This is a genomic window from Chryseobacterium sp. JV558, assembly GCF_033712365.1.
Lineage (GTDB): Bacteria > Bacteroidota > Bacteroidia > Flavobacteriales > Weeksellaceae > Chryseobacterium.
The window spans coordinates 519,044-576,714 of the sequence record NZ_WJHU01000002.1 but is presented as its reverse complement, the minus strand read 5'-3'; the positions used below and the strand labels follow the sequence as shown (position 1 = coordinate 576,714).

Genomic DNA, 57,671 nt, shown 5'->3' with positions numbered 1-57,671 from the left:
TTACGGTAAGTGCTTTTACTTTTTCCTGATAATTCAGGATATCATATTTATCACTTCCGTCTAATTGGTTTTTAGCAATAGCATTCATCCAGAACATATTGTCTTTTAATTCTGTTTTATTGTCATTGTATTCTCCTTCTTTATACTTATCCAGATCTTTCTGCTCAGGACCTTTATCAATCAGCTTCTGAAGCTCAGTAATAGCACTCTTCGTCAGTTTATCTGCATTTTCCGGACCACAAGGGAAGTTAATTCCAAAGCTGTAAGTACCATAAGGAATTCTATTCATACCACCTCTTGCACCTCCACCGTAGATACCGCTTTCATCTTCTCTCAGTTTTTCGATGACCTTGATGGTAGCCACCTCTCCAAGAGCAGATAATGCTAAAGCTTCTTTTTCGTTATAAGGAGCTTCTCCACTGTATGAGATAGACACCATACTCTTCGGATCTTTTCCTTTTTTATATACTTTTGTGTAATCTCCGGTAACTGTTCTGTATCCGGTATCTTTGAACATTGTAGCTTTTCCTGATGATGGCAAGCTTGCAATATACTGAAGGACTTCATTTTTAAACTTCTCTTCATCAATATTTCCTACGAAATAGAACTGGAAGTTTCCGGCATTGGCAAATTTATCTTTATAGATGTCGTATGCTTTTTTATAGTCAGTATTCGCCCAATCTTTCTCCATTGGGAATACACCAATAAATCTAGGATTCTTCTGGTTCATGAATTTTGCATGCTCGTTAGAGAAATAAGCCTGTGGATTAGACAACAGATTATTCAGCATAGCAGACTGCTTTTCTTTGTATGCATTGAAGGAAGCCGGGTTGTAATTTAAGCTTGTAAAATAAGCATACATCAGCTCCATCGCTGTTCCTAAATCTTTTTGTGCAGTTCTTCCGGAAATACCTTCAAAAAGAGAGGTTACCATTGGATTTACACTCACCTGTTTACCAGCTAAATAATTAGTAAGATCCGCTTTTGAGAATCCTCCAACTCCTGCTTCTGATAATGCAGAGAAAGCAAACTGTGTCTTATTGTAATCCGCATCCGGAATAAGAGAACTTCCTCCTAAACTTCTTGCAGTAAATACAATTTCGTCATCTTTAAAGTCGGTTTTCTTGAAAGTCACTTTAGCACCGTTGCTTAATGTCCAGGTTGTTGTTCCCAGTTTTGCATCTGTTTCGGTTTTAGCAATTTTCCCTTCAGATTTGAAAGGTTTTACCAGATTTTTGATCGTAGCCTTTTCTTCATAAGGTTTTAGATCAGCCATTTTCACAGCATCAAATGTATTCAAAACCATTGCTTCTGTAGGCATGGTGATATTATCTTTTTTAGGACCTGTGATCACAATTACCCTGCTGTCATCTTTCACCATTTTCTTGATGATATCGTTGGTTTGTGCAAGGGTAACAGATGGTAAGAACGTTTTTGTATCTTCATATTCCCATGCAATTCCAGGTATTGGCTCCTGCTCCAGGAAGTTTCTTACATACTCACCTACCAGCATGTCACTTTCTGTCTTATCTCTATTGTTATAAGATCTTTCAAGGTTAGAAAGTACCTGAGATTTCGCTCTGTCAAGTTCAGACTGGGTAAATCCGAATCTTTTTGCTCTTTCCACTTCTTCCAATAAAACCTTCAATGCACTAAGCTGATTCCCTTCTTTTACCATAGCAAATCCCTGGAAAGCTTCTTTGCTTCTTGCATAGGTTCCTCCGTGGTATACTGACCCGAAAGTGAAAGGCGGGTTTGTAGAGTTGATTAGTTCTCTCAACCTATTGTTTAGCATCGTTGTTGAAAGATTTTCCACAAGACTCTGATTGTACTGCTCTACCGTTACGTCCGGCTTATAAGCATCAGCATCTTTCATGATAAACTGTACCATAGAATTGGTAGCGTCAGGATCTGTCTCAATAGCTACCAGAGTTTCTTTGTGGTTTGGAAGGTCAAAAGATTTCCTTTCTCTAGGTTTTGAAGGGTTTTTATATTTGCTGAAGTTATCTTTGATCTTTTTCTCAATTTCATCCACATTGATATCTCCTACTACGATGATCGCCATCAGATCCGGTCTGTACCAGTCCTGGTGGAATTTTCTGATCACATCAGGTTTGAAGTTTTCCAACACTTCCTTTTTACCAATCGGAAGTCTGTCTGCATATTGAGATTTATATAAAAGCTTCGGAAGGTATTTATCCATCATTCTCTTATCTGCCCCAAGACCCAGCCTTAGCTCTTCCAATACAACTCCTCTTTCTTTATTGATCTGTTCATCAGAAAGGGTTGCATTGAATGCCCAGTCTTCCATTACTTTCAGTCCTGCATCTAAATTCCCTGGTTTATCCAATGGAACAGGAAGCATGTAAACAGTTTCGTCAAAGCTGGTATAAGCATTAAGGTGTTGTCCGAATTTCACACCAATGGACTGTAAGAAGTCTACTAATTTATTATCTGGAAAATTTTTGGTTCCGTTGAAGTTCATGTGCTCCATAAAGTGAGCCAATCCTCTTTGATTTTCATCTTCAAGAATAGATCCTGCATTGATTGCCAGACGGAAATCTACTTTTTTCTCAGGTAACGTATTTTTTTTGATGTAGTACTTCATTCCGTTAGAAAGGGTACCCATTCTCACAGAAGAATCCACAGGAATATTCTGTCCAAAGGCATTTGCTGACATCAAAAAGATAACTGCAAATGAAGATAAGACTTTTTTCATGGTATTTGATTTTATTTTCAGCTTAAAACTACCAATTATTCACAAAGTGAGGAAATTATGAAATCTGTTTTATAGTTAAAGTTGAGTTAAATTTATTTATATACTAAAAAACCGGGCTATACCCGGTTTTAATATCTTAAAAAAGTGACTTTTTATTTAAAATCAGCATCCGTAACTCCGGAATTGATTACAACTTTAGTCGTTTTAATTGTCATTTTCTGACCTCCTCCTTCAGCATCTACTTCAGCAGGGAACTGTAATCCATCTACAGTCATGTAGCTTTTAATGGTAGCATTTCCTTCTCCTGCATTCGTTTTATACAAAAGTCCTGTTCCTGCGTCGAAATAAAACTTTCCTTTGTCTGAAGACAATACATTATAGTCTTTTCCATCTAATTTTTCTGTTGATACAGTTGGAAAATTAGAGGCATCAAAAGCTAAAGCATCAATTGGCTTTCCTTTTTTCAACTCAACAAGTTTATCTGCAGGAATATCTGTTTTATTTCCCATCTGGTCAAAGTATCCCTTCTCACCATCGAAAAGCTGAATCATTTCTTTTCCCATCAGTGATTGTACAGATTTGAATTTATTTCCTAATTTTTTAGTAGTCATTTGAATTTCCATTCCCTGCACAGAAACTGTGTTATCAGTAATGGTAGATTTTACAGCCTCCAATTTATCTTTTCCTCCTAATGCTTTGAAATAATTATCAACAACTTCTTTAGAGGTCAGTTTGGATTTTACAGCTTCTGTTTTAGCAGATGCAGCTCCTTTCTTCTGAGCTGCTGCAGGTACTGAAAAAAGTACAGCACAGAAAAATGGAATGATGATCTTTTTCATATTTATAATAAAGTTTAAAGGGTAAATATAGGAATATTGACGGACATAGGAATAAATAATGAGTGATGAGCAATTAGTAATGAATGATAATTGATAAATGATGAATGGTAAATATGATTATTGCTTAATCTTTAGGATGGGTATATAAAACAAAAAACCGTCAAAAAAATTGACGGTTTTCAAATATTTATATCGAAGTATAATTATTTCTTAAGCTCTTCTAAAAATTCGTCGTGAGAAATTTTAGTTTCTTTTTTGCTTGCTTTTTCAAGAATTACATCTTTCAATTTAGCCATAGCAACTTCAGAAGAAATTTGTCTTACCTGCTCTTGGTCTTTCAACATTTCAACAGCATATTTTTGAACTTCTTCATCACCAAGGTGGTGGATTCCGTAGATTGCCAATTGGTTTTTAACTAACTGCTCAGCCTGAGCCAATACATCAGCATAGTCAAGGTTGATTTCGTTTTCAGTCATCAATTTACCTTCGATAATCTGGTATCTCAATTGGTTTTTCTCAGCTTCAAGAATTTCTTTAGCCTGATCTTCAGACTGGATATTCTGGTTAGAGAATAATAACCACTTCACAAGGAATGATTCAGGAAGTTTTACTTCTTCTTTGTCAGTTACTTGCTCTAATACTTTATTCACAAAGTGAACATCAGCATTTTGCTGGAAGTACTCGTCTAATTCAGTTTTCACTTTATCTTTAAGTTCTTCTTCAGTCTTAATGTTTCCTTCTCCGTATACTTTGTCGAATAAGTCCTGGTTAAGTTCAGCTAAGTTTAATGTATAGAAATCTTTTACTTTTACTTCTAATTCATTGTGGTGTAGGTGTTCTACTTCTTCTTTGCTGAATCCTAATTCTTTAGCTAATTCTTCGTCACCTGCAAGAGTTTCTTTAGTTACTTTTACAGATCCGTCCATTTTCAAACCTTTTACCAATTTGAAAGCTTCTTTGTTTTCACCAGTAACGGTAAGATTTTTTGGGTGGTGGTGGTGCTCTCCTTCAGCATCTTCTTCTACAACCTGAGAAACTTCTAAAGCAATGTAAGAATCTTTAGTGATTTTATCTTGAGGAACCTGCTCAGCGAAACGCTTCTGCATGTTTTCAATACTCTTGCTGATTTCTTTGTCAGAAGCTTCTACTTTGTAGTGAGGTGCTTCATATTTAGCTAAATCTATAGTGAATTCAGGCTCATATCCTACTTCGAAAGCAACTTCTATTTTTTCAGCGTTGTAATCTAATTCGTTTACTGGCTGAGGAACAGGCTGACCAACTAATCTTAATTTGTTGTCATTAACATAGCCGTTTAAAGCATCAGAAACTTGTCTGTTGATTTCTTCAAACGCAATACCTGCTTCATATTGTTTTTTAACCATACTCAAAGGCACTTTCCCTTTTCTGAATCCAGGAACTTGCGCATTTTTAGCATAATTAATCAACTGCTTCTCTACTTTTTCTTTGTAGTCAGTTTTTTCCAATGTTACTGTAAGCAATGCACTTACGTCATCATGGTTTTGTGCGGTAACCTTCATTATTGATTAAAATTTTAGGTTGCAAAAATATGAATTTTTTATGAGAATCATCCATTTAAAATCAACTTATAACGCCAAATATTGTTAAATAAAAAACCACCGGAGAATTCCGGTGGTCCAAACAAGATTAAAGGATATATTAATTAATAATATTATAGTTTGCCTGTGCGTCTGTTTCACCTCCGGTATGTGTTCCATAGACAACTCCGTTTCCACTCACAGCAGAAGCTTCAGAAACGGTTACTGGCTCATGGAACAATGTAAGAACCAGCTGACTAGGAGCAGATGCATTTTTTACAGCAGTATTTACCACCCATTTTGTTTTCAACCCAACACGGCTTCCGTCTTTTCTTGTTGAATTGGCATCATCAGTACGCGTTAAAGTAATATCTGAGTTTGGAAAGTTATACACTAAGAAATGTTCATCTTTTGCATCTTTAATTTCCTGCGTAGCATCTTCGTCCCCATTTTTGAAAATAACTTCTACGTTATAGGTATGTCCGTTTATTAGTTTAACATTCGGGTTCGTTGTACTGTTCACCTGATAATCATAAACGACAGGAGTTCCTGTAGCTTCATCCGTTACTCTTAAAAGAACATCTGAAAGTTCTTCCTGAGGAAGGTCATCCGCTTCATCATCACTTCTGTTGCATGAAGTTAAGCTTAAAGAAACAGCTAAGAATAAAAGTCCTAATATAAGTGTTGTATTTTTAAAAATATTTTTCATTTTTTTGATTTTAAGTAATTAAAATTGATATTTAAGAGTTAAAATAAAGTTTCTTCCCATCTCGTTGGAAAAGAAACGAAGTCTGTTCAGATAATCTCTGTAAGACTTATCGAATACATTCCGAACTGAAAAATCAATTCCGAAATTTTTAGACAGATTCACCCCTGTCTGAATGTTCCAAAGGGAATATCCGCTTGGAGGTGTAGAAATATCTACTTCTTCATTATAAGCATTTCCGTCTGAATCAAATAATCTGATTGGAACGTTATAAGTCGGAAATCTTGTTTGTTTTAAATAAGTATTATTACTTACTGTAAAATAAAAACCTTTCCATTCTTTTTTATTGAATTCCAATGAATTATTAAAATTCGGAGGCATCATGAGAATAAGTGGCACATCGTGAGTTGTATCTTGGCCGTAAACATAGGAACCGCTTCCTTTGTAGGTCAGATTATCTGTGATTTTAAGTTGGGCATCAATATCTAACCCATACATTTTCGCATTGATCTGCTGATAGTTGTAGACTACAAAAGCTCCACCCCACTGCGTATTCTGGTATCCTGTAGGAATCTGGTTGATGAAATTCTGGGTATAGAAGAAGTAAGGGTTTACAGAAATATTCAATCCTTTTAAAACATTTGCTTTGATGTCTGCAACTAGATTGAACTGATTTCCCGTTTCGCTTTTCATTCTCATATCTCCTCTTTCAATAATGGCTGCAGAATGGTGAAGTCCATCAGCAAAAAGCTCTGCAATATTTGGAGACCTCGAAACTCTGGCATAATTGAATTTCAAGTCAAAATATTCTGATGGGTGATAAACAAGCCCTCCATTCACTGAAATATTATTATAACTTAAAGATGGTTTTGTAAGAATTCTGTTTTGGTTTATTCTTACTACAAAATCTGAATAGTCTGCTGCATATTGTTTATTCCAATCGCTTAGATCATACCATTTTGTTACATCATAATGATCATAATCGTATCTACCTCCCAATTCAAGATCCAATTGAGGTGCAATTTTATATTTTAATACTGAATAAATTCCTGCATAATATCTGTCATAATTAGGAACAAGTCGTCTTGCCTCAGTCTGAGTATTGGAATAGTTGTTTTGATAACCTACATTAATTCCTGTTTCAAGATTCCATTTTCCTCTTTCTATCAGATGATTCACATTCAATTCATTGGTTATCAGTTCAAGATCTAAAGCAGGCTTTTTACTCAGCTCTTCCGTACGTCTGATATCATATTCTTTTCTATGATTGTACTGAAAACTGTAAGTAGCCGTAATTTTTCCAAAATTTTCAAACCTTTTGTACGCGGATACCTTAGCAATATGGTGTTCAATTTCCTGTTTGGGATTATCAATATCATAACTAAAATCCCTTTGATAAACTGGTTGTGGTGCTGTAAGAGCATTACGCAAATCTTCAGAATTCCCTACATGAGAGCTTCTAAGGATTCCCACAGTACTCTTTGTCAGATAATAATCAAAAGAAAAACCTTTTTCAAACGTCATCTTCTGAACTCCAAAATTAAATCCTGAACTTTCCAGTCCGGTATTCATCAAGCCATACTCCGGAGCTTCGAGATCTCCGAGTTTTTTATAGCTTCCATTGGTTTTAACTGCCCAGCCGTTTTCCCAGGTTTTTGCCAGTTTTACATTAAGATCAGCTCCTCTTCCATTGGAAATTCCAGAAAGGGAAACATTCCCCATAATGGTATCTTTCTTAGGCAAGATCTGAGGCTGTAAAACAACAACTCCGCCTACAGCTCCACCTCCATATTTCAAGGCAGATGCCCCTTTTATTACATCAATATGTTCAAAATTATTGACGTCTACATTGGGTGCATGTTCCACTCCCCATTCCTGTTCGGCTAGTTTTACTCCATCATTCAGAATAGAAACTCGACTTCCATAAAGCCCATGGATAATAGGTTTTGCAATATTATTTCCTGTCTTAAGAACATTAACACCGGAGATGTTTGTTAAAAGATTTCCAAGGTTTTCGGTAATATTTCGTGAAATCATTGATTTATCAATAGTTTTCACAACCATACTTCCGTTGTTCTTGTGACTTCCATGGATAGTAACCGTTTCAATATCTTTGACATGGTGTTCCAGCGTAATAACCAACTGGACATCCTGATCAACTCCTATATTTTCAGTATAATCATTGCAATCAGGATGTTGAGCAATGAGTGTATACTTCCCTGCAGGAATCTTGTCAAAAGAAAATTTACCTTTCTTATTGGTTTTAGCTGTAAAATTTCCGATTTTAATCACAGCATTTTCCAATAAGCTTTTATCGTGAAAATCCTGAACGGTTCCTTCTACAGTATAGGTTTTTTGTGCACTTATAAATACTGATCCGCAAAAGATCAGCAGCAGGCAATATATCAATTTCATTGTAAATAGATTGATTGCGTACCCTTTCAACAGGGTACAATTGTCGTTAAAATTTGTGGGAAGGGTTGGGTTTGATTGTAAAATGTAAAAAGTAAGATGTATTAATAATGAGAAATCAGAGGTTAATCATTGAAGTCTTTTATACATCAATAGAAACTAACAGCTGTTTTTCCAACAACTTAAAATTTTGAACATTAAACATTGAACTTAAAGTATCAAACTTTAAACCCTATAGAATCTAAGAATTATGAAATTGTGGGCGGTCCTCGAAGCTGAAAAGTGAATTTGGTCTGAGACCAAATTTTCTCCTGAATGGCGATGATTTGTTTTACCTCATGGCTGTAATGCTCAAAAGTAAAACTGAATTCTTCAGGAGCTAATGTATGTCCGGTAACCAAAAAGTGGCAGGCCAGACAATCGCCAGCTTTCTCTTTAGTAACTGCTTTCGTCACCGTATTCTCTACTTTTTTAAGATTGAAAGCCTTAAAATAATCTACAGAATCGTGATGGTGAAAGCTTTGAGAAAGCAGCGCAAGGAAGTACACTCCAAACAATAGCTTGGAGATAAAACTCTTTAAGTTTCTGCTTTCTTTAAAAATCATGGTTCAAAATTATGAAAATAATTTAATTGTTTCCTTAAACTTTTATTAAATTACTTATGACTATTGATAATAGGTAGAAGTGAAAAGGATTTTGTTACAAAAAAAATGCTTCATAACTTTTAGTTGATGAAGCATTTCTATTTTATTTAATCAAGTTGGGTACCAAGATACTCCCACTCCTGCAGGGCTGCATCCAGCTCTTCCTTAGCTTTATTGTATTTTTCTAAGGTTTCATCTGAAGGATTTTCTTTGGCAAAAGAAGCTTCCATTTCTTCTACTTGTTTTTCAAGCTCAGAAATTTTCTCTTCTACTTTTTTGATTTTATTCTGTATATTTTTCTGTTCTTTGCTGACAATAGCTGAAGATTGGCTGCTAACAACTGGTTTTTCTTCCACTTTCTTAGGCTCTACCTTTACTTCCTGATGAAGCTTCGCTTTTTCTGCAGAAATCTCTCTGATCGTTTCTTTTTGTCTATATTCAAGATATTCGTTGATGTCTCCAAGGAACTCTTTCATACTTCCATCACGGAACTCATAAATTTTATCACAAAGCCCCTGAAGGAATTCTCTGTCGTGAGAAATCACAATTAAAGTACCCTCAAAATTCTGAAGTGCCAGCTTAATAATCTCCTTAGACTGAATATCCAGGTGATTGGTAGGCTCATCCATAATCAGCGTGTTGAAAGGACGAAGCAATAGTTTACAAAGTGCCAGACGGTTTCTCTCCCCTCCGGAAAGTACTTTTGTTTTCTTGGAAACCGCATCTCCCTGGAAAAGGAAAGATCCTAATAAATCTCTTACTCTAGGTCTTGTCTCTTCTGTTGCTGCATCTTCTGCTTCTTCAAGAACCGTTTTATTAGGGGTTAAAACCTCCTCCTGATTCTGTGCAAAATACCCGATGTTGACATTGTGCCCAAGATTCCAGTCTCCTGAATAATCTTTAATATCTCCTGCTAAAATTTTAGCTAAAGTTGTTTTCCCCTGTCCGTTCTGCCCTAAAAGAGCAATTCTGTCTCCTCTCTGAACGATGAAATCTACATCATCAAAGATTTGTTTCTGTCCGTAAGATTTTCCAAGGTTCATTGCTTCGAAGATTACTTTCCCCGGAACCATAGACTGTACGAAACGGATATTGAATTTTGAAACGTCTTCATTATCAACTTCAATACGTTCTATTTTATCTAATTTCTTAATAAGTGACTGTGCAAAAGATGCTTTTGTAGCACTCGCACGGAACTTATTAATATTGTCTTCCATCTGTTTGATCTCCGCATCCTGATTCTTTTTAGCTTGAATCAGTTTTTCACGGCGATCTTCTCTCATGACAAGATATTTGGTATAGTTGGCTTTATAGTCGTCAACCTTTCTGTTATTGATATCAAAAGTACGGTTACAAACCGCTGTCATAAACTGTTTATCGTGACTTACAAGAACAATAGCTCCCGGATAATCTTTAAGGAAGTTCTCCAACCAGATGATAGATTCCATATCCAGGTGGTTGGTAGGCTCATCGAGAAGCATAATATCATTCTTCTGAAGAAGTAATTTTGCCAATTCTATTCTCATTCTCCAGCCTCCGGAAAACTCATCAGTGATTTTTTGGAAATCATCTGCTTTGAATCCTAAACCAAATAACACTTTTTCCATATCGCCTTCAAGATTGTAGGCATCATGGTTCATTAAAAGGTCATTCAGTTCGGTCATTTTATTAATCAAATCCGTGTAGGAATCACTTTCGTAGTCTGTTCTTACAGTCATTTGGTGATTCACTTCTTCAAGCTCGTTTTTCCATGCATTAATCTGCTCGAAAGCCTGCATCGTCTCAGCCCAAACAGTTCTTCCTTTTACGAAATCAAGATCCTGTTTCAGGAATCCAATGGTAACACTTCCTTCAGTGACCACTTCTCCTTCGTAGAAATTAATTTCTTTGGACAGCATTTTCAATAAAGTGGATTTCCCCGCTCCATTTTTACCTACCAGACCTACTTTATCATCCTTTTTAATGGTGAAACTGACATTTTGAAATAAATAATTTCCTGAGTGATGTAATCCTAAACTTTGAACCGAAAGCATCTTAATTAATAATTAGTAATGAATAATGAATTTTCGGGTGCAAAAATACGGAAAAAGAAATGAATAGCCCAGAAATAAAAAAAGCTGCCCGAAATAGGCAGCTTTTTTCTTTAATGTCACTGATGTATACAATTTTTATCCAGCCGTAAGCGGTGGTGTTTTTCTTCCCGCTTCTACCATTGCAATCATCTCTACAAGCGTTTGTGCGCCCTCTTTGTAGGTTACCTGTTTGATCCCGTGGTGAGATCCTATTTCATGTTGCAATTCGTTCAAAGTAGTAGCCTGAGCCATTGTCATCTTTTTGCTTCCATTTTTGATACTGATCTCGTATTCAAAAGTCTCTAAAAGTTTTTTTGCTTTCTTAAGCCATGCTGAAACTGTCATAATTATTTTGTTTTTGGGGTGATGTAATGATTCGATATAAGGCTTTTCATATTTCACTTATAATCTTATTTTGAAGCTTCGTGAAATAAACAATTCAAAATAACGAGAATTAAAATCCAAAAACTACAGTATAATATACCAAATCTAAAATTCAGTACTTCTACCCAATTGCTCTCGATATATGATAAATAAAAGGGAACATCTAACATGATGTCCCCTAACCTAAATTTAAAACTGAGAAGCGTTAGCACTAATTCTTAATTTCATTGAATGTAATAGCTGCCGGTGTTTTCAAAATGGAGCGAAGCCAGATATCATTATTGGGAACATTAGTCCCGTAAAGAAAATCTGCAACAAAACTGTCTTCCGGCAGATGAAGTTCCACCGAAAGTCTTGTTCGGCTGGTCTGGTCAACGGAAGTACTGCTGGAAACATTTAATCCGTTATTAATCAATTCAATATTAATTTCCCGCTGGGACCTTTTCAGAAAACGATTGCTATAAAGTCCAAAATTTGCTGAAATATGGGTATAGTCTGCAAATTTCCCGAAATCATATATTGGTCTTTTATTAGCAGCAAGATCTTTTACATATTCTTTTATTTTGATGTAAAACCGACTGAGAAAAGGATGTTTGTTATAATCTATTCCAAAATAGGCATCATTTTCTATACTGAAAATGGATACTTTAGCATTGGTTTCTTCCAGCATCAATTTTCCATATACTTTTGAAAGATCATTGTATACTTTATCCCGGCACACATAGGCCTGCGAAAGACCATTATCCGTTTCTACTTCATATCCCGAAAGCAAGGTATCCCAGATTTTATTGCCTTCAGCATTGGTTTTCTCATTTCTGATATCTGAAACATAATGATGCAGATCATCCATATGAATAAAATCTGTTGAAATATAAACAGACTGCGGTCCTTCCAGATATCCTCCTCCAATATCAGCATGATCTCCCGGTACAAAGATTTCTTTCCAAACGGAAGATGTATTTTCCGATTTCTGGTCTTCCATTGTTTTTGAGTTCTCAAAAAAACCGGTAAGCGGAAAGAAAAACCGACTCTCATTGACTGCACAGATATGCAAAGCATTCTCTACCTTGGCAGGAATATTGAGATTATAAGTATTGAAAGGTTTGGATTCTACTGTATCAAAAACTCCTAAAAATTTTATTCTGCAGTTTTTCAGAGAATAATGAGCCAAAAGCTGGTTGCAGAAAGTTCTTGCCAACATCCCTCCTCTCCCGAATCCGTATAGATAAAAATGATATTCTATTGCCTGATCATGGGTAACCTGCTGTACAAAATCCCAGGCTTTCTGAAGTTTATCATCGGAAGAATATCCATTCCCATAGGGTGGGTTTGCACATGTTGCCATCGCAAAATTATTATCTTCACTATCCGTTACGGTTCCAATTCCTTCGATATATATTTTTTCATCCCCAGTAAATAAACTGTATAATTTATAGATATTGGTGAAAGTACCATAATAGCTTTCATTGTTGTTCAGCGGTTTATCCGGTGAAAGAATATTTACCCCATTATTTCCTGTACCGTCAAAGAAAATCCCGACGGAAATCACTCTACTGCCATTCATGTTTTTACTTTAATTTTTTATTACAGATCTTGTTTGTGTTTTTTCAAATAAAATCCCTGAAAGAGACATTTCAAAATAACAGAAGAAAAACAAGGCTAGCTAGAGTGAAAAGTACCAAATAAAAAAATCCGTATTTCTACGGAATCAGATTACATTTTTTCAAGGGAATAAATATTGTTAATAATAGCATAAATCACTATTCCCACAGTATTTTTAGCTCCAATCTTCTCCAAAATACGTTGCCTGTGGCTTTCTACGGTTCTTGGACTGATAAAGAGTTTTTCTCCTATTTCATTATTGGTAAATTCCTGACAGATCAGTTTTACCACATCTTTTTCTCTTTCAGACAGCTCATCTTCCATTTCAAAAAGAGAATTTTTCTTGGCAGAGCCGTTCATATAGGTAAACAGCATCTGATGGTCTTCTGCCGTAAAGAAAACTCCATTTTTATCAACCATCGTGATGGCATCAATAAATGTTTTTTTATTTGAGTTTTTAGGAAGAAATGCTGATACTCCCAGCTTGACCATGTATCCGAGAATAGAGGTTTTGTAATGGGATGAAAGGATAATAATTTTAAGATCTGGATATTTTTCTTTCAGGATTTCTACCAGTTCAAAACCGTTCATAGGCTTCATCTGAACATCTACAAGCGCAATATCAGGAAATTCATCTTTTGAAAGTTTTCCGAGGTCATCTATAAAATCGGGGCCGTTATCTGCGGTAAGGCATACCGATATATTTTTTTCATTGGACAGCAACATTTTTACCCCTTCGAGGATCAGCTGTTCATCATCAATCAGTGCTAGTTTGATTTGGGAACTCATGATATTTTGGAATTTTTATGATTAAACGACTTCCTTTTTTTAAAAAAGTTTTTTTCCATTTGTGTGTTGCGTTCATTGATTTGATACGGGATTCTATATTTTTGATTCCCATTCCTTTTTTTACCTCTTCATATTCAAAACCTTGTCCGTTATCAGAAATAATGACCGCCATATTTTCAGGATAATCTTTAATATAGATCCAGAGATCTTCAGCATCTGAATGCTTGATCACATTGGTGGTAAATTCCTGAATAATCCGGTACAGCTGAACTTCTACGAAAAGATCTTTTTTTTCATATCCTGGCATTACCTGCAGGGAAATATTAATTTTATGGGAAAGGTTGGCTATTAATTCTTCAACGTATAAGACCAATCCTACCGATTCCAGGTTTACAGGGTATAGTGAATGAGAAATACTTCTGGCAGCATCAATCAGGGAAGACATCTGGCCATAGATATTTTTTTTTATCAGGTCATCACCTTGGGTATCGAGGTTATTCAGCCATAAAGAAAGAATATTGAGCCGGTTTCCGATATCATCATGAATCATTACTGCTATTCTTTTTCTTTCTTCTTCCTGGGCTTTGATGTTTTCCAGCACTAATTTTTTCTGATGGAGAACTTCGGCCTCATGCTGTACGCTTTTCTCCTTAATAATTCTGGTTATAAAAGCTCTGTAGGCAAGCAGAATAAAAGATACTATAACTGTTATGGTAACAATTATAAGAATCAGCAGGTTGATATTTAAAGTTACTTCTTTAATTTGATAAAAGTATATAAAAATGAACAGTACAAAATACTCGAAAGAATATTATTGGCACTGAGAATAGTATAATAATCGTTTTCTGACAGCTCAGCAATCTGGTGCTGGATAATAAAAATAAATACAGAAACGGAATAGTAGAAAAAAATACTGGCATCTACCAGAATAAAACGGTTCTGTGCAGAGGTATTTTTAATCTCACGGATCAAAGTAACCCCGGAAAGGCAGATGATAACGATATTGGAAACCACTTTCGCAATATCTGCATTAGATGGATAATCAAACCCATATTTCGAAATCATAAAACCTCCCGCCAGCACACCTGTAATACCCAGAACATATTTCGGCCAATCCAGTTTTCTGATAAATAAACCTGTCAGCAAAAAAAACTCTCCTGCGATGTACAAGGGATAAAGAAATGACGTATCATTAAGCCTGAAGACATAAGGCAGCGCCAGATTCAGCAGTTCAATAAAAAAAAGAAAAGCAATACAATAAAAATACTGCTTTTCTTTTTGGTTTAATATGCGGTATTTTGCTGCTCCCAGCAGTATAACAGATAGAAGCAGTGCATAATTCAGGAATAAAATTGCCTTATAAAGTTCAGCCATTCCTCAGTTTATCGTTTTTAAAATCCACTTCCTACATCTACATCCGGAATACGGCAGATAGGAGGACATGGTTTTGCCCAGTCATATGTATTGGATACAGTTTCTGCACCCAGTTCTGAATTTCTAAGATTTGCTCGGGAAGAAATAAAGATAAGAGTTACCAGCATTTTTCCATAGATATCATTGTATCTAAGGCCAAAAGAACAGGTAATACCCAGCAAACCATCATCCTCAAGGCAAAGGTCTGCGGTAGGAACATAGAATTTTCTAAAAATTCCAATACCTTCATTTTCTCTGCATTCTTTATAAAACCACTCCATACCTTCGTTTCTCCAACGTTCAATAGCTGATACAGCTATATCCTGCTCAAGAATAGGGGTATTGGAAACCGGGAATCCCATATTAGCATTCTTCTCTGTGCTCTCAAGATTTTTAGAAAGAACAGCGTTTCTAATAACAGTGTATTCCTGAACTTCCTGTAGTCTCAAATCTTTATCAAGTTCTGTAAGGAAGCTGTACGGATATTCTTTGACATCTATTTTTACCCCTTCATTATTCATAGGATAAAAAATAAGAATCAAACGATCTCTATAAACTCCTACGGCTGCACAAAAGTCTTTATAATCCTTAAAGCCCTTCATCCACTCAAGGTGCTCACTGGAAATATTAAAAACATAGTTGGTAGGAATCAGCTTTTGAATTTTGGAAAAGTCAGAGAAATACCCTTTCCATTCGTTTGATGCTGCTCTACATTCTTCTACAGGCAGCATATAGTCTACAATGTTTAATGTTGACATAAGCATAGTTTTTAGTCCTATAAAAATATATAAACTAAACATGCTACGCAAGTAAGATTTTAATTAATAATTTTTCACTGTAATATGATAACAGCTCTGTTGTCTTTCTTTAATGTAATATATTCTACCGGCATTCTGATAGTGCTTTAAAACTTTCTCCAGCGCTATTTCCATTTTCGGATTATACTTCAGAACGTTGTTGAACCTTACATAAGAAATGTCAAAAGAGTTACCATAATTGTGAGAACTAATCCCTAGTGAGGCATTAGAATTTACTCTTCTCAGTCTGCATTGGTCTTCAAGAGTCCGGGTAATGGATGAAACGGTAAAAGTTCCTCCTTTTGTATCTTTACTGAATTTGGAGCCTATTTTCTCCAGGGTAGTTTTGGCTTTGGATACCATATAAGCCCTGCTGTAATCAAGTCTCTGAACCTGATATCCTTTTCCTGATTTTTTTATTTTGTGGAATTTTCCGCTGCCGATATATTTCTGTACTGTTTTGGAGTCTTTCAGTAACTGTATTCCAAAACTCTTTGAGGCGTCAAGATGGGGTTTGTAAAGCGATGTAGGCTCAACCTTCAATACAGTAGTAAGATCATAGCAGGGAAAGGCCTTTTTTGCTGCCTGCGAATAATGTAAACTATAAATAAAAGGTACAAAGACCACACAAAAAAACTTTCTCATTAACCATCCTTTTAAATTACAAACGAAAGATAAAACATTTATGTTATATCTTTCAAAACCTATTATAATACTCTCCAGATAAATCCCAAACAAAGTTTACACCAAATTATTAATTTTATAATTTTTGTTCCCTATTTTTTGAAATATTTTTCAATTTTAACTTTTTACTTTAAGATTTAAATTTTACATTTGAGATACATTTAAATAATAAACAACATGATAAAAAAACTTTTCGCTGAATTTTTCGGCACATTTTGGCTTGTTTTCGGAGGGTGTGGAAGCGCTGTTTTCGCAGCTGGCGTTCCCAACATTGGCATCGGACTTTTAGGAGTTGCTTTAGCCTTTGGTCTTACTGTTCTTACGATGGCTTACGCTGTAGGCCACATCTCAGGAGGACACTTTAATCCGGCTGTTTCTTTTGGACTGTTAGCAGGGGGAAGATTTCCTGCAAAAGACCTTATTCCTTACATTGTAGCTCAGTGTCTGGGAGCTATTGTAGCAGCAGGATGTCTGTATACAATCCTTAATGGTGCGGGAGCGGTAGAATTCTCAAAACCCGGAGATTTTGCCACGAACTTTTACGGAGAGGCCGTTTACAACGGAAAAGCTTTCAGTATGGGAGCCGCATTCCTGGCTGAGTTTTTATTAACTGCCTTTTTTCTTATTGTGATCATGGGAGCTACGGATAAATGGGCCAACGGTAAATTTGCCGGTCTTGCTATCGGTCTTGCTCTTACTTTGATTCACCTGATCTCTATTCCTATTACGAATACTTCTGTAAACCCTGCAAGATCACTTTCGCAGGCTGTATTTGTGGGTGGAACTGCCATGTCACAGCTTTGGCTGTTCTGGGTAGCCCCTATTTTAGGAGGAGTTGTAGGAGGATTGATCTACAAGTTCTTACTTCAGAGAGATACTGCAGAAATTGCAGATTAATTTTTAGAACAATATTCAAATATAAAATCCTGTCAGGCGGCAGGATTTTTTTATGTTCTGATCACAAATAAACTATTCTAATTTCTTAAAACGCAAAGTATTTATATGAGAATCTTTTTATTTAAAGTGAGCAACGTGATAACGCCTGCGTCGTTGATGAAGCAATACATTTTAGGTCTGCTTAATAAGAATCAATGAAATGGATTCTGTCTTTGCTTCTTTAAAATATTAAAAAGTGTAAACTAAACTTTGCGTTTACATCATATTGATAAGCTTATCAGAATCTTCTGGTTTTATTTCAGTTTTTTAATATCAAAAGGATTTTTGAATATCAGCTCTTCATGCTTTCCTTTGATTTCCATTTTACGCTGAAGAAGATTGAGTGCCATTTTTCTGATAAAAAGGTCTTTGTCATTCAGTTTCCAATAAGAATCTTCGTGAAGCTTTTTGGGTGGACGTATCAGATAAAATTCGGTTTCCCAGGTGTCTGCATTATGGTAAAATTCAATGATGCCGCAATGTTCGGGAATATGCACCGCATCTACCATTCCCATCGGGAGCAAAAAGCTAAAAGAATTACAGATATAATCGCCACAGGAGATCTTATCATGTTTCAGAAATTTTTCTCCGGTATCTTTATTGAGATATGATTTTTTGAAATCATTTTTAAAATCACTTTTCGAAAACTTGATCTCAATTTCATGACTTCCTCCTTCTGAATTTATGATCAGAATATCTGCTTCCCAATCGGCCTGAAAATAATTGGTCAGTACAATTTCTTTTTCAAAATCACAATGGGAATGAATGTAGGCGTGTATGAGTTCTTCTATTTTGATCATGAAATGATGATAAAATGTGAAAATATTTAATAATAAAATATTATAAAACGCAATGTTTCTTAAATTACCAACTGCTTACAATGTTCGCAAGGGCGTTTCACTCAGTAAAGTTGTAAGTTATATTCAATTATTATTCACTAATAAAAATTGACAAGCGAAGCAAATTGACTATTCACAATTGAATTTTACTTTCAGCTTCTTAGCTTACCAGCAGACTGCATCCTCTGATATCAGAATGATCTATTCTTCCCAATACCTGAAACTTATCACCTACAATTTTACCTAAATCCTGTGTCGCAATAAATGAGCAGGAATGGGTATTGGCAAGATCAATGATATTAATAGCGCCTGTTCTTCCTTTTTTTTCGTAGGATAGAGGATCTTCTGCATTCCGAACCATAATTCTCATCCAGTTCGGACATTCATACTCATTATTTCCAAGGGAATATGCCTGTGAAAGCAGTTCCGTCATGGAATATTCTGAGTAAATTTTATCTGTTTTAAGGCCGTCCTGTAAGATTTTCAGCAATTCATCTTTCGTCATTTCTTCTTTTCTCCCTTTCATTCCTCCGGTTTCAATGACTATCAAGTTTTCAGGAAAATTCAGCGATTCTTCGCCGTGTTCAGAATGACAGTAGTCCAGAAAGTCAAGAAGTGCAAAAGAAACTCCGAATAGAATTACTTTTTTATCCTGAAGTTTATTCAATAACTCAAAAAGATCAGAATGGTTATAAAGGAAATATCCGTTTTCAGGTTTATCAGATTTCTTCATCAGATAGTCTACCATATAGATCAATGATGAACTCTGTTTTTCCAGATAACTTGGAAGTAAGCCCAGAAAAATAAAATCTTCGGGTTTCCCAATAAACTGTTCAAAACTTTTATAAATACTTTCTTCATAAAGTTTCGGATCTGCGATGAAATGTTTTGAAAGATTCATCTGCGTTGTTCCTGAACTCTGAAAAAACAGATCGGTTGTTATATTTTTGTCCAGAATCTGATGATTTTTGAACATTTCGATTGGCAAAAACGGAATCTTTACCAAACTATCCACCTCATCAGGATTAATATTCAGAAAGTTGACGAATTTCCTGTATATTTCAACATTTTCATATTGATAACGAAATGTTTTCAATGATGCATTCAGAAAATCCTGTTCAGTCTGTATATTGAATATATTTTTTAATTCCATAACCTTTTAGCACCTTATCACCTCAGTATAAGGTATTTATAAAGATAAAATATTGATATTTAATAATTTTTTAATCTACAAAACCTATTTTGGTAGGCTTATTGCACATACCTAAACGGAATATGGATTAAAAACAAGAGTGGGTTTCGGCCCGTTCGAAAGTTACCTCTTTTTAGGGGTAATTTTTTTTGTTTTATTTTTCAAAAGTCTTCAGTTCAAAATCCTTTTCAAAAACCCCGTAGGTAAAATAGGAAATCCAGTCTCCGAGGTTGATATATTTTGAATTCTGCTCCAGATCAAGTACCATTGGAAGGTGTCTGTGTCCATAAATGAAGTAATCTATCTTCTCAGTCTTCAATTTTTCTTTGGAGTAAATGATCAGAAACTCTTTATCTTCTCCCAGAAATGCTTTGTCTTCTTCTCCGGAGATCATTTTATTTTTTTGGGAAAGGTACAATGCAACTTTCATCGCAATATCGGGATGCAGCCATTTGAAGAACCATTGTGCCACCGGATTTGTGAATAATTTTTTCATTCTTTTATATCCTTTGTCACCAGGCCCTAAACCGTCTCCATGAGCCAGCAAAAACTGCTTTCCTCCCATTTCAAAATACTGTTTCTGATAAAATACAGTGCAGCCAATTTCCTCTTCCAGATAATCTTTCATCCACAGATCATGGTTTCCGACAAAGAAATAGATATGAATTCCTCTGTCTTTAAGTTCTGCAATTTTTCCGAGAACCCGGATATATCCTTTGGGAACCACATGTTTCCATTCGTGCCAGAAGTCAAAAAGATCACCCATTAAAAACAAAACCTGGGCATCTTCTTTGATCTCATTCATCCAGCGTATAAATTTTTCTTCACGCACTTTACTCTCACTGGGTGTGGGAGCTCCAAAATGCTGATCTGAAGCGAAATATACTTTTTTTCCAGGTTCTAAATTAATTGTTGTTTTTAACACCTTCTGAGTTTTGGGGTAAATTATTGATTATCTTCTGCAAACCATTCTCCATAAGAGTTTTCTGTCTCATGAAGTTTAAGATAGGCTAAAGAAATTCCATCAGGAAGTTTTGATTTTACTTTGGCAGCAATAGCGTACAACATGTTTTCACAAGTTGGCTGGAAGCTGCAATAGATTACTTTATGCCCTTTCTGTTCCAGGTCATCTCCCAATTCTTTGTGTGGAGACAAGGCATTTACAAGAACCGCATGGTCCCATACATCTACAATTTCGGAATTTACGATACTTTTGATATCTCCGAAATCTACCACCATTCCATTTTTAGGATTTTCAATATCATTGATCGGTTTTCCTTTCACTGTTACGAACAGCTTATAGGAATGTCCATGCATATTTTTACACTTCCCATCGTAGTTGTAAAGCACGTGAGCTGTTTCAAATGTAAAAATTTTTGTAATACGTATCATACTGCAAAGATATAATAAAACGGTCTAACTTGAAAAAGCCAGACCATGTATAAATTGATTCACGAAATCTATTGAAAATCCTCTTGAGTTTACTCTGCAAATAAGTGTTCTGCTGCGTTTGTATGTTTTATAAAAATTACTCCGTCAAAACATTCGTTCAACTTAAGAGGTTCTGTGATGGTAAATTTTTCTGTCGCTGGTGTTATAGGGTTGTATCCCAGAAGTCTCATTTTAAAAGCCCTTCCGTATATTTCTTCATTACTGCTGCGGAAGTCTACAAAATAGTTTTCATTTTTTTTGCTTCCTAATTTCTCTTCCCAGCTATTTTCCAATTGTTTTGGGAGTGGATAGGAGGTGTATTTATTATTCTTTACTGCACGGGGATCTGCAGTAGCACTATAGGTTCCTAAAACAGTAGATGTTGCCAATGCGTAATATTTGTTTCCGTATTTTTCTTTTAAATATCCTCCCATACCATCTACCAGTATAGGTTTCAATGCAACGTGTCCGTCATGTGCAAAAAGGATCATTTTTTGATCATACCCTGACTGAATATTTTTAATCATCTCGGCCATGATAAAATCTCTGGATACCTCATAATTTTTTTTGCTCGCTTCATAAGGTATTTTAAATCCAAGCTCAAGATGCTCTAATGCCAGTTTTGAACTTAAATCCATTTTCTTACCATATAAACTATCCAGCTTTTTAGTCAGTAAATATCCTTCTGTTCCATTTTTTATCACTTCCTTCATATCCAATCTGAAAGATGGATCGTTTTGTTTTTCCCACATTCCATCCTGTACTATTGCCTTCTTTTGAACTTCTCCTGCTATATCAGAATAGTCTTTTCCAAAATTGTCCGATTTTTTCAGAATTTCAGCACTCCTCGTGAGAGCATCAGTATCGAATCCGGAAATGATTACTTTGTCTTTATGATTCTTATTATAGGTTCTTATCCACTCCAAAAGCGTATTAATTTCTTTTGTCTGCCAGATAGAAGTCATATATTTTTTCAGTGCAACTTTTATATCAACATCAGAGTTAACCGCCTCATTAAGAAACGAAGCATCACCGTAAGAACTTTCAAAGGCTACAATTCTAAAACCGTTTTTGCTAATCAGCTGTTTTGAGATTTCACTTCTTATTTCATTAAACTCTTTGGTTCCATGTGTTCCTTCTCCCAGCCCAACGATAAGATTGTCTTTTAAATGTTCACTAATTTTCTTTATCGCCTTAGTTTCGTTTGTATGGTCTGTAAAGGGAGTTTGAAATTGTACTTCTCCTTTTGTATTTTGCGAAAATCCCATAGAGGAAATTAATATGAGATTGAGTAAAAAATATTTCTTTAACATTGTATAATTTTCAATGGCTTATTCTTACCTAAAACGGTATAAAAGCCTTATTCATTACTGTAAATTTAGAATAAATTATAACAAAATTCTCTTCAAAAAATTACATTAACCCTTCATTAACTCACTCAATTTCTACCTCACAGATTATCAAAACAATATATTTTAATTACTCTCTCAAAGCTTTTTATCTTTTTGTTTCTACACTCAATCCTCCTTTTTAATCTATTTTAAAGGTTAAATTATTATCCGGAGTTCCATCAATATTGAGAGCATTGTAAGGCACAGAAAGCCAGCCGTTTTTATTCATTACAAATTTGAATTGGTAGGTTTTCCCTTTTTCAAACTGAGATTTTGGTACTACCAGCTCAAAAGTATTGTTCTTTTTCAGTTTCATACAATAGGTCTTATCATCAGGATTCCAATCATTAAATGAACCTGTAACTGATATATTTTTGATAAATTCTATGCTTTGCTTTTCAGGAAATTGGTAGGAAAAAATAACATTTTCTTTTTCTGTGCGATATCCATAGATTTCTTTTTTAAGATCAGGATGAACAAGAGGTTTAGATTTTGTATATTCTTCTGCCAGCGTGTAAGGATTCAGCAAACTCTTATCCATGATCCCCATAATCTGATTGATCATCTGATACATCACCGCAGATTCTTTATATCCGTTGTACATCAATACAACAGCCCTATTTTTTTCAGGAAAAATTCTGTATACACTTACATTTCCACCAGAAAAATGATAGGACTTTACATTATTAAAAGTTCCCATATCCCAGCCATGAGTAAAGATGATATTTTTATCTTTATATTCAAACGGTTTCCACATCAGCTCTTGTGTGGAAGGCTTTAGAAAATCATTTTTGCTCAAATGAATACTCCACTGTAAAAACGCAGGTAATGTAATCGCCAAACCATTAGCTGAATGCGCTCTTCTCCCTTCTACAAATGTAGATTTATCGTATTGATGCTTATCCTTGTTGTAAATATATTTTACGATTCTGTTTGGAATTTTTTCAATAGAATTAGATGAAAACACGACCTGATTTCTTAAATCTGAAAACTGTTTGTTGATAATATAGTCTTCATATTTTTCTCCGGTTACTTTTTCAATGATCATGGTGACCAGCATGTAGTTGGTCTGATTGTATCTATAATCACTTCCTGTTTCAAATTCCATTTTCTCTTTTGATAACCGAGCAATTACTTCAGCATTGGCAGCATCCACGGGAATATCAGTGAAACGGATCCAGTCCGGCAGCCCTGAAGAATGGGATACAAGATTTTTCACCTGAACATTTTGCCACTCTGCCGGTACATTGTCAATATATTTTGAAATTTTATCTTCTAAAGATACTTTTCCCTGCTCTATGAGCTGAAAGAGGCCAATATTTGACATTAATTTTGTAGTAGAATAGATTCTGAACATGGAATTGGCATCTACTTTTTTATCAGTCTCTAAGGTTTCCGTTCCGTAATATTTCTGGAAAGTTATTTTATTATTCGTAACAATACCTACGGCCATTCCTGGTATCTCATTGATTTGAATAACCTTTTTTATATAATTTTCTATTTCTTTTGACTGGTCAGCTGTCTGACTGTAACCCGTGAAGAAGAAACTTAAAAAAAGTATCGTTAAAATGGATAGTTTCATGGTAATTTTTGTTTGATATTTCTCTATTAAAAACAATTGTAAGCCTTATTATATTACATTGAAGAAAAACCTTTATTTTTCAGGAGTTAATTTGTCCGTTTCAAAACCTAATTCATTTAAATAATGAAGTCCGTTTTGTATTTCTATTGAATTGGAACCTAACCATCCTTTTTCTAATCCCAATAAAATAAACTTTTTGATGTATTTGGGTTCATTAAGATTGACCTCATCTTCCGAGCCTGTCATTTTATTTGTCAACTTAACACCTGATTTTAAAGGCTGTCCCATCATATAATCATCAGCAGTCAAGAATGTAATGATTAAAGGTGTTTTTTTCTTCCCACTTAAAAAGATTTTTACAGTCAGCGTATTGGTTTCCGTTTCAGAATGGAATTGGTCTGTTACATTATATAGATACTCATTATTATTAATGGTGATTTTCCTCAATTTATTTTTCATTGCTCCATTTTCATTCAACCTATTTCTAGCTGAACTTTATTTTATTCTTTTTTCAAATCTATGAATGACTTTGTAGTCTTTATCATTAATCACAATATCATAATTTCCTTTATCAAGGATTAAAAAACGCTTGTCTTTAGCTGTTCTAATTTCAATGATATCGACAGGAATTCCTTTCTGTTCAAACTCTCCTTTTCTGTAAGCAAAAACCATAACCGGATATGTTGAAAGTTGAGCAGCCGGAATTTTATAAAACTTTCGGTTTTCTTTCAGCATCCAATCTGGTCTGCCTTTGATATATTTTGTAACGGGATGAATGATCTTGATATCTGTATACAATTCTTTGTCTTCACCGTTATAGATCATTTCTTTATCATCTTTCAAAACAACAGGAACAGAATTGTTTACCAATCTCAAAATTGGTTCATTATATTTCGGGGAACTTCTTTCTGAAAACTGAGTTTGGTCAATCGTCAATGGATTGATACCTGTTAAATCTGAAAGTCGGCCAGCCATCGTTTTTTCCCAGGATTTATGAACTCCTTCATAAGCATGTTGGTACCCGCAATAGATCAGATATTTTCCTTCCTGATTTTGCTGCATACAATCAGAGATATTTTTTGCTTCTCCAATTTCCCTTTCTTTATTATTGCCTTCGGCTTCGTAAGGAAAAAGCTTGAACCCAATTTTCAGGGCATTATAAATGAAATTCCCGAATTCCGGTTCTTTGGAATAATATCCGCTGTTGAGGGTAGCAAATTTTACGGTATTTAAAGAGTCTCCTTCCAGTGTTTCGATGCCTAAATATCGATATCCTTTGTCATACAACCCCTGAAGCAACGAGGATGCAAAGGTTCTGTGACTGGCATTGTGATGGGCTTCATTGATGATGATGATTTTCTCATTGGCTGCCTTTTTCAGAATATATTCTTTTGCATTGAAGGGAATTAATTTCGTAAACCTCAGACTATCAGCAGTATTTAACTTTTTCACTCTTCCGAAAGTCTGGTCCCAACTTTCCAGTGCAGGCTTATAGTGTCCGCTTATGGAGTAATATGTTGCCCCCATCTGACTTCTCCAGGACTGACTTTGGGCAGGATCTTCCACCTTCTTTTTAATATCATCAGAAAATAAGTATGGATTTTCCTGACTATAAGCCTCTATGCTCAACAATAGTAAAGCCAGTGAATAAAAGAATTTCATGTTATTTAGTTTTTTTATTGAATGTTGTTGGTTAAAAATAAAAAAATCAAAGTTCTATTTCCTACTCTGATTTTAATTTTTCACCAGTTTAAAAAAATTTCTCCAGCCAGTCACTTTCCAGACGTTTGATTTTCTTGGTTTCCGGATCAAAGAGAATCCAGAGCGTACTTGAGTCTACCACAAGTTCATCATTGCAGTAAAATTCGACTTTTCTTGGTTGTTTGGCACCTTCAGGAGCTATAGGATAGGTTCTTACTGTGATTGTGTCACTAAGATAAACCTGTTTTTTATATTGGATATGGTGATCCAGAAGCATCCAGGCATCGTTTACATATTCGCTTTGGTGTTTTAGAAGATCCCAGTGTTCTGCAGCCACTTCTTCCACCCAATGCACATATTGTACATTATTTACATGATTGTTCTGATCAATATGTTCTTCGGTTACCTTTATCTGTTTTTCGTACATTAAATTCATGTTCATGAAAAGTTTACTCAAATTTATCATTTTAAAACAGAACTTTCTCAGTCCTGGGGAAACAAAACTTCTATTTTCTAAAATAAAAAAACGGAACCAGACACTCTCTGATTCCGTTCAATATTCTAGTATATTGAAATTCTTATTTAGATTTCCCAGCCGGCTTAGCAGCAGTTGCTGTAGCCCCTAATTTATTTTTTACAATAGCGGTAATATCTTCACTTCCGTCTGTATACAGTAAGTTATTAGAATCTTGTGCTGCTGTATCAAACACATAGCTTAGATTTTTTTCTTTAGCTACAGCAAAAATAGCTTCTCTTACTTTCTTTTGCAATGGAGTAAGCATTTCATTTTGCTTAGCAGAAATATCTTTAGCAGCCTGCGCTCTTGTTTCTTCTATCTTTTTACCTAAACCTTGTAATTCAGTTTGTGCAGCAATCAGTTCCTTAGTTACAGCTTCTTTGTTTGCCTCGCTTAAAGTTTTTTCTTTATCCTGAGCTGTTTTTAGCTTAGTCTGATAATCATTGATCAGCTTTTCAATTTCAGTCTGTTTTGTTTTAGTCAGATTATCAATTGTAGTTCCTATAGTTTTTACTTCAGATAAACTTGCAAAAATGTCTTCCGTGTTTACACTTCCAATCTTCTGTTGAGCATTCGCAGCGTTTGCAGTAAGTGTTAATCCTAATGTAATAAAAAGTACTTTAATTAAATTCATTTTTTAATAATATTTTTTCGTCCCCAAATATAATTCAAATTTCAATTACTTAGTATATGACATTCATTCCTTTATTATTTTAGAATTTGAATGAAGTAAAAACAGACTCACCACTTCTTTGAACAAAGAAAAACCTCCCCAAAAGGAAGGTTTAACATCAAAAAAATATGGAAAAAATGATTAATGGAATTGTGCGGTTTCCGTAGAATCTTTCATCGCTACGGTAGCTGAAGAGCCATTTGTAACAACATTTTGTATTTCGTCAAAATACCCTGTCCCTACAAAAGACTGATGCTTCACCGCTCTGAATCCTTTCTGCTGAAGGGCAAACTCGCGCTCCTGCAGTTCTGAGTATCCAGCCATTCCTCTTTCTTTATAAGCTAATGCCAGCTCAAACATTGCCGTATTCAAAGCATGGAATCCTGCCAATGTAATAAACTGGAACTTATATCCCATTTTTGCAAGCTCTTCACGGAAAGTAGACATCTCTTCTACACTCAGCCTTGCAGCCCAGTTAAATGAAGGGGAACAGTTATAAGCAAGCATTTTCCCGGGAAATTTTGCATGAATCCCTTCTGCAAATCTTCTTGCCTGTTCCAGATCCGGATTTGAAGTTTCCATCCAGATCAGATCTGCATATGGCGCATAGGACAAACCTCTGTCGATTCCCTGTTCTACTCCGTTTCTTACTACATAAAATCCTTCTGCAGTTCTTTCTCCTGTCACGAATTTTTTATCTCTGTCATCAATATCAGAAGTCAGTAGATCTGCTGCATCCGCATCTGTTCTTGCAATAATAAGGCTTGGAACTCCCAGTACATCGGCAGCCAGACGTGCTGCAATCAGTTTGTTGATCGCCTCTTGCGTTGGCACCAATACTTTTCCACCCAGATGTCCGCATTTTTTTGCAGAAGAAAGCTGATCTTCAAAGTGTACACCGGCTGCACCAGCTTCTATCATCTGCTTCATCAGTTCAAAGGCATTCAGATTACCTCCAAAACCTGCTTCTGCATCTGCAATGATAGGCACCAGATATTCTTTATCTCCAACTCCGCTCACAGATTGTACCTGGTCTGCTCTCAGTAACGCATTATTAATTTTCTTTACCACAGAAGGCACTGAATTGGCAGGATACAGGGATTGATCGGGATACATTTCTCCTGATAAATTAGCATCTGCAGCTACCTGCCAACCTGAAAGATAAATAGCTTCCAGCCCGGCATCTACTTCCTGTACAGCCTGATTCCCCGTAAGGGCTCCAAGTCCTGCCACATAATCCTGGTTGTTTAATTTATTCCAGAATTTTTTGGACATTTCTGTAGCAATGGTATACTCTATGGTATAAGAACCGCGAAGTTTCAAAACGTCTGCTGCAGTATAAGGTCTTTTCACACCGTTCCAGCGTGGGTTTGTCAGCCAGTCTTGTTCTATAGCCTGGATTTGTTCTTGTCTTGTTTTCATAATATTTGGATTTTGTTGTTTAGGGTTGGGGGTTCGAGATGCGGGATTCGGGGTACGAGGTTCGAGATATAATTCTCAAACTTTCAAACACTCCTACTCTCTTAATCTAAATAAAAGGATATGCTTTCAAAGTTAGGAATTCTTCAAAATTTTCACAGAAGATCAGTTCATTGAAAAGTTCTTTGGCAAGATTGAATTTTCCGTTTTTGAAACGGGTTTCTCCAACATACTTTTCAATCTTGTCCATTTCTTCACTTTCCCACTGTAAAATCATATGGCGGGTCAGTGTTCTGTCATCACTTAATACCGCTTCGTTTTTCAGCCACTGCCAGATCTGTGTTCTTGAAATCTCTGCAGTTGCTGCATCTTCCATCAGATTATAAATAGCGGCAGCACCGGTTCCCATCAGCCAGCTTTCAAGGTAAAGAATTCCTACATTGATATTTTTTCTGACTCCTTTTTCGGTAATATCACCTTTAGGAATTTCCAACAGGTTACTTTCTGTTATATGATATTCAAATTTTTTGTCGATCTGATTTTTGGAAGGCATATACTGGTCAAAAATTTCTTTTGCCACTGAAACTAATGCTGGATGTGCTACCCAGGTTCCGTCGTGACCGTTTTTCACTTCCCTTTCTTTATCATTTCTTACTTTTTCAAAAGCAAGATTATTAGCTTCATCATTGTCCTTTACCGGAATTTGAGCTGCCATTCCGCCAATCGCATGTACATTTCTTTTATGACATATTTCGATAACTCTTTTTGAATAGGCACTCATAAAAGGAGAAGTCATGGTCACCTGATCTCTGTCCGGTACAATAAACTCTGGAAGGTTTCTGAATTTTTTGATATAGGAAAAAATATAATCCCATCTGCCACAATTCAGTCCGGCACTGTGCTCTTTTAATTCAAATAAAATTTCATCAATCTGAAATGATGCAGTAATGGTTTCTATTAAAACTGTCGCTTTAATTGTTCCCTGCTGAATTCCCAGATAATCCTGGGCAAAAACAAAAACCTCATTCCACCAGCGGGCTTCTTTATAATGTTCCAGTTTCGGAAGGTAGAAGTAAGGACCGCTTCCTTTCTCTAAAAGCGACTTTGCATTTCTGAAAAAATAAAGTCCAAAATCAATCAGCGAGCCGGAAGCTTTTTCACCATTGATTTCAATATGCTTCTCCGGGAGATGAAGCCCGCGGGGGCGAACCAGCAAAACTGCAGTTTTTTCATTAAGCGTATAGGCTTTCCCTGTTTCGTTTACAAAATCAATAGTACGATTAATAGCATCAGAAAGATTAATCTGCCCCTGAATACAGTTTTCCCACACCGGCGAACTGCTGTCTTCAAAATCGGCCATAAACGTAGATGCTCCGGAATTCAAAGCATTGATAATCATCTTTCGGTCTACAGGTCCTGTAATCTCTACTCTCCTGTCCAACAAATCTTCAGGCAGCGGCGCGCATACCCAATTTCCATTTCGGATCTCTTCTGTTTCTTTTAAAAATTCAGGAAGATTTCCCTGATCAAAATTCTGCTGTGTATTTTTTCTCTCTTTTAAAAGTTCAAGTCTTTTAGGATTAAAATTCTGATGAAGTGCAATCAGAAAATCTACCAAATCCGGAGTAAAAACTGCTTCAAACTGCTTCTGTTCTTTTATTTCTAATTGAGTCTTGGTTTCCATAACATATTGATTTTGTGATTTGATATTACAAACATAAATAAAAATATTCACAAATAGCGAACGTTCGCTAAATTTATTTAAAATTTATTATGCGAATAATCGCATCTATTTATTTATATTTGAGTAATGAATTCAGAAAGCGACTTTATCAAAACAGTTTTCGGGCTAAAACTGAAACAGCAAAGACAAAAGAAAAACTGGTCTCTGCAGGATCTTGCTGTAAAGACAGGATTATCAAAATCTTATCTTAACGAAATTGAAAACGGAAAAAAATATCCCAAACACGATAAGATCATTCAGCTTTCTGATGCACTGAGCTGTACTTTTGATGATCTGGTTTCTACTAAACTTGATAAAAGCTTAGCGCCCTTCAATGAAATTCTACAATCGGATTTCTTCAAAGAAGTTCCATTAGAGCTGTTCGGGATCAACAAAAACAACCTTATCAGTATCATCAGTGATGCTCCAAAAAAAGTGACGGCTTTCATCAATGCTCTGATCGAAATTTCTCAGAATTATAATCTTGGTAAGGAAAGATTTTATTTTGCTGTATTAAGGTCATTCCAGGAATTGTATGACAATTATTTTCCGGAAATTGAAGAAAAAGTAAATCTGTTTACTCAGGAAAACAATATAAAACCCGGAAAAAATTTAAAGTCTGAGGTACTTGAAAAAATTCTTACAGAAAAGTTCAGCTATACAATTCAATCTGAAGATTTTGAAAAATACGGAACTCTGGATAATCTTCGTTCGCTTTTTATTCCGGAGAAAAAATTATTACTGCTCAACCAAAAACTGGAAAAAGATCAGAAAACATTTATCCTCGCAAAAGAAATCGGATTCAATGTTCTTGAGCTAAAAACACGCCCGAATACATATTCATGGCTTGACTTCGGAAGTTTTGAGGAAATTCTGAACAACTTTTACGCTTCTTATTTTGCGGGTGCTTTATTAATTTCAAAAGAGCCTGTCATTGAGAAAACATCAGAATTTTTTCAAAATAATACATGGGAATCTAAAAATTTTGAAAACCTCATCAACAGTTTTACCCGTTCTCCTGAAACATTCTACTATCGACTGACTAATATTCTTTCAGCAGAAATAGGAATTAAGGATTTATTTTATCTGTGTCTGGTAAAAAAGAAGAATTCGGATAGGATTCAGATTTTAAAAGAACTTCATCTGAACCATCAGCAGGCACCTCACGCCAACGCTACCAACGAGCATTACTGCAGAAGATGGATTGCCGTGAAAAATCTCGATCATTTAAAAGAAAATGAAACTCTGACTGATGCTCAAATATCTCATTATAAAGATCAGGGAATAAGTTATATGGTCATTTCCACTTCACAAAAGAATCCTTTTTCGGATGGAAGCAACAGAAGTTACTGTCTTGGTATTTTATTGAATTCCCAGACGATTAAAAAAATAAGTTTTATAAAATCTCCTTCTCTGAAAACGATCAATGTTGGAGTAACCTGTGAATCCTGCAGCATTGCAGATTGCGAAGTAAGACAAGCGCCACCGGTAAGACTGGAAAAGGAGCATTTTAATTTAAGCATGAAAAGTTCTGTGGAGAAGATAAGGAAGAGGTTTGAGAATTAATTGGTGAATCGTGAATCGTCAATACGCTTCGCTTGTGAATTTTAATACTGTTGTTAACCTTCTATTCCACTAACTTACGAAGTAGAATTGACTATTCACTTAATTATCTTTTATTTCCTATCTTAGTACAAAACACACTTATGATACTGGATATATTGTTTCCCAACCGCTGCATCCACTGCAACAGAATTATTGATTCTGAGCTTTTGGTATGTGACCTTTGTTTCAGCCAGATTTATTTTACCCACTATTCCTATTTTGAAAACAATCCGATTAAAGAAAAATGCAGTTTGTTTTTCCCTGTTGAAAACACCTTTGCTTTGCTACAGTTTGAAAAGGAAAGCTTAAGCCGGCAGATCATCCATGAACTGAAATACAAAGGCCGGGAAAAAGCAGGAAAGATTATTGCAGACTGGACAACAGAACGCCTGAACTTTAAGAACGAGAAACCTGATCTTTTGGTAAGTGTACCGCTTCATCCAAAGAAACTCAAAGAGCGTGGATATAATCAGCTTCATTTATTCACAGAAACTTTAGCGGCATTTTATGACATTCCTTTTGATCATCAATTAATCAAAAGAAATCATTATTCAAAGGCACAGGCTTTAAAAGATAAGAAACACAGATTGGAAGCTGTCAATACATTCTCTATCACACAACCTGTCGACGGAAAGCATATTCTTCTGATTGATGATGTTTTTACCACAGGAAATACCGTTTCATCAGTAGCATGGGAGATTTTAAATGCCGGGAATAATAAAGTAAGTGTGCTGGTAATGGCGATGGATGTTTAAAAGAGGTAAGGGATAGGAGTTTCGGGATTCGGGATTCTTGATCATATTCAAAAATATTATCAAACTCTAGGGCTCTCAAATTCTCCTACACACTTACCCAATCTATTTTCACCATTCAATTCTTTTTCCTAATTTTCCGGAAACTAAACAACTATGCCACATCTGCTTTTATTACACGGAGCTTTAGGTCACAGCGACATTTTTACGCCTTATCTGAGTACTTTATCTCAATATTTTACGGTACACACTCCTTTGTTTTCAGGACATGGAAATATGGAACTTCCAGCTGGGGGCATTAGTATTGAAAAATATACTCAGGAATTATCAGAATATTGTGAAGTAAATAATTTGACAGATATATCTATTTTCGGGCATAGTATGGGAGGGTATGCAGCACTTTGTTATGCAATGAAAAATCCTGAAAATGTAAATTCTATTATCACGCTGGGAACAAAGTTTGACTGGACTGAGGAGCAGGCTTTGAAAGAAAGTAAAATGCTTAATCCTGATATCATTCTTGAAAAAATTCCGCAATATGCCCAACTTTTAGAAGCACAGCACGGATCAAAATGGAAGCAGCTTCTACCAGCTATAGCTGATTTGATGATTGATCTAGGCAAAAATCCTCCGTTGGAAAATAATTTTGCCACGATTAATATTCCTATTCAAATCATGGTGGGAGATAAAGATAATATGGTAACTATTGAAGAAAATTTAAGGGTTTACAGAAGTCTTCCGAATGCAAAATTGGCCGTACTTCCAGAGACAAAACATCCGCTGGATAAAGTACGACCAAGTCTATTGTTGAATTTAATAAAAGATTTTTGGAATCTTTCTTAAATTATCTTTGAAGTTTTTCTCCGTAGCTAAGATCTCCGGCATCTCCTAAACCAGGAGTAATATACCCTTTTGATGTTAACTCTTCATCTATGGCTCCTACCCAGATATGAGCTTCAGGATAAGCATTCTGAATTGTTTCCACTCCCTGTCTTGAAGCAATTGCTGCTACAATATGAAGCTGGGTTGGGTTTCCATTGGTTAACAAATCTTTGATTGCTTCAATTAAAGAAGCTCCTGTGGCCAACATGGGATCTGCAACAATCAAAGGTCTGCCTTCAATGCTTGGGCAAGTCAGATAATCCTGTTTGATCGAGAAATAATCGTTGGCATCGTGCTTTCTGTAAGCAGCTACAAAACCACAGTCTGCTCTGTCAAGATAGTTCAGAATTCCTTCAAACAAAGGAACTCCTGCTCTTAAAATAGTTGTAATAACCGGCTGTACAGCAATTTCCCTACTTTTTATTGTATCTAAAGGAGTTTGAATTTCAACTTCTCTGTACTCCAGTCCTTTACTGATTTCAAAAGCGGCAATCTCTCCGATTCTCTCCATATTTCTTCTGAATCTCATTCGGTCATGCTGGATATTAACGTTTCTAAGTTCGTTAATCCATTCATTGACAAGAGAAAAGTTTTGCGATAAAATAGTAAGCATGAAAATTTATTTTTAATTTCAGTTAATTGATATTAATTCCTGCAAAATTACAACTAAAAAACGAATTGAAAGATTGGGCCTGGGAGAAATAAAGTATATTAGGAAAATACATCTATCACTCTATACAGCTATTTTTAAATGATGAAACGGATAATTTTAAGGGTGAATACTCAGCTTTTGACTTAGAATTAAAAAAATCCGGCAAGTAAACTTACCGGATTTTCTTTCGAACAATTGTTCTTATTATTTCTGTCTGAAATACACTTCAATCGGAATTCCGGTAAACCCGAATTCTTTTCTCAACTGATTTTCAGTAAATCTTTTATAAGGTTCTTTCACATATTGTGGAAGGTTACAGAAAAATACAAACTGTGGTGACGGCGTAGGAAGCTGAACACAATATTTGATTTTGATATATTTTCCTTTCAATGCCGGTGGTGGTGTATTTTCGAAAATTGGAAGCATTACTTCATTCAGTTTTGAAGTTTTAATTTTCTTCTTACGATCTTCATAAACCTGCATGGCTACTTCTACAGCTTTTAAGATTCTCTGCTTCGTTAAAGCCGAAACAAATAAGATTGGAATATCCTGGAACTGACCGATTTTGTCCTTGATTAATTTCTCGAAATCACGCATTGTATTCGTCTGCTTGTCTTCAATCAAATCCCACTTATTAACAAGAATTACAATTCCTTTTCTGTTTTTCTGAGCCAATCCGAAGATGTTCATATCCTGAGATTCCCATCCTTGTGTAGCATCCACCATAATGATTACTACGTCAGAATATTCGATAGAACGGATAGATCTCATTACGGAATAGAATTCAAGGTCTTCGTTTACCTTAGATTTTCTTCTCATCCCTGCAGTATCTACCAATACAAACTCATGTCCGAATTTATTATATAAAGTCTGGATACTGTCTCTTGTAGTTCCTGCAATATCAGTTACGATGTTTCTTTCAACATCCAATAAAGCATTTGTCATCGTAGATTTCCCTACGTTTGGACGGCCTGCAATGGTAATTTTAGGCAATCCTTCAAAAGGATCTTTGTATTCTGTTGTTGGGAAGTCTCTAACGATATCATCTAAGATTTCTCCTGTTCCTGAACCGGTAGCAGAAGAAAGAGTGTAATATTTATCAATTCCTAACTGGTAAAATTCTGTTGCCGGAAGTTCTTCTTTAGCAGAATCTACTTTATTGATAACAATATAAATTGGTTTATTGGATCTTCTTAGTAAGCTGTAAATTTCGTAGTCTGTATCAGTAAGTCCTTCTTCCACATTCATCATAAAGATAATAGAGGTAGCTTCTTCTACGGCCAATTGTACCTGCTTACGAATTTCTTCTTCGAAGATATCATCTGTACCTACATCATAACCTCCAGTATCAATTACCGTAAAATCTACTCCGTTCCAGTCTGATTTTCCGTAGTGACGGTCTCTGGTAACACCAGCTGTAGAATCTACAATAGCTTCTCTTCTTTCTAATAAACGATTAAAAAGCGTAGATTTTCCTACGTTGGGACGTCCAACGATTGCGACAATATTTGACATAAAAAATGTTTAATAATCCTTCTGCTTATGCTCAGGATATGTTATTAATGGGTTACTCCAACTTTTGGAGCCCAATTTTTTGCAAAGATAAGATTTTATTATTTAACAAGATACTTCGGGATGGAAGCTGGAATAAGGAGGCTGTAAGTTACTATTCAGCGGATAAATTACAATAATTGCCCGCTTTAAAATTGAATAAACAAATATCCAAAATCCGCTATTTTACGATCAAGGTAAGTTTTTTTGAAAATTTTTATCAAAAAATAATTATTTGGCAATCAATACATAAAGCAGTTACTCCTGTATTATGTTAATTAATCTTTAATTTTGATTTTCATATTTAAAATAAATTCTATAATTTCGCATCATCGAAACAGACCTATAGTGTAACGGTAGCACTCCGGTTTTTGGTACCGTCAGTCGGGGTTCGAATCCCTGTGGGTCTACATAGCAGGAGAAATGATTATTATTATCGTTTCTCCTGTTTTTATTTGGTGATAATCCATTGTTTATCTGAAAGATATAGTGGGCTACAGCATTAATTCTTGTGGTTCGATAATGATTTCCATCAAATTCAAGTTTTTCAGGAAAAATCGAACCAATAATTTGTCGCTTAACTGCAATATCCCCTTCTGTATAGACTTTCCAAATATTTGTAAGCGTTTCTAATGCTTTTTCCAGTAGCTTTGGTATATCTACTTTATTTTCTATCGGCTTATCATTTAATTGTGTTTCTAGTTTTTCAATCTGCTCTTTATATTCTTTTTTTATTTCAAGATATTCTTCATCGGTAATTATTTCGGAAAGAAGTTTATTTCTTACCAGAGAAATCCTTGAATTCAACCTATCTATCTCATCGGATATCTTCTTTCTTTCATCATGTGGGGCTTTTATAAATTTCTGATAGTTATCCAGAAATACTTTTTCTATAAGCTTTTTTGCAGGCTCAGTCATTTCCAATTGCTTTAATCCTTCTTCAAAAACCGAATTGACCAATTCTGCTCTATGACGGAATCCACAGGCTGCATTGCAATGATAATAGTAATATCTGTTATTTCTCCCTTTCGAAGCGCTTGCAGTAATATTTTTTCCACATTTAGGACATACCAAGAAACCCCGTAATGGAAAATGCTCACCGGAAAGAATTTTAGTATTAGGCCGCTGGAGTCTCCTTTTACCGTCCATTATTTCTTGCACTCTGTTGAATAGTTCCTCACTGATTAAAGCTTCATGCTGACCCTCTACAAAATGAGCTTCTTCATCTTTGTGTTTTTCTAAAAATACTTTCCCATAGTATATAGGATTTCTTATTGCCACATGAAAAGATGTTCTGCTCACCTTTTTAATTGTTAATTCATTGACTCTTTTTCTGATTTGATTAGAGGCCAATAGCCCCTTTGCAATCTCATTAAAAGCCCAGTTCATTGCTGATGCTTCAGGTTCTTGCAGTACAATATACTTTTCACCATTTTCCCTGCTTTTATTAGCATAGCCAAATGGTGCTTTTCCCATAACCCTTCCTTCTTTTTTTGCCCTACGCATTCCATAAAACACGTTTAGCGCCCTTCTGTCATTTTCGACTTCAGGCGCTGCCAAATAAATTGCGAGCATCATTTTATTTTCGGGAATAGAAAGGTCTAAAGGCTGATCAACAGCCTGTGGTTCTATTCCTAATTTTGCAAGTGTACTTATCATTTGATATGCATCCCCAGCATTACGGCTGAAACGGTCCCATTTAGTAAATAGAATAAGGTTTGTCTTACAACTTTTCTTTTTAAGTGTAGTTAAAAGTCTTATCCAGCCGGGGCGATTAAATGATTTTGCGGAATGGTCTTCGTAGATTATTTGTCCTATAGAGATATTGTTAGATGAACAATATTTTTTTAAACGATCCTCCTGATCTCTTTGTGAATATCCTTTGTCTGCCTGTTCATCAGTAGAAACACGGATGTATAAATCTGCTACCTTCATAATTTTCATGTTTAGTAAATATTAGAGGATAGCTTTAGAAATACATTATTCAGAACCGAGGTACTTTCTAATAACAGCCAAGGTAAGAGTGTACAGAAACTCCATGATTAATTCTGCCTCTTTCTCTGTTATTTCCATGCCTTCGTTTTGAAAGAATTCTATCACCTCCTCAATGGGTATTTTTTTTATTTTCTTATCCTCCAGCACTCTGTATAAATTTCAAATAAAATTATTAGCGAAATTGAATAATAATTTTATTCGGCATTGAAGGAATATCTATGTCTTTTAATGGCTTTATTTTAAAGCTAGTATTTTCCCTCACAAAAGAATCGGAAGTTCCACCTTATCTACATTTCAATTAGATTATTATCCATCTACAGCTATGAAGAAATTTTAATCAATTTCTTACTTTTACTCAGGTAAGTAAATTTTTCCTGATTACACTTATCACCTAATCAATAGCTAAGCCTCTTGTTTTTATTCCCAACATTTCTCTAAAGCGTTTTTATGTTTCTTCCCTGATGCATTTTCTTTCCATATCATTCATATAAAAAAGAGCCCACGCCGTTGTATATACTACTAAAGTATTTAGTGAGTGTTTATAACCTCACCCTACGGGTGTACAAGCACCCTCATTATTTTTTCAGCTATCCAATGATTAATTCGATCCCGGCTTTTTCTGCTTTATATTTTATTTTAGTCTGTAATTCATAGTAGCTCCAGTTGCGAAGCACAAACTCATTATCTTTTGCAATACCAATTTTATCTTCCTGATTTTTAAGAATAAGTGTGCCTGCTTGCTGCTGGATGCAGAAATCGATAAGCTTCCGGCTGTACACATGAAGCCGATGGTTTACATACCGGCTCTCCAAATTTTCTGTTTTATAAAGTGCCTTCTGTTTGCGTTTAACTCCATTTCCTGCACGAGCATAGGTGATACCTTCTTGAATCCTTTTCTGACTTGCCTGAATGGCAAGCCTGCGATACAAAAACTCTTCTTTTGAGCCAATATTGATTCGCACATTGCCAGCTTTTGCCACTATTGGATGTTCCAAAGACAGGGAGGCTTCAGCAATGATTTCAGGTTGTAAAAGGTGTTTTTCTTTTTCAAATTCAAATACTGCCAGCCAAAAGATTTTCCCGGCTTTAAGTTGGATCTGTGAGGTGCAAAGCTTTATTTCACCCCTTAAAAGGCGTTCCATTATAAGGCGCTTATCAGAGAAGTCTTTTCCTAAATATGTTTTAACCGGAATAGCAAACATGTTGAAGCAAAATGCTTTCTTTTCAGGATCATACTTTATTTTGCTCATACATTTAACCGGAAGTGGAATGGGGATATCTTTTTTAAAATTCCTCAAAGATTTTAAGCCCTGCCAGTAGTCAGCTTTGTTTTTAGAAAAAGTAGATTGAATCGTATTATTCAGGCTTCCCAGAATATCGGTAGGGATTTCCCCTTTAAACTTGTCAAAAGCCATACGTGCCGTTGTGTTTGTTTTCGAACGTGTAAATATTCCTATTTGATCTTTGTTTGCATCGGCCAGCTTGTATTGGATTTCTTCGGTGAAGTAAAAGAAATCCTTAATCATTTCCTGAACATACAGATGGGAAACAATAAAATTAGCTGCTCGGAAACACCGGTTCTGAAAACGATAGAGCTTGTCCCACATTTCGTTTTTTTGATTGGAAGGAACGTCAATCAGCATCTGAATTTTTCGGGTAAGTGTAATCGTTGATTTTTCCATTTCAATGAGAGATTTGAGAGGTACTTTGATTTTGTAGAAATTGATAAGCATATAGAAATTCCCGGTGGACCTGCTTTTCAGAAAGTTTGAGCTCCTTGGCAATTACTATGAAAGAGGATTTTTGCTCAAACCTTCTTTTTAAAATCTCGAGCTGTCGGTTGCTGAGTTTAGCTGGCTGCTCCTCATTATCATAAGCTTTTTTCTGTGGCTGTTCAAAAGACCTTCCTTTAATAATTTTCCGAAGATCATCTATCGCTCTGTTTACTTCATTACTTATGTCTTTTATGCTGCTTCCCATTGCCTCTGCAATGGGTTTGTACTGAAAACCATATTCAAGGCAAAGTGTGATCAGGTGTCTTCTTTTGGGATTAATTACGTTTAAAACCCTTTTAACTTCATCAAAATCTTTTTGGTCGGACTCCTGACTGAGAAGATGTTCTTTATCATGCAACGGATCATAGCCGGCAAGATAATCCTGATAATTCTCAAAACGTTCAAGAGAATCAATTAAACGGGTAAATTTATTTTTTGGAGCATTGAAATACGATATACAGTCTCTTTTTAAAACAAACCGTAAAAAGCCAAGAATATGATTCGGGGTCTCAATGGAATCACGATGTAGCCAAAGTTTGAGAAAAGTATCCTGCACAAGCGTTTCTACTGCAAAATCATCATCAAGCATTTGCCTTCCCAGCCACAAAAGAAGTCTTTTGTAACGTAAATGAATATGTTCTAAAGAACTCGGATTACCTTTTTTCAGCAGTTCATATAGCTGATGGTCGGTGGGCATTCGGGGCAAAGAGTCTGTTCTTTTCATAGCAGTATATTTTAGCTAAATTATGGCTAGAAGGACTTCAATCTGAAATTCAAAATTTCCTATTGTGATATATCGAGCTTTAGAGAAAAATTTGTCTGGTTAAGCTTGAGGTATCTTGATTGATATCAGAATGTTTTTTTCACCTAAAAAACAGCTCTATACCCTATTCTTTTACCTTTACAGCATCAAAATTTGGTAGTTGTAGCACAAAATACTACTTTTAAGGTGAGAGTTTAAAAGATAGCCGACTTAAGGAGCTGGGATATTTTGTAAAGCCATGTCGAAACATACCCACTTTAATGTTAGGTATAGAGCTAATGGTCTTTTATTGAAAATGGTAGATTAACCTGCAGGTGGTTCCTTAATTGGAATGTTGGACAATTTCGTTCTCATATTAAAACTATTTAAATGTTGGTATAGAACGATATTTTCTGCGTGAAGAATTTCCTTGTAAAAAGCAAGGAGCGGTCACACGTTTTGGGCTCATGGGCGACCAACCCAACTTTTAAATCCTAAGACTTATAAAGTTCCAACCACTAACGTGAGAACCGCCCTCATGCCATATGCAAAGTTAGCGAACTTTTTAGACATGGAGCGATATCACGGTCATCTCAGTTGGGAATTGGTCGTTTTGAGCTGAGAAAACATCGTCAATTAATGCCAATGGGCATAATTATCAAATCGCTAAAGCAAATATAAGAATAATATTTAAATATCCAACATGTTGGATGATAAAAAAATAATAAATGGAGAAGATTATTCAATTTGAAACGACTCAATTTGATTTGGATCTAATAGAGCATATCAAAACTTTGAGAAAATTAAAAAATATCACCAAAGAAAAGCTAAGTTTATTAATGGGAGTTTCAAAAACATTTGTTGGAAATGTTGAATCGTATACTCAACGACATAAATATTCCACTAGACATATTACATTGTTGGCAAACGCTTTCGATTTTGATAATATTTCTCAATTATTGGACTTCCCAACTCCCAAGTATGATAAAATAAAAGTTACCATTAAGCAAACTCTGAATGAGAGTGGCACCAAGGTGGTTCATAATGAAGTCATGAAAATAGAAGCGCTCTAATATTAATTCTTCACAAATTGCATATTTTGTAATCTCTTAGAAATTTTTCTAAAGGGCTTTTTGGGTTCTGATGTATTAGTAAATAAATATTTATATGATTCTCAAGGAAAATAGTCCTTAGATGTGCCTTCTCCATAGAATTTGAAGCTACTACCCCTAATTCCGCGACGACTAATTATATTTTTTAAAAGAAAAAGGAAAAAAAGAAAGCCAAAATTCATTATGGAAGATTTTAAAAAGTAAGTTTATGATGAAAAATACTACCTGCAAGGTGGAGATTTTTTAGCATATCCTTTGGACTTGAACTTGTCTTTTAAAAATCTGAAACAATACCTTTGTTTTCTTTTATGAATTTTTGCCAGTTCTACTGTGACCTCTTTATCTTTTTTCTTTTTTGTTGAACCGGAATATTTCCGGTATTATATTCTATACCATGATTATCAAAATTCAATAATGAAAAGATTTCTAAGCTGCTGTCAGGATTTTTAAAAATCTCCTCCAGTGATGAAAAAGGAATATTATTTTCTTCAGAAACTTTTTTACAAATACTGTCTAGTATTGCTATAACTTTTTCTTTGGTTGTATCAAATAATTTTGGCTGTCTAAATTTTTCAAACTGTATGGCCTTTATAATCGTATCTTTCACTGAATTGAAATAAATCTCCTTTTCGTTCGTGTATGCAGTAACGTTAGACAAAATAAATGACAGTTTATTTTTTAATATTGATACTTCTTTGGTTAACTCGATATTCTTTTGTTGAAGCTCAGTAATTATTTTAGTTTTGGATTGAAGAATTTCTTTATTTTTAAGCAGTTCTGCATTATATGACTTAAAAACTCTCTCGTAGTTTTCAATCGTTTTATCTGTTTTGATCTTAGTAAAGCCTAGAAAGTCATTTTCTTTTACAATAAGATCTTCAAACCTTTTAGAATTGAGCGTTGCTTTTATCTCAGTTATTCTATTGTTTAGCAACAAAAGTTCTTCTTCTTTTTTTTGAATTTTAAATTCTATGGCTTCAAGCCGTACTTTAGAACCTGAAACACCTCTGTCCATTTCCAGACATTCAGCCGTAATATCCTGCATTTTTGAATAGTGAAAGGATTGATGCTTCAATGTTTTTCCAGTTTCTAAATCCTGCCAGTCGGCTACTAAATGAGCATGATAATTGGGCTTCCATTCTTTAGAGTCCTTATCATAATGTCCTTCATCCTTATGAATGGCAATTTGAAAAATTCTTATTCTTAGTTCTTCTTCAAGCCTTTTAGAAAGTTTATGTAAATCCTGGATTGTTGTATTCTCTTTAATTACAACTACAGCTTCACGAATTGGCAATGCATTTTTCTGTAATTTCCTCCCGGATTTTTCCTTACAGTAGGCTTCTATTGATTTAAGCCTATCTAGAATTTTATTTTCTACCCAATACTCATTTTTTCCGGTAAGATCCTTTTTTATATAATCGAAGGTTTTTCTTCTCAAATTGTGCGCTTCGGAACCTGTTTTCACAGCCTTAAAATTGATAGATGTTTTCACGGCAATAAAATAGTTCACATTATCACTATCTTTAGATAATAAGAATTATTGGGCTTTAATTTTCACTCATTGGCCACTAAATCTTTAAAAAAACAAATCCGCATCTGTATAGATACGGATTATTAAATCGTTGAAAAAAATAAAGTTTTAATCGAATTTTAAAATCTCTTCTTGACTTCAATTTTATACATTTGATTTCTCAAATTTTTCAATTAGCATCCATTGTCCTTTATGCTTTCCTTTATTAAATAGGAAACATATTACTTTATTTTCTCCCTTTTTTAAAAAAGCTAGGAAAGCTAAGTCTTTATTTAAAACATACTCTACAAGTATAAAGTCTGCTAACTCGTTCTTGCTCACAATACTAACTTTAGTATTATCAATAGTGTATGAAATTTCTTTTCTATTTTTTATAAAATCCTTAGGATCAGAAATGTTAACTTTATTATTATTAGCATATTGTTCTAGAAAATGTATAGTCAATTTATCAGATAATAAGTAATTATTGAATTCATTTCTATTATTATTTGTTGCACATGATATAGCACATACTGAACAAACTATTAATATGGTTTTTTTTAACATATTGATAAGATTTAAATATAATTGATAACATTGGAAATTATCTATATTTAATATACTCTATATACTGTAACAAAGATCTGTAAACCTTTTATCTTGTTGTTTTTTCTAATACTTCAATTAAATACCATTTTTTTGTTTTTTTACCTTTATTAAGAAAAAACCAAAGTGCCCTATTTTTCCCATACTCCCAAAGGACGACAAAAGCTAAATCTTCATTTACAATACATTCTTGAATATTATAATTGATGAAGTCATTTTTATCAATAGCAATGTTTATTGTGGGATCTTCAACATTATTTTTAAAGCTTAATGGTTTATCACTGACTAATTTCTTAGAATCTAATATGTTTATCTGATTACCTGACGTAATTTTTTTTAAATTGTAAATGACAGAAGGATTATTAAAAAATTGATCTCTAAAAGAAATATCTCCACTGTTAGTTCTAGCTTTAGCACTTTGACCTGATGCAATACTTAAATTTATTATTATTAATAAAAATGCAATTTTGTTTTTCATAATTAAGGATTAAATATTTTAGATAATGTATTAAAATGTATTTTTACGTATTGAGTAAGATTATAAGGAACTGCATTTATTTGTCCAAGTTGCAAATATCCTTTTGTTGGCTCAATTCCTTTAAAATCATTTTTAAAAATTCTAAATTCAAAAGCCTCTCCATGTTCTCCATTAAAAATATTTAAAAAGTCATTCATAGATGAATTACCTTTTATGTTGTGTCCCCAATGTGCTCCTTCATGACCAATTATCCCACTCATAAAAAATAAATTTGTAATTCCCTCAATTGAATTTGAATCTTTATTAGCTTTTTCAAACCAATTTAATACATTATTACTAATTGAGATTTTATTCAAATCATCTTTATCATGTGACATAGCATAATCATATTGCCCATTAGTAAAATCGATATCCCAATCATGGAGTGTTGGTCCTTGTCCATAAGTGAATGCTTTAGTCACTTCTTCTTGGCTCATCCCTGTTATATCCATAAATGCTTGTAAGAAGTTAGAATCTTTAATAATATTAGGTAACTGATTCTTCACAAAATTATAAAAAGCAGGATATGTTTTCTGATAGTACTCTTCTTGTCCCTTAGGAAATTGAAACATTGGCCTTGAAAAGCTTTCTCCCAAACTTCCTGAAGTTTCAGAACTTGTAGACATTGTTGCTACATACGCTCGGAAAGCCTGTTGTGCTGCTTCCCCTGAATAAGAAATATCATTCCCATCGGGATCAATCACCATCACAGGATTGTTGATGGCATAGTTATAAGGACTCCATGCATTGTATTTCTCAGACATGGCATCCATTGCACCCCATCTTCCCAGATCAGGCATCAGCATTCTGGCTCCATAATCATACATCCCGGTTTCCTGAAGCTCTTTGCCATTATATTTATAACTGTAAAAACTTCCGAAATTAGAGCTACTGAATGGTCCTGAAATATGGTTCAGTCCAAACGAATAATATTTGTTGGTATCGATAATTTCAGGAGCGCCTGTACTATCCTTGGATAAAAGAATAGTATTAAAACCACTGCAAAAGCAATGGTTTTAATTTATTATCTGAAAACAAATGAGAAGCTCGTACTAGTAGGGACTTTGCCCAGTGTTTTTTTATTCTATAATCTTTTTATAACAATTCTCCCCATCATAGTAACCAAAGCAAAGTACAATATTCTTATCTTTTTTCTCAAAAAAAGTAGTATAAGTCATATCAGTATCATTCACAGATTCTGGAAAGGCAATTAAATCTTTATCTAAATTTAAACAAAAATCATCAAACTCTATTGTGTTACCTTCTAATTTGTATTTCGAATTGTAATCCAACAATTTCTTCCCTTTTATATTGTAAATTACCCTGCTATAAACCCCATCCTTGTTAATTGTCAGGGTATCAAATGTATTCTTGTATGATATGGGTGAATATTTTCCATACATATCTTCATTACTAATATTTTGGCACGAAAATAAAAAAGGTAATAAAATTAAACTTATACTTTTCTTCATATTTATTAATTTAAGTTGTTCGATTTAAAATCTAGGTCTTGTTAGTATAGATGGTGGTGTTATAGCTTGTTTAAAAACGTTCTTTGAGGTTGGGTTAATTATTTTTTTTTGAATTTCGGAGTTGCTTTCAGTCCATATATAAGTCTGATATGTATTTCCAAAGCTTTTTAACTTTCCTTCGGTTCTTTCAAAATTATTTACTGGTAATCTATAAAACAATGACTCTTGTGACTTAGAATCAGTCATTAAAAAAAGTGTTTCATCTCCTAATTTATACCAAGACACATTTGATCTTCCCCACATCTGCTCATACCAATCAAAATTTGCTGTGATGGGGTTAGCTTGAAGATAATCCATTTTAACAACTCCTTTTGATTTTTTTGAATTTAGTGCTTTCTGTCTTGCTAAAGAAGAATATGGAGACGATGGCTTATCTAGAGAAGCAAAAGGTCCATCATTAGAATCATTAAAATCACTAAATAGACTGCGAGCAGGTCCACTTCCTCCAAAATATTCAATTGTTATCATTCCCCATCCTATATCTTTTCCTCTATGAGTATAACCTCTAATAATAGATTCTCCACCTGTAATAATATTTGAAGCTCCAGTTTGTCGACTAACTACTTTAGTATCTCCATTTCTTTGATGGTAAAAATCTATTTTATTTCCACCTAAGTTACTAATCATCTTGCCATCCTTATCATACTCATTATCCAATCCCGTAAATATATTTCCTCCCGATGATCCAGAACTTGTAGACATTGTTGCAACATACGCTCGGAAAGCCTGTTGTGCTGCTTCCCCTGAATAAGAAATATCATTTCCATCCGGATCAATAACCATTACAGGATTATTGATAGCATAGTTATAAGGACTCCATGAACTGTATTTCTCAGACATGGCATCCATGGTACCCCATCTTCCCAGATCAGGCATTAGCATTCTGGCACCATAATCATACATCCCGGTTTCCTGAAGCTCTTTACCGTTGTATTTGTAGCTGTAGAAACTTCCGAAATTAGAGCTACTGAACGGTCCTGAAATATGGTTCAGTTCAAGGGGATTTTACTGATATTTTTAAAACTATAGTATTGAAAACAATACTATAGTTTGTTACCAGCACGCTTGGAGTATTACTTAGCCTGTTCTTATTTTGTGGACGCTCGTAACAGCAGAGGATACTAATTAGAAAGGTAAGAAAAATTACTTTTTATTTTTATTCCATAACACTCCCAAAAGGGTTTCAGTTTTATTAAAGAAACAAGCAATAAATCCAATTGATGTCTTTATTTGATAGATTTCCACATTATCTGTTTGTTTTTTTAAGTTATTTAATAATATTTCATAACCAGTTACATTACTATTATTTAATTTACTTTGCATCATATATCTATCATAGTAGACATCATATGCGTGCTTACTTTCAAGTATAACAGGTTTTGATAATTCAATAGAAGCATCTTTATTTAAAAAAAAATCAAGAATTTCATTTTCAATCGGATGCATATTAGCAATACTTTGTCTTAATTTTTCGATATTCATTTTATAATAACTTTTATTTTTAATAAGCTGTTGGTGATCCAGGTCCCGTGGGTGCTATTACTGTCGCTCCCTTTACTACTCCTGGAATCAGTATTTCCAATTCATCATAATTATCCGGGCTAGGAACAGTATTTTTAAGAGATATTGTTTTAATTAATACTACTCCACCAGCTCCTTTTTTATTTGCATGATAATTTGCCACAGCGGGGCTTATCGTCCAAGATGTAAATAAACTTTTAAAGTTACCTCCATTATGATCTTCAGGACTATCATGACCATCCAAAGAGTATGGCCGGGCTTCTCCTTTCAATGCATTCATATAATCTGGATGCTGATTATGCACACCTCTATACAAAGTAATTTTTTTTTCTGGTTCCGATTCATCAGCCGTTGTTGTAACAGGAATATCAATAGCACCTGTAAGAGGTATATCATAACCACTAGCATGTGAACTGTCACCATTAAGCATTAAAGGTAAACTCCATAAGCCCATTCTTGCATAAACCGCCAATCTTGATACAGTTGGACCAAATTCTACCGGAGGAGCAAAACCCTCAAATGTAGCAGCTCCGATAGTGATAGCACCGATAGCAGCTTTTTTACTTTTACCAAACCAACGATCCCACCAATTGTTTACTCTTCCCCAGAAACCAGGTTTTGGATCTTCTCCAAAAGCACGACCAAATCCTGTAAAGGAGCTTCCTCCCGAAGTTTCAGAACTTGTAGACATTGTTGCTACGTAGGCTTTAAAAGCCTGTTGTGCTGCTTCCCCTGAATAAGAAATATCATTCCCATCCGGATCAATCACCATCACAGGATTGTTGATGGCATAGTTATAAGGACTCCATGCACTGTATTTCTCAGACATGGCATCCATGGCACCCCATCTTCCTAGATCAGGTATCAGCATTCTGGCTCCGTAATCATACATCCCGGTTTCCTGGAGTTCTTTACAATTATTATATTGGTAATTAACCTCGAAAAATTGAGGTTTTTATTATAATCAAATGATAAAATACTCCGGTAACAAAAGTGAAATTATTATAAAATAAATTCATATTCCTTTATCTCTTTTACTACTTTCAGAGATTGGGTGATACTAGCATTAAATCCAAAGGTTTGCTATTTTATAAACTCATATTATCATGTCTCTTTCCCCATTTTTGATATAATTGAAACTCATATACCTGCTTTAATCTGTAACCCGGCGCATGAGAAACTTCTTTTTGAGATTTAACATTAATAACTGAAAATCCTTTTTCAAAGATTTTATTTCTTTTACCAAACTCCTTGTCAATTATTGAGACACAAGGTAACCCCAAGGAATCATGTGGTGGAATAGAAATGGGTGTTAATGCTTCAAAATTTATCTTAAATGTATCCTTTTCATAAATATGTCGGTAGTTTGCTTGAATATCTTTAAGAGAAATTTTAAGAGTATCATTTGTAGAGTTACCAAAAAGTAAAAAAGTCTCTACATTTTTTATCCTTATACTATCTTTTGTATAATCACATATTAAATTCTGGAAAGAACAGACAGCATTTTCATTCTTTAATATAGATTCCTTACATGATACAAATAAAAAAATTAATAGAAATACATACATTTTAAATCTACTTGGGTTTGTAAGTGTTATAATACCATTTATCATTTGAATAATTTTTTTTCATTAATTTTTGAAATCCGACTGTAGTCTTCTTAAAAAGTGGAGAAGACATTTGATGCTCATAAATTTTAATATGTTCCTTTGCTAAATCTAATTTGGATATGTTAAACTCATCAGGATTTAAAGTTAGATGACTTATTTTCCCTCCCTCATGACTTAATGCAGAAATCATATTGTTTTTATCATTATAATATGGATGGGCTTGTCCATTACCAACCATCAAAGAGATCGTTTTAAACTCCTTACTTGCTTGCATTAAAGCATCTGGATTGTATTCTCCTCCATTAAAATGATAAACTTTCCCAACCATTTTACCAGCATCGAAATGATAATCTGCAACTGCTACAGACATACTATTTCCTTTAAGGTTCACTAAATTTACACCAGCTTCTTCAGCATAATGATTAGCAATATTTGCTAAAACAAACGCATTACCTTTATTAAATATATAATCCTTTAATTCCACTGATAGCCAAGGCGCAGTATTTAAAGCTCCAGTAATAGGATTTTGAAAATCAATTACAATATTATTTGTATCTTTCTTGTCTGTATATAGAAACTTTCCAAACTGATTAAAGTGATCATCAAAAGGGTTAGAACCAAACCCTGTAAAGATATTACCTCCTGAAGATTCACTACTTGTAGACATCGTTGCTACATAAGCCGAAAATGCCTGTTGTGCTGCTTCCCCTGAATAAGAAATATCATTCCCATCCGGATCAATAACCATTACAGGATTATTGATAGCATAGTTATAAGGACTCCATGAACTGTATTTCTCAGACATGGCATCCATTGCACCCCATCTTCCCAGATCAGGCATTAGCATCCTGGTGCCATAATCATACATCCCGGTTTCCTGAAGCTCCTTGCCGTTGTATTTATAGCTGTAGAAACTTCCGAAATTAGAGGTACTGAACGGTCCTGAGATATGGTTCAGCCCGAAGGGATAATAATTATTGGTATCGATAATTTCAGGAGCGCCTGTGCTGCTTTTGGCAAAGGTTACCCTGGCATTTCCAAGGTGGTCTCTGTACTGGTAAATATAGCGGTTTTCCGTGAAACTGTAAAAGCCTTCTGCGGTGGCTACAAAATCCAGTTTCCACTCCGGTATTGGTGTTCCCGGAAATACTAGGGATGCATTTTTATAGGCCTGCTGTTCATAGGCACTTTCTGTTCTGCATTCAAGACATATTCCGCCTCCTTCCGTATAACTGTACTGGAAGCCGTCCAGATAATCTGTAATACGGGTGGTTGTAGATCCTCTTGGCGGAGCGCTTGAATAAATTTTTCGCAGCTTGGTTCCGTCTGCACGGTAAAGATAGTTCATCGTGCTGTTGAGCAGCTGTCCAAATGCGTTGGTCTGCTGAACACTATATTCATTGGAAAGATTCAGATGATTGTATTGAATAGACTGGATTCCTTTATCTAGCATATCTTTCATATTTCCGTTCAGGTCATAGGAAATGGTATTGTTTCCGCCTTCATATCCGGTGTCATTCAGTGCATTTTCCGTCACTTTGGTTAAACGATTTCCGGTATAATTGTAGACCAGATCATCCACCTGAGCAGATGTTGTACTGCCGCTTGCCGGGAAAGCATTTCTTTTTAATGTTTTAATGTTTCCGTTTAGGTCATAGGTCAGGCGTTCATTGTAATTGTTGTTAAAAGGAGCGGTGGCATTGGGTTCAGAATAGACAGCATCCAGAAGCCTGCCGAGTCCGTCATAAGAATAGTTATACCGTTTCAGCACATTTTCAGAAGCATTTTTCCAGTCTATCTCCGTGATCGTTCCTGCAAATTTTCCCGGAGCAATATTCGGGTTCACAGGATTGAAATATCTCATTTCATACCCAAACAGCTTTCCGTTAAGATTGGACGGATCATTGATTTTGGTCAGCCAACCCCTGATATTGTAGGTATAGTTGATACTTTGTAAGGGTTGTGTAGGGCTTGTTCCGCCCTGTTTTTTGTTTTTCAGCTGGGATAATTCATTATATTCATTCTGTACCAGAATTTCTTCAGGACTGGTATCCACCTGGTGTTTATGCACCAATAACCTGTTTTGGTGGTCATAGGTGAAAGTCTGAGTGATTACCTTTTCAGGATCTGAGGAAAGTCTTTTGTGATACGCCTTGCTCTGTCTGGTGATTCCAGCAAAATCGATATCCAACTCTGTTCTGGTATATCCTCCCAGATGATTTTGGGCGTATGATCCTATGGTTCGGCCTTTTTCATCGTAATAATTGAAGATTTTTGTCCAGGCATTATCTTCCACATTTCTGATGTAAGAGGCCAGCAAAAGACCCTTAGTATTTACAGAAGCCGTGCCTTGTCCAGGCTGTTTCAATACCGGTTTGCCCATAATGGAAACCGGTGTGGTGACTCCGGAGGGAAGAGGCGGATAGGTATCATAATAATTGACACTTAATATCGTCATACTTTCTGTTGGAAAAGCATTTTTTGTATAATAAATGTTTTCACCATTCTGGATAATCGGGGTCGTATTATTTCTTTTTTCGTTATTTCCCGGATTGGCAGACATATTGTTGATCGTGTTCTGCATAACAATTCTGGAATTTGGACTGGCAAAAAAACCAGTATACACCACTCTTCCGAACTCATCATATTTGGAGAACATCCAGCCTTTGACCGCAAAGTTATTCTGGGTACTTCCCAGAACAGCATCCTGAGACAGTATCAGCCTGTTCTGTTTATCATAGACCAAATATTCCCAGCCTTTACCTGGAAGTTTTTTCTCCACAAGCCTGTTTTTGCTGTCATACCTATAATGATAACATAAATTATCAACCGTTGAGGAATTCAAAGCCGCAGCGGATGCCAGTGGCGGGATAACATAGGCAAGCTGTTTGTAATCGTTGTATACGTAATACGTATCTGCATTTTTTACAGCATCCATTACTTTTCTGGAAAGTACGGTCTGGCCAGAAGCATCTTTAAATTCAACCACTTTATTACCATCTTCATCGGTAATGGTATTTTTTATAAGCTGACCGGATGTATATTCTGCGACTGTGTACTGTAATTCGTTTTTGTAAAGTTTTTCCATAGAATCCCAGCTTACCGTTACCTGATAATTTTTGACATGATCGGCAGCCGTGTTGAGATCATAATCCAATACTACAGCTTTGCCATTCCAGTCGTTTCCAATTGGTTTCTGTTGCAAGACCCTCTCTAACGGAGAATTTTCAAGAATTTTTTCTGTATAGGTCTTTTCACCGGTGTAGATACCAGTAGCATCAGCCACAGGAAAAGGAACCATTCCAGAAGTCTGAGGATAAACAGCTCCATTGGAAGTGGAACTCTGAGGGACCGCAAGATAGGTTCTGGTCTGCCTCCCCAGGTCATCATATACAACAGGGGTTACGATATCTTTTACTAAAGGCGTTGCTTTCACATTCACAACCTGTTTGGGTCTTCCCAGAAAGTCAAAGTATTGTACTGTTTCTGTTTTTTTACTGCAGTCTTCATTCAGACAATCTGTAGTAGATATATAGTTTTCCGTGGTTGTTTTCTGAGCCTGTAAAAAGACTGCAGAAAAAAGACCGGATAATAAGAGTAATTTTTTCATCTTAATTGAAATACTAGAGGTTAGAAATGAGAAGTCAGAAAACTGAATTTTTGTACTTAAACGCTCATTATTCATAATCAATGTCTGTAGTTATATTGGTATTTCTTCAGTGCTTTTCCCGCTTCATCTTCTACCTTTTCCAATCTTCCCGCTGAATCATACTGATAAACGGCTCGTACTCCCGTAGGCGGGGTCATGGTCTTCATCCTGTTTAAAGAATCAAACAAATAGGTAGTGATCTGGTAATTGCTAAGGTTTGTATTATTCCTGAAAGCATCAAGGGAATTCTGGAGATCCTGTTCGGAAACAACTGTCATATCAGATTTACTGATGAGATCAGAAATATACGGAGCGATCTGACTGTATGAAGCTCCTTCTATTTTAGCAATAGGCTGTGTTTTGTTGTAACCCCAAACCACAGAAACCGTTATTCCGTCTTTGGTGGTATACTCTTCTAAGTTCCCTTTTGTATCATAACGAATGAAAGTTACTTCGGAATCCAGGTTGTTTTGAGAATCATAAGAAAGTACAGAGGAAGGAAAATAATGAGCAGGATTGTCATACTTAGTTTCGGCTCTTGACAGCAATTTCCCTGCATCAGAAGCGTTTTTTCTGGTTATGGTAGTGATCTCTAACGGAAAACCTACCATATTGGCATTAATGAGTTTTTGATTGTTTTTGTCTAACGCATACTGATACGTGGTCTCCTGAATACTTCCGTCAAAGGAAGTATTCTTTTCCAGGCTTGTTTTATAATTACTTGTATTTTTTACTGTTTCAGTAGTAGTTTGAATACTCCCCGAGTTGAATATGGTTTTTGAAATTACTTTTTGGTTTTTGATCCAAGCTGTTTTCAGAAAAAAGTTTGCCCCTAAAGTGATGGGTGCTACCAGGTATCTCTCAGAAGGAAATTCCTCAAAAATATATTCAAAATTATCTTCTGTCTGTTTTTGATTGGCAGCATTGTATACTTCTTTTTTGTCCAAAAGCCCCTCCCTCATAATGTTATAATTAGGCCATAATGGTCGGTTAGGCTCCTCAGTAGGTTGTGTGGGGTAAGCATCTACTGTTTTAAAATAATATTTGGTATATCCTATATTGCTTCCGTTAGAAACTTTTACGTTTTTGTAAATTGTTACAGGGTTGGCAGGTACAACACCACTTTCTGAATTTCCTAATATACTGCCCCCATCTACAAAGTAACCGCTTGAAACAGTAGGATCATCAAATTTATTATACTCATATTCTTCGATTCCTGAGGGAACTGAAGAATTATTTACATTGTTGTAGTCCAAATCAAATGATTTGATATTCTTAATTCTTAATGCGGATGCAGTAGGAACTTTGACGATAACCTCAGAAGGAGTTCCGTCATAGTAGAATGCCCTGAAGTTTACAGAACCATTAAACGTTGCATTGGGAACAGCGGATGATAACGTAACATAATATTCACCTGCGGTAAGTGTTCTGGACTGTATTGTTGGGTAGTTTGGATCTGCATCAACTGCAGGTCCTATTGTATAAGGAGTTGTTTTATAGAGATCTCCAATTTTTTTAAAAAAATTTAATGACCAAGGATAGCCTGAAATCTGATTAGCATAAATTTCTATATTTAATGCTTTATCCTGAGGAATTGTAAAGAAATATTTTTTTGTATTGGCATTAAACTGATTAAAGGATATATTGGCAATGTCAACCTGCGGAGGCATAACCGTTGTAAGCGAATCCTTAAATGTATAGGGTACTGATTCAAAATTATATTCAGAAACCCCACCGGTAGGCTGTTTTACTCTTAATTTATTGAAATAAACCTGACTTTCGCCTGAAGGCAAACTGTACCCCTGATAGTCAAAATTTGTTTTTTCAATATCATTGTCATAGCTGTCTACCTGAGTAAAAGAGTTTAAAGTACGATCAGAATTATATGAATAATCAAATTTATATTTTTTAATAAATGCATTTCTGGTGTTTTTCAGAATAATATTATCTATGCTGAAGATGTCATTCTTTTTATTAACTAATTTATTTTTGGTATAATTAATTTCTACAATTCCGTGGTCTTTTACATCTATACGAGTCAGTTTATTGGTCTGGGATTCTGTAGCCTGGGTTCCGGTTATATATTTTATATCTTTCAGATACGTATATTTTACCAGCTCCTGATTATTTTCATCCAATATAGAGGTTAAATAAAATGCGCTTCTATATGTTTTATCAACATAATAGCTTCCCAAATTCGGGTGAGTCCAATGCCAGACATTCATCATTGAAATATTATAATCCTGAAACTTATATTTAATTCCCTCGTCGCTTGTTATTGTGAAAGAATCCAAAATTAATGTAGCAGTATTGTTTGTTCTTGCATATTCTATCTTTGAAGTATAGGGACTTAATGCTGTTATCCCAAACGTATTTCCGGCCACATTCCTTACAATTCTGAACTTCCCTGATTCTCCGGGAATATTAAAATTATAAATATCATCAAATTCATTTTTTATATAATGATCGAAGCCGGCATCATCAAATACTTCGTCAAAATCATACAGAATTTCTCTGGAAATGACTCCAGATCCCAAAATTGACCACCCTTTTCCTACTTCACTTATCCAACTGTCTTTGGAAATATTTCCTACATGATAACTCAGGCCCAGATTGATGTTGACAAATTTATTGTTCGTTGGTAGATTAATTAAAGGATATAATATATTAGGAACTCCTGTTTGCAAAGAAACCGGAAAATTTTTATATGTTGTTAATGACGATACAGAGGGAACCGGTTGGGTGACTCCTACATTGTGGCTTTGTGATTGACTGTAATATACATGATAACTTAATATGCATATTACGAGTAAAAATATTTTCTTCATAAGTTGTGTCTATTTCTTGATTAGTTTAGCATTCGCCGTTTTATTATTATCAGTTTTTATCGTCACCAGATAAGCTCCCTGCACCAAAGCCTGAGTATTAATCTTAGTCACCTTGTTCTTCGTTTTTATACTCTGAAGCTGTCTTCCACTCATATCATACAAAAGAATATCAGCATCTTTAAAATCAAATCCAATTTCTACATATGCATAATCTGAGACAGGGTTTGGATAGATTTTGATATCGTATTTTTCTATTAACTGATCAACCTGCTTGTCTCCCAGCTTTACGATCTTCCAGTTTTCTTTACCCAGTTCTTCTGCACTGGTTCCAGCTAAAACAATCGAACCATCTCTGTTTAGTTTTAAATCTGAAAGTCTTTCTTCTTTTTGTCTAGATTCTCCTTTTAAGTGTTTTCTCCACTGTTCATTGCCATTCTGATCAAGGTATAACATCCAGAAAGTTTCATCATCGGTTTGTATTCTTCCTTCAGCCTGAGTATAACCACCTAATAGAATTCCTTTGGAAGATTTGTCATCTGCGGAATGAATTACGCTCATACCCATTAGGATATCTCTGTTTTTGAAATTGTAGGATTTCTGCCATTGTTCATCGCCTCTTTCATTTAAAGAAATCAGCCAAAGATCTGTTCCTTCTTCTAGTCCAACCGTTTTATTTCCTGATCTTTCGGATCTGGATTCTCCACCAACGATAAATCCGTTTGAAGTTAAAGCCAATGTTCTGATATGATCATCCCCTTTTCCTCCAAAGTTCTTTTCCCATTCTACTTTTCCGTTTTTATCGAGTTTTACTATCCAGTAGTCGCGTTCACCGAAATTGTCGCTTTGCTTTGAGGTTGCAGATCTGTCAGACGGAGTACTAGTATTGATCGTTGATTGCTGATGGGTTGTTTTAACAGCTCCGCTTCTGGAATAGATTCCCAGTAAGGCTCCGCCATCTTTCGTTGGAATCATCTTCTCCACTTCGTCTAAGCCTTTTCCTCCTAAGATTAATTGAGAAAGTTCTTTTCCGTCTTTATCCAGCCTCGTAATCAAGATGTCTTTGGAACCATAACCTTTTGAAGAATTCTGTACATTTCCAGCAACAAAGAATCCCAAATCTGTAGTTTGAATAATAGCTCTTGCTTCTTCATCGGAAGAACTTCCTAAGGTTTTCTGCCACAATTCATCTCCAAATTCATTGATTCTGATCAGCCAGATATCTGAGCCTCCTCTGGAATCCTCTTTTTTATCCAATCCTTTTCCTGAATAAGAGGTTCCAGCTAAGAGAAATCCACCATCCTGTGTGGTAACAGTAGCTGATAAATAATCATGGTTTGATCCTGAGAAGTATTTCTCCCAGACTTCATTTCCCTGCTGGTTTAGTTTTACCAAGTGGAAATCATAGCCATTGTTTTGCTTCTGGCTACCAGTCGCTTGCGATTGGCTTTTAGACTGTATAGAACTTCCTGTGATAAGGTATTGCTGATCGATTGTTGTAGTGATCTGGCTAAGAAAATCCTGGGTAGAGGATTTGATATCTTTCTGCCATACCACTTCCTGGGCAGAAATGCCCAAGACCGCGCATAGAGTACATGCACTGATATAGAATTTTTTCATTCCCGTGTTGTTGTTTTCTGAGTTAGTAATTAGTTTCTAAAACTTTGCGAATTTAACACTTTTTAAAACACCAAAATCATTTTAATGTGGCATTATGTAAATCATACTATTAATAATCAAATTCTATCTATTTATGTTTATTTTTATTCTACTATGATGTAAAAATATCCATCCACAACGACAAAACTTGTCGTATAATAATAAATTTTGACACTATGAAAAACAAGTACAAAAGGAAAAAACACAAAATTTATATATTTTATAATTAATATGTACTTGGAAAGGTAATTGAAGCAGAAAAACAGAAGGAAGAGTATTCAACTAATATTATTTCATCTACTTAAAAATTATCAATTAAATCAAATTCATAGATTCTAAAAACAAAATCATCCCAATTCAAAAGTCTCACAGAGCGAAGCAGCAACTTTGTTAGGACGTAAGGACTTTCAAAGTTGCGAATGAGCTCCTAACTTTTCCGCATAGTTGTAAAATCGCACGCATTTTAATAGACACTAGATCCATTCTTAAAACAGAATTTTAGGGACATTACTTTTTATAACCCAGGGGATACTAATCTTTTAAAAGTACAAATACAAGCCATCTACATATCGTAGGTTTTAAGGTATCCAACTAAAAGACAGATTATATAAAATTTAAGAGTCAATTGAAAGAACAAACTATGCTAAAATTTAAGTTGACTGCATCAGTATCCTGTAGTAACTACAACAGAAAATTTGTAAGTCCAATTATTAATATCTCCATCAATGAAAAGCTGATAATTTAGATTTTTATTGATAATCAAGCCAAATAGTTCCTTGCAATGCCATTGTACAGACATACCTCATTTTCAGGATTAATTTTCTGAAAAATGAAATATGTTACATAAAGAAACTGTTAGTAAGGAGATGTGGGAACTCTTGCAAAAACTTATGAAAGATGAAATGTTAAAAGATTTCACTTTGGTAGGCGGTACGGCTTTAGCCTTAAAATTAGGGCATAGATTATCTGTAGATATTGATTTGTTTACTACAAGGGATTTTGACTCATACGCCTTAATACGCCATTTACAAAAAGAATACGAAGCGACTAACGAAATTGTTTTTGAGAATACCGTAATGACCTATATTAAAGATATAAAAGTTGATCTTTTAGCTCATAAATATCCTATCATAACAATGGATAAAATCTCAGAAA

Annotated in this window: 48 protein-coding genes, 1 tRNA gene and 2 pseudogenes (2 of these 51 running past the window's edge); 7 read left to right on the top strand and 44 right to left on the bottom strand. The window is 35.0% G+C overall.

Annotated features, from left to right (window positions below):
* The 14 genes from GFU89_RS08355 to GFU89_RS08290 form a co-directional block, all read right to left on the bottom strand.
* A protein-coding gene (locus GFU89_RS08355; protein ID WP_318846693.1) for an insulinase family protein crosses the window boundary here: on the bottom strand, window positions 1-2,719 show its 5' portion. It extends 146 nt beyond the left edge of the window; only the first 2,719 of its 2,865 coding nucleotides appear in the window; the start codon lies at window positions 2,717-2,719; its stop codon lies off the left edge, out of view.
* Window positions 2,720-2,871: 152 nt separating this feature from the next.
* The gene (locus tag GFU89_RS08350) at window positions 2,872-3,558 is read right to left on the bottom strand and encodes a hypothetical protein (protein WP_318846692.1); all 687 of its coding nucleotides are present in this window, start codon (window positions 3,556-3,558) and stop codon (window positions 2,872-2,874) included.
* Between the two features lie 203 nt (window positions 3,559-3,761).
* Entirely contained in the window at window positions 3,762-5,096 is a 1,335-nt protein-coding gene (locus GFU89_RS08345; RefSeq protein WP_318846691.1) for a trigger factor, read from the bottom strand.
* 139 nt (window positions 5,097-5,235) lie between these two features.
* Window positions 5,236-5,823 carry a hypothetical protein gene (locus GFU89_RS08340; RefSeq protein ID WP_318846690.1) on the bottom strand — a complete coding sequence of 196 codons (588 nt, stop codon included), beginning with the start codon at window positions 5,821-5,823 and terminating at the stop codon, window positions 5,236-5,238.
* Between the two features lie 18 nt (window positions 5,824-5,841).
* Window positions 5,842-8,235, bottom strand: coding sequence for a TonB-dependent receptor (locus GFU89_RS08335; RefSeq protein ID WP_318846689.1), 2,394 nt, complete (start codon window positions 8,233-8,235; stop codon window positions 5,842-5,844).
* A gap of 245 nt (window positions 8,236-8,480) precedes the next feature.
* On the bottom strand, window positions 8,481-8,837 hold the full coding sequence (locus GFU89_RS08330) for a hypothetical protein (protein WP_318846688.1): 357 nt from the start codon (window positions 8,835-8,837) through the stop codon (window positions 8,481-8,483).
* 146 nt (window positions 8,838-8,983) lie between these two features.
* Complete coding sequence (locus GFU89_RS08325; protein ID WP_318846687.1) at window positions 8,984-10,909, bottom strand: ABC-F family ATP-binding cassette domain-containing protein; 1,926 nt, start codon at window positions 10,907-10,909, stop codon at window positions 8,984-8,986.
* A gap of 135 nt (window positions 10,910-11,044) precedes the next feature.
* The gene (locus tag GFU89_RS08320) at window positions 11,045-11,293 is read right to left on the bottom strand and encodes a hypothetical protein (protein ID WP_318846686.1); all 249 of its coding nucleotides are present in this window, start codon (window positions 11,291-11,293) and stop codon (window positions 11,045-11,047) included.
* Window positions 11,294-11,543: 250 nt separating this feature from the next.
* On the bottom strand, window positions 11,544-12,896 hold the full coding sequence (locus tag GFU89_RS08315; protein WP_318846685.1) for a DUF2235 domain-containing protein: 1,353 nt from the start codon (window positions 12,894-12,896) through the stop codon (window positions 11,544-11,546).
* A gap of 149 nt (window positions 12,897-13,045) precedes the next feature.
* Window positions 13,046-13,723, bottom strand: a complete 678-nt coding sequence (locus tag GFU89_RS08310) for a response regulator transcription factor (protein WP_318846684.1) — start codon at window positions 13,721-13,723, stop codon at window positions 13,046-13,048.
* Entirely contained in the window at window positions 13,692-14,324 is a 633-nt protein-coding gene (locus GFU89_RS08305; RefSeq protein WP_318846683.1) for a sensor histidine kinase, read from the bottom strand. Before GFU89_RS08305 ends, GFU89_RS08310 begins: the two co-directional genes overlap by 32 nt.
* A 149-nt stretch (window positions 14,325-14,473) precedes the next feature.
* Window positions 14,474-15,097, bottom strand: a complete 624-nt coding sequence (locus tag GFU89_RS08300; protein ID WP_318846682.1) for a hypothetical protein — start codon at window positions 15,095-15,097, stop codon at window positions 14,474-14,476.
* Between the two features lie 17 nt (window positions 15,098-15,114).
* Complete coding sequence (locus GFU89_RS08295) at window positions 15,115-15,894, bottom strand: hypothetical protein (RefSeq protein WP_318846681.1); 780 nt, start codon at window positions 15,892-15,894, stop codon at window positions 15,115-15,117.
* Window positions 15,895-15,957: 63 nt separating this feature from the next.
* Window positions 15,958-16,578: a DUF5715 family protein gene (locus GFU89_RS08290; protein WP_318846680.1), complete on the bottom strand. Its 621-nt coding sequence runs from the start codon at window positions 16,576-16,578 to the stop codon at window positions 15,958-15,960.
* Between the two features lie 219 nt (window positions 16,579-16,797).
* On the opposite strand from GFU89_RS08290, the gene aqpZ reads away from it, so the two are divergent.
* Entirely contained in the window at window positions 16,798-17,514 is a 717-nt protein-coding gene (gene aqpZ / locus GFU89_RS08285; RefSeq protein ID WP_318847161.1) for an aquaporin Z, read from the top strand.
* A 293-nt stretch (window positions 17,515-17,807) separates the two neighbouring features.
* On the opposite strand, the gene GFU89_RS08280 is transcribed toward aqpZ, so the two are convergent.
* From GFU89_RS08280 to aceB, 12 genes are all read right to left on the bottom strand, one after another.
* Complete coding sequence (locus tag GFU89_RS08280; protein ID WP_318846679.1) at window positions 17,808-18,353, bottom strand: hypothetical protein; 546 nt, start codon at window positions 18,351-18,353, stop codon at window positions 17,808-17,810.
* Between the two features lie 199 nt (window positions 18,354-18,552).
* On the bottom strand, window positions 18,553-19,545 hold the full coding sequence (locus tag GFU89_RS08275) for an acyl transferase (protein ID WP_318846678.1): 993 nt from the start codon (window positions 19,543-19,545) through the stop codon (window positions 18,553-18,555).
* A 193-nt stretch (window positions 19,546-19,738) separates the two neighbouring features.
* The gene (locus GFU89_RS08270; protein WP_318846677.1) at window positions 19,739-20,509 is read right to left on the bottom strand and encodes a UDP-2,3-diacylglucosamine diphosphatase; all 771 of its coding nucleotides are present in this window, start codon (window positions 20,507-20,509) and stop codon (window positions 19,739-19,741) included.
* 20 nt (window positions 20,510-20,529) lie between these two features.
* Window positions 20,530-20,976, bottom strand: a complete 447-nt coding sequence (locus tag GFU89_RS08265) for a 6-pyruvoyl trahydropterin synthase family protein (protein ID WP_047386591.1) — start codon at window positions 20,974-20,976, stop codon at window positions 20,530-20,532.
* An 89-nt stretch (window positions 20,977-21,065) separates the two neighbouring features.
* A complete protein-coding gene (locus tag GFU89_RS08260; RefSeq protein ID WP_318846676.1) occupies window positions 21,066-22,283 on the bottom strand; it encodes an erythromycin esterase family protein in 1,218 nt (405 codons plus the stop codon).
* A 262-nt stretch (window positions 22,284-22,545) separates the two neighbouring features.
* Window positions 22,546-23,988 (bottom strand): serine hydrolase, encoded by a 1,443-nt coding sequence (locus GFU89_RS08255; RefSeq protein WP_318846675.1) that lies wholly within the window; start codon window positions 23,986-23,988, stop codon window positions 22,546-22,548.
* A gap of 72 nt (window positions 23,989-24,060) precedes the next feature.
* Window positions 24,061-24,447, bottom strand: coding sequence for a hypothetical protein (locus tag GFU89_RS08250; protein WP_318846674.1), 387 nt, complete (start codon window positions 24,445-24,447; stop codon window positions 24,061-24,063).
* A 36-nt stretch (window positions 24,448-24,483) separates the two neighbouring features.
* The gene (locus GFU89_RS08245) at window positions 24,484-25,650 is read right to left on the bottom strand and encodes a hypothetical protein (protein ID WP_318846673.1); all 1,167 of its coding nucleotides are present in this window, start codon (window positions 25,648-25,650) and stop codon (window positions 24,484-24,486) included.
* A gap of 88 nt (window positions 25,651-25,738) precedes the next feature.
* Window positions 25,739-26,131: a thioesterase family protein gene (locus tag GFU89_RS08240; protein ID WP_318846672.1), complete on the bottom strand. Its 393-nt coding sequence runs from the start codon at window positions 26,129-26,131 to the stop codon at window positions 25,739-25,741.
* A 136-nt stretch (window positions 26,132-26,267) separates the two neighbouring features.
* Window positions 26,268-26,840, bottom strand: a complete 573-nt coding sequence (locus tag GFU89_RS08235) for an OmpH family outer membrane protein (RefSeq protein ID WP_318846671.1) — start codon at window positions 26,838-26,840, stop codon at window positions 26,268-26,270.
* A 180-nt stretch (window positions 26,841-27,020) separates the two neighbouring features.
* Window positions 27,021-28,304, bottom strand: a complete 1,284-nt coding sequence (aceA, locus tag GFU89_RS08230) for an isocitrate lyase (protein WP_413228588.1) — start codon at window positions 28,302-28,304, stop codon at window positions 27,021-27,023.
* Window positions 28,305-28,407: 103 nt separating this feature from the next.
* The gene (gene aceB, locus GFU89_RS08225; RefSeq protein ID WP_318846669.1) at window positions 28,408-29,982 is read right to left on the bottom strand and encodes a malate synthase A; all 1,575 of its coding nucleotides are present in this window, start codon (window positions 29,980-29,982) and stop codon (window positions 28,408-28,410) included.
* Between the two features lie 126 nt (window positions 29,983-30,108).
* On the opposite strand from aceB, the gene GFU89_RS08220 reads away from it, so the two are divergent.
* The 3 genes from GFU89_RS08220 (at window position 30,109) to GFU89_RS08210 (ending at window position 33,221) form a co-directional block, all read left to right on the top strand.
* Window positions 30,109-31,587 carry a helix-turn-helix transcriptional regulator gene (locus GFU89_RS08220; protein ID WP_318846668.1) on the top strand — a complete coding sequence of 493 codons (1,479 nt, stop codon included), beginning with the start codon at window positions 30,109-30,111 and terminating at the stop codon, window positions 31,585-31,587.
* A gap of 140 nt (window positions 31,588-31,727) precedes the next feature.
* A complete protein-coding gene (locus tag GFU89_RS08215) occupies window positions 31,728-32,381 on the top strand; it encodes a ComF family protein (RefSeq protein ID WP_318846667.1) in 654 nt (217 codons plus the stop codon).
* 153 nt (window positions 32,382-32,534) lie between these two features.
* Window positions 32,535-33,221, top strand: a complete 687-nt coding sequence (locus GFU89_RS08210) for an alpha/beta hydrolase (RefSeq protein ID WP_318846666.1) — start codon at window positions 32,535-32,537, stop codon at window positions 33,219-33,221.
* Between the two features lies 1 nt (window position 33,222).
* Here GFU89_RS08210 and upp read toward each other — a convergent pair whose 3' ends face one another.
* Window positions 33,223-33,873 carry a uracil phosphoribosyltransferase gene (upp, locus tag GFU89_RS08205; RefSeq protein ID WP_318846665.1) on the bottom strand — a complete coding sequence of 217 codons (651 nt, stop codon included), beginning with the start codon at window positions 33,871-33,873 and terminating at the stop codon, window positions 33,223-33,225.
* 243 nt (window positions 33,874-34,116) lie between these two features.
* Entirely contained in the window at window positions 34,117-35,427 is a 1,311-nt protein-coding gene (gene der, locus GFU89_RS08200) for a ribosome biogenesis GTPase Der (protein WP_318846664.1), read from the bottom strand.
* Window positions 35,428-35,802: 375 nt separating this feature from the next.
* On the opposite strand from der, the gene GFU89_RS08195 reads away from it, so the two are divergent.
* Window positions 35,803-35,873, top strand: a tRNA-Gln gene (locus tag GFU89_RS08195).
* A 586-nt stretch (window positions 35,874-36,459) separates the two neighbouring features.
* Here GFU89_RS08195 and GFU89_RS08190 read toward each other — a convergent pair.
* The 4 genes and pseudogenes from GFU89_RS08190 to GFU89_RS08175 form a co-directional block, all read right to left on the bottom strand.
* Window positions 36,460-37,398: pseudogene (locus tag GFU89_RS08190) on the bottom strand (recombinase family protein); the annotation flags it as partial.
* Between the two features lie 45 nt (window positions 37,399-37,443).
* Window positions 37,444-37,605 (bottom strand): hypothetical protein, encoded by a 162-nt coding sequence (locus tag GFU89_RS08185; protein WP_318846663.1) that lies wholly within the window; start codon window positions 37,603-37,605, stop codon window positions 37,444-37,446.
* A 440-nt stretch (window positions 37,606-38,045) separates the two neighbouring features.
* Window positions 38,046-39,140, bottom strand: a complete 1,095-nt coding sequence (locus GFU89_RS08180) for a hypothetical protein (RefSeq protein WP_318846662.1) — start codon at window positions 39,138-39,140, stop codon at window positions 38,046-38,048.
* Between the two features lies 1 nt (window position 39,141).
* Window positions 39,142-39,957, bottom strand: coding sequence for an RNA polymerase sigma factor (locus GFU89_RS08175; RefSeq protein WP_318846661.1), 816 nt, complete (start codon window positions 39,955-39,957; stop codon window positions 39,142-39,144).
* A gap of 746 nt (window positions 39,958-40,703) precedes the next feature.
* Here GFU89_RS08175 and GFU89_RS08170 point away from each other — a divergent pair.
* Window positions 40,704-41,048, top strand: a complete 345-nt coding sequence (locus GFU89_RS08170) for a helix-turn-helix domain-containing protein (protein WP_076354699.1) — start codon at window positions 40,704-40,706, stop codon at window positions 41,046-41,048.
* Window positions 41,049-41,412: 364 nt separating this feature from the next.
* Here GFU89_RS08170 and GFU89_RS08165 read toward each other — a convergent pair whose 3' ends face one another.
* From GFU89_RS08165 to GFU89_RS08110, 12 genes and pseudogenes are all read right to left on the bottom strand, one after another.
* Window positions 41,413-42,597: a hypothetical protein gene (locus GFU89_RS08165; protein WP_318846660.1), complete on the bottom strand. Its 1,185-nt coding sequence runs from the start codon at window positions 42,595-42,597 to the stop codon at window positions 41,413-41,415.
* 165 nt (window positions 42,598-42,762) lie between these two features.
* On the bottom strand, window positions 42,763-43,164 hold the full coding sequence (locus GFU89_RS08160) for a hypothetical protein (protein WP_318846659.1): 402 nt from the start codon (window positions 43,162-43,164) through the stop codon (window positions 42,763-42,765).
* An 88-nt stretch (window positions 43,165-43,252) separates the two neighbouring features.
* A complete protein-coding gene (locus GFU89_RS08155; protein WP_318846658.1) occupies window positions 43,253-43,681 on the bottom strand; it encodes a hypothetical protein in 429 nt (142 codons plus the stop codon).
* Between the two features lie 2 nt (window positions 43,682-43,683).
* Entirely contained in the window at window positions 43,684-44,628 is a 945-nt protein-coding gene (locus tag GFU89_RS08150; RefSeq protein WP_318847160.1) for an RHS repeat-associated core domain-containing protein, read from the bottom strand.
* A gap of 171 nt (window positions 44,629-44,799) precedes the next feature.
* Window positions 44,800-45,192 (bottom strand): hypothetical protein, encoded by a 393-nt coding sequence (locus tag GFU89_RS08145; RefSeq protein WP_318846657.1) that lies wholly within the window; start codon window positions 45,190-45,192, stop codon window positions 44,800-44,802.
* A gap of 24 nt (window positions 45,193-45,216) precedes the next feature.
* Window positions 45,217-46,236: an RHS repeat-associated core domain-containing protein gene (locus tag GFU89_RS08140; RefSeq protein ID WP_318847159.1), complete on the bottom strand. Its 1,020-nt coding sequence runs from the start codon at window positions 46,234-46,236 to the stop codon at window positions 45,217-45,219.
* A gap of 159 nt (window positions 46,237-46,395) precedes the next feature.
* Entirely contained in the window at window positions 46,396-46,734 is a 339-nt protein-coding gene (locus tag GFU89_RS08135; protein WP_318846656.1) for a hypothetical protein, read from the bottom strand.
* A 19-nt stretch (window positions 46,735-46,753) separates the two neighbouring features.
* A pseudogene (locus GFU89_RS08130) lies at window positions 46,754-47,698 on the bottom strand (RHS repeat-associated core domain-containing protein); the annotation flags it as partial.
* Window positions 47,699-47,861: 163 nt separating this feature from the next.
* Window positions 47,862-48,386, bottom strand: coding sequence for a hypothetical protein (locus GFU89_RS08125; protein WP_318846655.1), 525 nt, complete (start codon window positions 48,384-48,386; stop codon window positions 47,862-47,864).
* A complete protein-coding gene (locus GFU89_RS08120; protein ID WP_318846654.1) occupies window positions 48,349-51,993 on the bottom strand; it encodes a DUF6443 domain-containing protein in 3,645 nt (1,214 codons plus the stop codon). Before GFU89_RS08120 ends, GFU89_RS08125 begins: the two co-directional genes overlap by 38 nt.
* Before the next feature lie 77 nt (window positions 51,994-52,070).
* Window positions 52,071-54,860: an RHS repeat domain-containing protein gene (locus tag GFU89_RS08115; RefSeq protein WP_318846653.1), complete on the bottom strand. Its 2,790-nt coding sequence runs from the start codon at window positions 54,858-54,860 to the stop codon at window positions 52,071-52,073.
* Between the two features lie 9 nt (window positions 54,861-54,869).
* Window positions 54,870-56,477 (bottom strand): T9SS type A sorting domain-containing protein, encoded by a 1,608-nt coding sequence (locus tag GFU89_RS08110; protein ID WP_318846652.1) that lies wholly within the window; start codon window positions 56,475-56,477, stop codon window positions 54,870-54,872.
* Between the two features lie 875 nt (window positions 56,478-57,352).
* Here GFU89_RS08110 and GFU89_RS08105 point away from each other — a divergent pair.
* Window positions 57,353-57,671, top strand: partial view of a nucleotidyl transferase AbiEii/AbiGii toxin family protein gene (locus GFU89_RS08105; protein WP_318846651.1) — the start only. It continues 365 nt past the right edge of the window; 319 of the gene's 684 nt are visible here — the first part of the coding sequence; it begins with the start codon at window positions 57,353-57,355; its stop codon lies off the right edge, out of view.

Bases quoted from the DNA above. Each gene is read 5' to 3' on its own strand.
- GFU89_RS08295 (WP_318846681.1), bottom strand. From the start codon at position 15,894: ATGTCAACATTAAACATTGTAGACTATATGCTGCCTGTAGAAGAATGT.
- GFU89_RS08240 (WP_318846672.1), bottom strand. From the start codon at position 26,131: ATGAACATGAATTTAATGTACGAAAAACAGATAAAGGTAACCGAAGAA.
- der (WP_318846664.1), bottom strand. From the start codon at position 35,427: ATGTCAAATATTGTCGCAATCGTTGGACGTCCCAACGTAGGAAAATCT.
- GFU89_RS08280 (WP_318846679.1), bottom strand. From the start codon at position 18,353: ATGATCAAAATAGAAGAACTCATACACGCCTACATTCATTCCCATTGT.
- GFU89_RS08300 (WP_318846682.1), bottom strand. From the start codon at position 15,097: ATGGCTGAACTTTATAAGGCAATTTTATTCCTGAATTATGCACTGCTT.
- GFU89_RS08160 (WP_318846659.1), bottom strand. From the start codon at position 43,164: ATGTTAAAAAAAACCATATTAATAGTTTGTTCAGTATGTGCTATATCA.
- aceB (WP_318846669.1), bottom strand. From the start codon at position 29,982: ATGGAAACCAAGACTCAATTAGAAATAAAAGAACAGAAGCAGTTTGAA.
- GFU89_RS08345 (WP_318846691.1), bottom strand. From the start codon at position 5,096: ATGAAGGTTACCGCACAAAACCATGATGACGTAAGTGCATTGCTTACA.
- GFU89_RS08135 (WP_318846656.1), bottom strand. From the start codon at position 46,734: ATGAATATCGAAAAATTAAGACAAAGTATTGCTAATATGCATCCGATT.
- GFU89_RS08215 (WP_318846667.1), top strand. From the start codon at position 31,728: ATGATACTGGATATATTGTTTCCCAACCGCTGCATCCACTGCAACAGA.
- GFU89_RS08170 (WP_076354699.1), top strand. From the start codon at position 40,704: ATGGAGAAGATTATTCAATTTGAAACGACTCAATTTGATTTGGATCTA.
- GFU89_RS08350 (WP_318846692.1), bottom strand. From the start codon at position 3,558: ATGAAAAAGATCATCATTCCATTTTTCTGTGCTGTACTTTTTTCAGTA.
- GFU89_RS08125 (WP_318846655.1), bottom strand. From the start codon at position 48,386: ATGATAAATGGTATTATAACACTTACAAACCCAAGTAGATTTAAAATG.
- GFU89_RS08220 (WP_318846668.1), top strand. From the start codon at position 30,109: ATGAATTCAGAAAGCGACTTTATCAAAACAGTTTTCGGGCTAAAACTG.
- GFU89_RS08330 (WP_318846688.1), bottom strand. From the start codon at position 8,837: ATGATTTTTAAAGAAAGCAGAAACTTAAAGAGTTTTATCTCCAAGCTA.
- GFU89_RS08275 (WP_318846678.1), bottom strand. From the start codon at position 19,545: ATGGAATTAAAAAATATATTCAATATACAGACTGAACAGGATTTTCTG.
- GFU89_RS08335 (WP_318846689.1), bottom strand. From the start codon at position 8,235: ATGAAATTGATATATTGCCTGCTGCTGATCTTTTGCGGATCAGTATTT.
- GFU89_RS08110 (WP_318846652.1), bottom strand. From the start codon at position 56,477: ATGAAAAAATTCTATATCAGTGCATGTACTCTATGCGCGGTCTTGGGC.
- GFU89_RS08255 (WP_318846675.1), bottom strand. From the start codon at position 23,988: ATGAAACTATCCATTTTAACGATACTTTTTTTAAGTTTCTTCTTCACG.
- GFU89_RS08155 (WP_318846658.1), bottom strand. From the start codon at position 43,681: ATGAAAAACAAAATTGCATTTTTATTAATAATAATAAATTTAAGTATT.
- GFU89_RS08180 (WP_318846662.1), bottom strand. From the start codon at position 39,140: ATGGAAAAATCAACGATTACACTTACCCGAAAAATTCAGATGCTGATT.
- GFU89_RS08235 (WP_318846671.1), bottom strand. From the start codon at position 26,840: ATGAATTTAATTAAAGTACTTTTTATTACATTAGGATTAACACTTACT.
- GFU89_RS08320 (WP_318846686.1), bottom strand. From the start codon at position 11,293: ATGACAGTTTCAGCATGGCTTAAGAAAGCAAAAAAACTTTTAGAGACT.
- GFU89_RS08260 (WP_318846676.1), bottom strand. From the start codon at position 22,283: ATGGGATTTTCGCAAAATACAAAAGGAGAAGTACAATTTCAAACTCCC.
- upp (WP_318846665.1), bottom strand. From the start codon at position 33,873: ATGCTTACTATTTTATCGCAAAACTTTTCTCTTGTCAATGAATGGATT.
- GFU89_RS08120 (WP_318846654.1), bottom strand. From the start codon at position 51,993: ATGAAAAAATTACTCTTATTATCCGGTCTTTTTTCTGCAGTCTTTTTA.
- GFU89_RS08340 (WP_318846690.1), bottom strand. From the start codon at position 5,823: ATGAAAAATATTTTTAAAAATACAACACTTATATTAGGACTTTTATTC.
- GFU89_RS08210 (WP_318846666.1), top strand. From the start codon at position 32,535: ATGCCACATCTGCTTTTATTACACGGAGCTTTAGGTCACAGCGACATT.
- GFU89_RS08315 (WP_318846685.1), bottom strand. From the start codon at position 12,896: ATGAATGGCAGTAGAGTGATTTCCGTCGGGATTTTCTTTGACGGTACA.
- GFU89_RS08290 (WP_318846680.1), bottom strand. From the start codon at position 16,578: ATGAGAAAGTTTTTTTGTGTGGTCTTTGTACCTTTTATTTATAGTTTA.
- GFU89_RS08145 (WP_318846657.1), bottom strand. From the start codon at position 45,192: ATGAAGAAAAGTATAAGTTTAATTTTATTACCTTTTTTATTTTCGTGC.
- GFU89_RS08310 (WP_318846684.1), bottom strand. From the start codon at position 13,723: ATGAGTTCCCAAATCAAACTAGCACTGATTGATGATGAACAGCTGATC.
- GFU89_RS08265 (WP_047386591.1), bottom strand. From the start codon at position 20,976: ATGATACGTATTACAAAAATTTTTACATTTGAAACAGCTCACGTGCTT.
- GFU89_RS08250 (WP_318846674.1), bottom strand. From the start codon at position 24,447: ATGAAAAATAAATTGAGGAAAATCACCATTAATAATAATGAGTATCTA.
- GFU89_RS08245 (WP_318846673.1), bottom strand. From the start codon at position 25,650: ATGAAATTCTTTTATTCACTGGCTTTACTATTGTTGAGCATAGAGGCT.
- GFU89_RS08115 (WP_318846653.1), bottom strand. From the start codon at position 54,860: ATGAAGAAAATATTTTTACTCGTAATATGCATATTAAGTTATCATGTA.
- GFU89_RS08175 (WP_318846661.1), bottom strand. From the start codon at position 39,957: ATGAAAAGAACAGACTCTTTGCCCCGAATGCCCACCGACCATCAGCTA.
- GFU89_RS08325 (WP_318846687.1), bottom strand. From the start codon at position 10,909: ATGCTTTCGGTTCAAAGTTTAGGATTACATCACTCAGGAAATTATTTA.